Origin of the sequence: Micromonospora sp. NPDC005298 (assembly GCF_040607375.1) — a bacterium.
Lineage (GTDB): Bacteria > Actinomycetota > Actinomycetes > Mycobacteriales > Micromonosporaceae > Micromonospora.
On the sequence record NZ_JBEXGP010000028.1, the window covers coordinates 1 to 56,836 of the forward strand.

Genomic DNA, 56,836 nt, shown 5'->3' on the forward strand with positions numbered 1-56,836 from the left:
AACGACGCCTACCGGTCGGTGGAAATCTCCACCCCCGCCGCCGACGACAAGCAGACCGACACCCTGCGCGCCGACATCGTCAAGACCGTCGACCAAGGCCGCGCCGTGGTCGCCAACATCGCCGGCACCACCACCGACACCGACGGCGCCGTGCACTCCTTCGAGGGCGGGCACTACATCAGCGTCGTCGGCTACCGCGACAACGGCCAGACGGTGAAGATCGCCGACTCCGCCAACCCGAACACCGCCTCCTACTGGATCACCGTCGAGCACCTCGCCGACTGGATCGCCACCCGCGGCTACGCCACCAACTGACCACCAGCACACACCAACGCGAAAGGGCCGGACCCGAAAGGGTCCGGCCCTTCGTCGTCATTTCCGCCAACTGCGGCACGTATTGACAAGGATCGACATAAGGGTGAACCTGGACGGAGAGAGAGCGCTCTCTTACCTCGGGCTCAACAGGCCACCACCACGTCTGGCCAGGACACTCCGCTGCTTTCGGCGGCGGCACCGGAGCTGTCCCTGACCCGTCCTCCCGACAGGAGTCCCAAGATGGACAGGGCCGCACCCCTATCCGGCATCCCCCGCCGACTGCGCCTCGCCACGGCGATCGGCGCCCTACTGGCGCTGCTCGGCACGTACCTGGTCTCCACCATCGACCGGGCCGACGCCGCCCCGGTCGCGAACGTCATCCGGGTCGCCGAGTTCCCCGCCGACTGCACGTACAGCCACCGACTGCCGGACGACCCGATCGTCTTTCCCGGGCTGCCCGGGGCCTCGCACATGCACAGCTTCTTCGGCAGCACGGTCACGAACGCCCGCACCACGCTCCCCGACCTGGTGAACTCCACCAGCACCTGCAACCCCCGGGTGGACGTCTCGTCGTACTGGGTTCCGACCCTGTACCGGGACAACGTCGCGGTGGAGCCGGCCATCGCCACGTTCTACTACCTGGGCGAGGGCGTACGCGCCGACGTGGTCGCCAACACCCAGCCCTTCCCGCAGGGGCTCCGGCTCGTCGCGGGCAACGCCCGGGCCACCGGTTCGGGCGACAGCATCGCCCGCTGGTCCTGCCTGCACGCCGGGCAGGTGCCGCCGTCGAAGGACTTCGTCAACTGCCCGGCCGGCACGATGCTGGAGTCGTACCTGGACTTCCCGCAGTGCTGGAACGGTCGGGACCTGGACTCGCCGGACCACAAGAGCCACCTGGCGTACCCGGTGAACCAGGCCTGCCCGAGCACCCACCCGGTGCACGTGCCGAAGTTGCGCCAGGTGCTGCGGTACCCGGTCAACGGTGACCCGTCGCACTTCCGGCTGGCCTCCGGGCCGGGTTACACGATGCATGGCGACTTCTTCAACGCCTGGCCGGTCGCGGAGATGGCCCGGCGCGTCCAGGACTGCATCCGCCCGGTCATCAAGTGCGGGCACGACGGCCGCCCGATCTGAGCCGTCGCATCCCCGGCGGCGGGTCCGGTCATGCCGGGCCCGCCGCCTCGGGCGGAAGGAGTCCGCATGCGAGCCATCGCCGCAACGCCCGCACTACTCATGGCGGCTCTCCTCGTCGCCGGCTGCGCAGCCGGCGCGCCGGGAGCCGACATCAGCGCCGACAGCACACCGGCACCCGACATCAGCGCCGGACCGTCCACGGGCATCGGGTCGACGGCGTCGGCCACGGGTGCCACCGGAGCGTTCAGCGCCACCGACACCGCGTGGCTGCAACTGACGGCGGCGATGGCGCAGCGGCTGCTTCCGGTACTGGACCTGGTGCCGACCCACACCACCGACCCCGCGTGGCGGCGCCTGGCCGCGCAGATGCGCACCGGCAGCAGCGCCAACCTGGAACGATCCCGCCGGCTTCTGGCCGGCGCGGGCGCGCCGACGACGAACCCGCACGAGGGTCACGACATGCCCGGCATGATCACCGCTGATGGGTTGGCCGCGCTGCGCTCGGCCAACGGCACGGCCTTTCACCGTCTGCTGGCCGCGCACCTGCGGGCGCACCTCGCGCAGTCGGTCCGGGTCGCCGCCGCCGAGCAGCAGGGTGGTGTCCACCCGGGCACCGCCGCGATGGCCACCGCCGTCGTCCGGAGCGGCAACGCCGACCTCGCACGCCTCGACCAGCTCGACCGCCCACCGGCGCCTGGTAGGCGGCCGGCCTGAACGCCTGCGACGCCCGGGCTGGCGGAACACCGGACGTCGCCGGTGTCGAGGTCTGTCAACGCGTGATCCGACCGCCGAACAGCGCTGCCGTCGGGGTCGGTCTTCGGCTCAGCCGGTCGCCAGCAGCCGGGCGATCGTCGCCGGCTCCGGGAGGTGCGGGAAGTGGCCACCGGGCAGCACCGTCACCATGACCTCCGGCAGGGCGTCGGTCAGCCAATTCAGGTAGCGGGCCGGCGGCTCCGACGAGGTCACCCAGCGGTAGGGGATCCCCCGCTCCCGGATGGACCGCAGGTCGTGGCGCCGCGTCGGATCCGTGCAGGATCTCGTCCCAGTAGCCCAGCAGCAGGTCCGGCCGGGGGTCGGTCGCGGTGGTCACGACCTCGCGTGCCTCGGGCGGCAACGACTCGATGCCCATCCCGGCCAGCATGCCGTCCCACACCCGCCGCCACCCTCGGGGCACGCGGCCGGCCCCGCGGCCACGACCCGTACAGGGGGTGGTGGCCGCGAGGGCTCGCCCGGGTCGTACCCGATGGTCACGGCCCGGTGGCAGCGGCGGCCTGCGCCGGCTCCCCCTCGTAGAGCGCGACGTACCGTCGGCGCAGCTCGTCACCCCGCGCACCGAGGGCCGCGAGGTCGAGGGTGTTGTGGCCGACACCCAACGCTTCGGGCAGCGTGTGCACCCGCAGCGGGACGTCGTTCGCGTCGGCGATCCGACGCGCCACGGTCACCGCCGCGATCGGGTCCACCACGGCGTCGAGCGGGCTGATCGCGACCGCCGCGCTCCGCAGACCGGTCGGACGCGCCGGCCTCGGAAGGCCACGCGCGATCGTCAGGTACTGGGTGACGGCGGCGAGGGAGTAGCCGCGTGAGGTGACGCGGTCGGGCAGGAGGCGACGCCCGTACAGGACGATCAGCGGTCGGACCGCGAACGCCGGCGCCTGGCGCGGGTTCGGGCCGAAGAACGGCGACAGCAGCAGCAGATGCCGTACGACGCCGGCGTGGACCTGCGCGAGCCGGGCGGCCAGCACCGCCCCGCCGGAGATGCCCACGACACCCACCTCGTCCCCGAGGCCCGCCGCGACGCGCAGGGCCTCGTCGGCGTACGCGGTCAGCTCGGCGGCGCGGACGCGGTGGTGGGCTCGCCGGTCCACGGTGCCGTGCCGGGGGGCGCGTGGGATCCAGACGTTGTAGCCGCGGTCGTGGAAGTCCCGGGCCAGTTCGTCGTACTGCTCGGGCGCGAGCGTGTAGCCGTGCAGCAGCAGCACGGCCCGGCCGGTCCGGCGGCCGTGGCTCAGCAGGCGGCTGCGGGACTCCGGTCGGACCTGCGGGTCGCCGGCGTCGGCCGCCATGACGGTCTGCGCGGCGCGTACGGCGTCGGCGAAGTCGAGGTGCCGCCCCGACGTGCCGAGGGGATGCCGGCGGTCCAGCGGCCAGAGGTACAGCCCCGCGACCGACGCCACGAGCAGCGCCAGGAAGCCGACGACGAGGGCGATGATCTCCGGCATGGCTCAGATCCTGGCAGCGGACGAGGGGCCGGCCGGTCCAGGGGTGCGCCCTCGTGACAGGGCGCACCCCGACGGGTCAGCCCTCGTCGGCCGGCGCGAACAACACCCGCGCGCGCAGTTGCCGGAAGCCCGTCCGTTCCAGCTCCGCCAGCACCGCCACCCGGTGGGCGTCCACGTCGGCGATCACCTCGCGGGCGCCGCCGTCGGCGAGCACCCGGACCGCCTCGGCCAGCAGCTCGGGTCGGGCGGCCTCGTCGAGCAGGCCGAGATAGGCCAGCAGCGGGTAGCAGGCGTCCCCGGCGGTACCGACCAGGCCGGCCGGTTCACCGGCGGCCAGGGCGACGCGCCATCCCCGCACCGTCTCGCCGAGCCAGGCAAGCGGGTCGGTGGCCAGGTCGACGCCGCCGACCGTCCGGGCGATCTCGGCGCCGGTCAGCACGTCCGGCTCGGCGATCCGGGCGACCAACTCGTTGATCTCCGCCGCGTCGACCGGCGGACGGAAGTCGTACCGGCCGGAGGACGCGGGCAGGGGTGTGCCCGTCCAGGAGCACCGGAGCCGTTCGCCCCGCTCGACCAGGCCGGCGAGGCGGGCCGCCGCCATCGGTGCCCGGACCACGGCGAGCACCTCCGGTCGGCGCCGCCAGTGCGCCGGCAGGGCGGCGTAGTACCGGGCGGGGCCACCACGCGCCTCGTGGGCGGCGCGCAGCAGCTCGGCCCCCACCTCCGGTTCGGCGTCCAGGTCGAAACGCTCCAGCCAGGGGGCGCCGACGGCTCCCGGTGGGAGGAGCCAGGCCGCCCGGGCGACCACCCGGCCGGCCCGCAGGGCGACCCAGGTGGTCTCGGGCCGGTAGCCGCCACCGGCGATCCCGTCGGCGTACGCGACCTGCCGCAGCTGCGGCAGTGGATCGGGCATCGAGTCGAACAGATTTTCCTCGCCCGCGACGAGCGGACGGATGACCACGTCGGTCATGGGTTGATCCTCCGGGAGGCGAGCGCCCCGGGTCAGATCCGCGCGGACGCCGGGGCGCGGAGGGGGCGCAGAACATCGGACATTGTTCTGACCTCCTCTCGGCTCGATGGCGTGCCCGACACCCTACCCGGGCGGGACCGGTTTTGTCGGCCCGGCTCACAGCGTCGGGTTGGTCTCCGCGCCGCGTTGGTGGGCCTGCCCGTCGAGGACCGCGATCACGGCCAGGATCAGCGCCGCGGTGCTGGCCACGGCGACCGGCGGGAGGAACACCGTGGGCACCGCCGCCACGGCCAGCACCAGTGCGCCGATGTACAGCATCCGGCAGTGCGGTGCGTCGGGGGTCGCCACCTCCAGGTAGCTGCGCCCGATCAGGAACAGCACCGGACCGCCGAAGATGATGACCACCAGGGCCCAGTCGATCGGCGGATGCGGATCCTCGATGATCTGTCCGAAGCCGACGGCGGTGCAGATGATGCCACCGACGATGAACAGCAGGCTGTAGCTCGCCCAGCGGGACAGCCGGATCCCGTCCCCGGCGGCGCTGGAGGTGGCGTGCCGGCCGGGCCCGACATGGTAGAAGTAGATCCGCCAGAACGAGACGGTCGCCACGAAGGCGGCGACGAGGGTGACGGTCCGCTCGACCGAGAAACCCGGGAAGCTCACGGCGGCGCCGGCTTCGAGCACCACCTCGGCGAGCGCGATCATGAAGAACTGGTTGTACCGCTCGGCGAGGTGCTCCTGCGAGACGGTGACCCTGCTGCTGATCGGTTCACGGCCGAACCGGGGCACGGGCCAGTTGGTGGACGCGCCGACCAGTTCGAGGGCGAGCGCGAGGGACCAGAAGATCCCACGGCCGAGACCTCCGCTGATGCCGCCACCGATCCACAGCACGCCGGACGCCACATGCCAGCTCAGCACCCGGATCGCGAACGCGTGGCCGGGGTGACCCCGCAGGGCGTACGACAGGTAGAGCGGTCTGCCGGTCTGGATGATCACGTACGTGGCCGCGAAGATCACGCCGCGCTGCCCGAACGCCTGCGGCAACGAGACGGCCAGCACCAACGTACCGAACATGGTGGCCAGCAGGACGACCTGGAGATCGGCGCGCCGGGGGTCGTAGGTGCTGGCCAGCAGGGCGTTCAGGGACCAGATCATCCACATCGCCGTGAAGAACAGCAGCGTCTGGCCGGCCTCCGACAGGAGTGTGTGCCTGACGATTGTCAGGTCGTCCGCGACCCGCCCGGCGAGGCGGGCGAGCGCGAACACGTAGACGATGTCGAACAGCAGTTCCAGGACGGTCGCCGAGCGCGGGCTCCGGCTGTCGCCGAGGCCGCGCATCCCGGCGCGCATCATCGCCCCGAGCCTCCTCGCCGCCTCGTCCCTTTCGAGCGATTTTATCGGGGAAGTCGACGATCTCGGCAGGTATGCGGGACAGCGGCCCGACTTCAGGCCCGACTGGAGATCTGCTGCACCGCCCAGGCGTTGCCGTCCGGGTCGGTGAAGAAGATGAATCCCACGTTGTCCAACGGGTCCGGGACCGGGCGCGGGTTGGCTCCCAGCACCTGGATCTCGCTGACCTCGACACCACGTTCCACCAGCTCGGCACGAGCTTTCTGCAGGTCGGGCACCACCAGTTGCAGCCCCTTGAGCGACCCGGGCGGCATGTCGGGCACCACTCCCCTGCCGATCACGACCGAGCAGCCCGAGCCGGGTGGGGTCAGCTGCACGATCCGCGCCTCGTCGCTGATGACGGTGTCATGGTCGACGGCGAAGCCAAGCTGGTCGGCGTAGAACTCCTTGGCCCGGTCCACGTCCGAGACCGGCACGACCACCACTTCCAGCGTCCAGTTCATCCGAGCACTCCCTCACGTTGTGGCGACCGTCTTCACGGCCACCAGCGGGCACGAACCGCACCATGGACGCCGACGGTAGCCCGGGACGGCACCAGAAACCGTTATCCCGACGCGAACCGCCGGTCTCCTGAGGGGAGGGCGTTGATCCACCAGCCCGCAGACCGGAATGAGAACACCGAACCGAGGAGTCGAGACGATGCGCGCAACCAACCCGGGTGAGGCGGACGCCGCGAGGGCGGCCCGGGGCGTCCACGCGAAACGGCGACGGGGACCGCGTCTGCTGTGGCCGTTCACCGTCGCCGTCGTGGTCGCCGTACTCGTGGCCGGGGTGATCGTGGTGGTCCAGCCCGCCGGTCCCCCGCCGGCCCCGGCCGCGACGCAGGCGCTCGACCCGCCGCCCACCCGGCCGGTGTCCGTCCCACCCGCGCCGACCACGCCCGCCGCGACGGCGGGCACGGCGGCGGTGACCCCGACGGCGACGCCGACTACGGCGAAGTCGACGGCCGGCCGCCCGCCCGGCGCGGTGGCATCCACGGCGACGTCCGGGCGCAAGGGCGTCGGGGTGTGGACCTTCGACGGCGTCGACCAGGCGCTGGCCAGCTCCGGGGCGAGGTGGTACTACACCTGGGACGTCGCCCACCCGGGCGTCACCAGCCCGACGGACGCCGAGTTCGTCCCGATGATCTGGGGTGCGAAGAGCGTCACCGCCGGCAACCTGCAACAGGCCGGCAAGAACGGCCGCCAGCTGCTCGGGTTCAACGAGCCGGACATGGGCGGTCAGGCGAACATGAGCGTGGAGCAGGCACTGGAGCTGTGGCCGCGGCTGGAGGCCACCGGCCTGACCCTGGGCAGCCCCGCCGTGGCGTGGGGCGGCGACCGGCCGGGTGGGTGGCTCGACCGGTTCATGACCGGCGCGAAGCAGCGCGGCTACCGGGTCGACTTCATCGCCCTGCACTGGTACGGCGGCGACTTCACCACCGCGAACGCCGTCAACCAGCTGCGGTCGTACCTCCAGGCCGTGCACGACCGGTACCGGCTGCCGATCTGGCTCACCGAGTTCGCGCTGATCGACTTCTCCGACGGCGTACGCTTCCCGACCCAGGCACAGCAGGCCGCGTTCCTCACCGCGGCGACCCGGATGCTGGGCGGCCTGTCCTGGCTGCACCGGTACGCCTGGTTCGGCCTGCCGGCGACGGACAAGGACCAGACCGGCCTCTTCCGCACGGGCAGCGAGGCGACCGCCGTGGGCCGCGCCTACCAGGCGGCGCGCTGACCGAACCTAGACATGGTCGCGCCAGGAGTGCTGCGGCTCGTACCCCAGCACCCGGCGGGCCTTGTCGATGCTGAGCAGCGTCTCGTGCTCGCCCAGCTCCCTGCGGATCTCGACGCCCGGGTACACCTCGGCCATCAGGCTGGCGCTGGAGCGGGTCATGACGGTGTCGGCGTTGGCGACGATGAAGACGTCCGCGCCGGGCCGGTCGTACGCGAGCGCCCGCCGCACCGCCTGGGCCCCGTCCCGGGCGTCGATGTAGCCCCACAGGTTCCACCGGCGCAGCGTCGGGTCGGCGTCGAAGGAGGGGAACGGGGCGTAGTCCTCGACGTCCATCACGTTGGAGAAGCGCAGACCCACCATGACCAGCTCCGGGTCCCAACGGCAGAAGTGCCGCGCCATCTCCTCCTCAAGAGCCTTGTTCAACGAGTACGTCGACTCGGGGCGCGGCGCGTACTCCTCGTCCACCGGGGCGTACGGCGGTGGGCTGTCGAACGGCAGCCCGAGGACCGTCTCGCTGGACGCCCAGACGACCCTCTTGATCCCGGCCGCCCGGGCGGCGGCGAACACGTTGTACGTGGCTGCGGAGTTGTTGGCGAACGTGGTCGCGTTCGACATCAGCCCGGGCGCCGGCACGGCCGCCAGGTGCACGACCGCCTCGATCCCGCCGGCGTGCTCGTCCGCGCCGCCGGTGAACGCCTCCACCACCTGCCCGTAGTCCGTCAGGTCGACCTGAAGGAACTCGCCGTCCACGTCGCGGGGGTCGCGTCCGCCGGCGCGGTCGACGGCGAGGACGTCGACGCCCACACCGCGCAGGTGCGCGACGACGGCGCGGCCGAGTTTGCCGGTGGCGCCGGTGACGACGACACGTACGGGAAGTGCGGGATCGGTCATGACCCCATCCTCTCCGGCGGGACCGGACGGCGCACAAGAGGGCTGCCGCCGAACATCAGCCTCGTCCAGGGGCGTGGCGCTCCGAGCGGCTCCGGAAGTTCGAATCCCGTCTGCGGGAGCGGGTGCGTAACGTGCAGGGGTAAACCGTTACGCGAGGAGGAGACGCCCATGTCCAAGCCACCGCTTCCCGAGGCCGCGGTCGAGATGTTGCGGAAGCCGAACCCGGCGGTCATGACCACGCTTCGCAACGGTGGTCAGCCGGTGTCCGCCGCCACGTGGTACCTGTGGGAGGACGGCCGGATCCTGGTGAACATGGACGAGAGCCGCCGCCGGCTGGAGCACGTCCGCAACGATCCACGGGTGTCCCTGACCGTGTTGGACGAGGCCGGCTGGTACACCCACGTCAGCATCATCGGGCACGTCGCCGAGCTGCGCGCCGACGAGGATCTGGCGGACATCGACCGGTTGTCGCGGCACTACACGGGGAACGCGTACCCGCGCCGGGAGCGGGCCCGGGTCAGCGCCCTGATCGAGATCGACCGTTGGCACGGATGGGGTTCGCTCAAGGACAACAGCCAGGTCGGCTGAGGGTGCGGTCGACGCCCTGACCGTCGGCGTCAGGGCGTCAGGGCGGGCGCGGACCGGCTGCCGACGCGGGTGACCAGGAGGCCGAAGGCCGCCGCGGTGAAGAACATGACGATGCCGTAGACCGCGCCCGGGATGGCCATCTGCGTGCTGTTGAGCAACGCGGGGCTGAGCGCGATGGTGATGGCCAGGGTGCTGTTGTGGATGCCGATCTCGAATCCGGCGGCCGTGGCGGCGCTGCGGTCGACTCCGGCGAGCCGGGGAACCCCGTACCCGATGGCGAGGCTCAGCAGGTTGAACGCGAGCACGGCCAGACCGACCGAGACGAAGTAGTCGGCGATGTTCTCGCGTTCGCCGAGCACGGCCCCGGCGATCACGGCGACGAGCACGATGACGGACAGGACGCGTACGGGCCGGTTCAGGCGTTCGGCGACGTGCGGCAGCCGGGCCCGGATCAGCATGCCGAGGGCGACCGGGACGAGCACGATGGCGAAGACCTGCACCACCTTGTCGAACTGGAGGCCGATGCTCCGGCCGTCGGGCAGGAAGTACGCCGCCGACAGGTTGACCAGGATCGGCAGGGTGACCACGGCGAGCACCGAGTTGATGGCGGTCAGGGTGATGTTCAGGGCGACGTGGCCGCCGAAGAGGTGACTGTAGAGGTTGGCCGTCGTGCCGCCCGGCGAGGCGGCCAGCAGCATCATGCCGACGGCCAGTTCCGGTGCCAGGTCGAAGGCGAGCACCAGGGCGAAGCAGAGCGCCGGCAGCACGAGCACCTGGCACACCAGCGCGATGACGGCGGCTCTCGGGTGCTGGCCGACCCGGCGGAAGTCCGCGATGGTCAGTCCGAGACCCAGACCGAGCATGATGACGCCGAGGGCGATGGGCAGACCGATCAGGGTCAGGGCGGAGTCCATGGCACAACATCGTTACCACCGGGTAACGCGTTCACAATCCTCCGTGCGGCTGGGCGGCCCTTGACCGCGGACGGTGGTCGGCTTAGCTTCATCAATCAGATAAGTCTCTTTACTAATTCTGTTTGAGCCTCCTGGGAGTGTGCCGATGCGACAACTCCGCCACCGCCGTCTCACCGCAGTCGTCGCCCTGGCGACTCTGCTGATCACCGCCGCTCCGCCCGCTGCCGCGAGCGCGGGCGCGGGCGCCAAACCCGACCGGGCCGGCTACCACCGGGTCGGCTACTTCACCCAGTGGGGCATCTACGGCCGCGCCTTCCCGGTCAAGAAGCTCGAAACCTCAGGTGCGGCGAGCCGCCTCACCCACCTCAACTACGCCTTCGGCAACGTCAGCGAGGACGGACGCTGCTACCTGGACGGTGGGCCGGGCGAGGGCGACGCCTGGGCCGACTACCAGCGTCCCGTCCCGGCCGAGGAGAGCGTCGACGGGGTCGCCGACGCCCCCGGCCAGGCGCTCAACGGCAACTTCGGGCAGCTCGCCAAGCTCAAGGCCAAGCACCCCGACCTGAAGGTGCTGATCTCGCTGGGCGGGTGGAGCTGGTCGACGTACTTCTCGAACGCCGCACTCACCGACGCCTCCCGCAAGGCGTTCGTCGCGTCCTGCATCGACCTCTACCTCAAGGGCGATCTCCCCGGCGCCCCGGGCGCCGCCGCCGGGGTCTTCGACGGCATCGACCTGGACTGGGAGTGGCCGAACTGGGACGGTGAGCCGGGCAACGTCATCCGCCCGCAGGACCGGGAGAACTTCACCAAGCTGCTCGCCGAGTTCCGCAGGCAGCTCGACGCGTACGGGCGCACGACCCGCACGCACCACCCGCTGACCGCCTTCCTGCCAGCGAACCCGGCCGCGATGGACGCCGGCTACGAGGGCCGCAAGATCTTCAAGTACCTGGACTTCGCGACCGTGCAGGGGTACGACTTCCACGGCGGCTGGGAGGCGGTGGCGAACCAGCAGTCCGCGCTGCGCGTTCCGGCCGACTCGCCGGACAACCCGGACTTCTCCGTCGAGGTGGCCGTCGACGGTTGGATCGCCCGTGGGGCACCGCGCCAGAAGCTCGTCCTGGGCATCCCCTACTACGGTCGCGGCTGGACCGGCGTCACCGGCGGCGGCAACGGCCTCTTCGGGCCGGCCGCCGCGCCCGCGCCGGCCACCTTCGAGGCCGGGTACGAGGACTACAAGAAGCTCAAGACCCTCGCCGGCAACGGCTACACCGTGCACCGCGACCTGCGCGCCGGGCACGCCTGGCTCTTCGACGGTACGACGTTCTGGACGTACGACGATCCGGCGGTCGTGCTGCAGAAGACGCTCTACATCCGCCGTACCGGTCTGGGTGGCGCGATGATCTGGTCGCTCGACGGCGACGACGACAACGCCACGCTCACCAAGACGATCGGCCTGGGCCTGACGACCTGGTGACCGCTACCCCGGGGTGACCGCGCGCACCGCCTCGGCGATGAGCGCGGTCACCTGGTCCATGTCCCGAGCCTGGTGTACGTCCATGTCGGCCGACCAACCGTCGGCCCGATCGAGCTGCACGGCCATGTCGTCGCGGCGATGGGTCAGCCAGGCGGCGACCGCCTGGACCAGGATCATGGCGGCGCCCGCGTCGACCGCCACCCGCAGCACGTCCGCGCCGCCCCCGCCCGCCTCATCAGGTGTGAGAGTCACCCCGTCCCGCAGCCGGTCGTCGGCGCGCAGCCAGGACGCCAGCGAACGCTCGGCGTCGGCGGACGGAAGATCCGGACGGACCGTGAGCGTGATCGCCTCCGGCACGGTGCGCTCCTTCCCGATGACAGTGGGTCACGCCACCATCCTGCCAGCCGACCCCGGCGCCGGCATCCCCCGCAGTCACCGAAGTCGATCAGAGGCTTGACCACCCCGTCCGCCCGTCCATAGGCTCCGGCCACTGCGAGGCTTTCCCCCAAGAAGGGAACCCGAGACATGGCTCCATCGTCGCGTCCGTTCTGGACCCTCCCCCCGAAGCGGCTGGCGAGCGCCGCCACCGTCGCGCTCCTGCTCGGCATGACGCCCCTGCTCGGTGGCCCGTCGGCCGCGAGCGCCGCCCCACCATCGAGGTGCAGCACCGACCCGACCGCCCGGCTGAGCGGCGTACCCACCCCGGAGTCCGTGCTCGGCTTCCCGCTCGGGCTGGGCCAGGAGCGGGTCGTCACCAACGACGAGGTCCGCACCTACCTGGGGGCCGTCGACAGCGCCTCGGACCGCGTCGTCACCGGCGTGATGGCCACGAGCGTGCTCGGGCAGCCGCTGCCGTACGCGGTGGTGTCCACCGAACGCAACGTGCGGCCGGCGGCGCTTCGCGAGATCGTCGACGACGTACGGGACCTGCGCGATCCGCGCCGGACCAGCGCGCGGACCGCCGTCCGGACGGCGAAGGACAGCCCGGCCATCGTCTGGGTCACCGCGAACGTGCACGGCGGCGAGAAGAGCGGCACCGACGCCGCGCTCAAGACGCTGTACGAGTTGGCCGCCGGCCTGTCCTGCGAGGTCGCGCGGCGCAACGACAACCTGGTCACCGTGATCGTGCCGACGCAGAACCCGGACGGCCGGGACGCGACGCGACGGCAGAACGAGTTCGGCTTCGACATGAACCGGGACTGGTTCGCCCGTACCCAGCAGGAGACCGACGGCAAGCTCGAACTGCTGCGCCGCTACCCGGCGCAGGTGTTCATCGACGCCCACGAGATGGGTGGCCGGCAGTACTTCTTCCCGCCCAACGCCGACCCGATCCACCACGAGATCGCCGGTGAGGCGGTGGACTGGATCAACCGGATCGGCGAGGCCAACAAGGCCGGCTTCGGCTACAACGGCGCCTGCGACGACACCGTCACGACCGAGTGCTACTTCAACTACGACACGTACGACATGTTCTTCATGGGCTACGGCGACACCGTGCCGACCACCGGCTTCGGGGCGGCCGGCATGACGTACGAGAAGGGCAGCGCGTCGGCTGTCGCGGACCGGGTGCAGCAGCAGTTCCACACCCAGTGGTCGACGCTGGGGTGGGCCGCCGCGAACAAGCGCGAGGTGCTGAGCGACTACTTCGACATCTGGACCGACGCGCTGGCCCAGGGCAGGGCGGGCACGCTGGAGCCCAACGAGGTGGTGCAGCCCACCAACGAGGTCCAGTTCCCGGTACCGGACATCAAGGTCCGCTCGTACTTCCTGCTGCCGGACCGGCAGCTCGCCGACGTCCGCCAGCTCGTCGAGCGGCTCCGGCGCATGGACGTCGAGGTGTACGAGGTGCAGAAGCCGACCCGGGTGCCCACCGCCCGGATCTTCGGCGGCCGCAGCGCCACAAACGTGACAGTGCCCAAGGGTGCGTACTGGATTCCGATGGACCAGCCGCAGAAGCACTGGATCCAGGCGATCATGGGCGAGGACCCGTACGTCCCGTTCCCCTACTTCTACGACGTGTCGTCCTGGAGCAACCCGCTGCTGATGGGCGTGTCCACGATCTACACGGGCGACAACGTCCGCCCGAAGGCGCAACTGGTCCGCAAGGTCGCCGGCGGCCGGATCGCGCCGGCGTGGCCCTGGGGCTCGTACACGTACAAGCTGGACTCGGCGGCCGCCGCGGAGTTCACGTTCACCCTGCTGGGGCGCGGTGTGCCGTTGACGCGTGACCTGGCGGCGAACACGGTGGCCGTGCCGGCGACCAGGTTGAGCCGTACGGTCGACGACCTGGCCGAGTCGCTCGGCGTCACCCTGACCCCGGGCGGACGGGCCACCGGCACCCGGCTCAGCCTGCCGGATGTCGGGCTGTTCCAGGGCACCGGCATCTCCACCACCTCCGGCTCGCACGGCGAGGCCCGGTACGTGCTCGGCAAGCGGTGGGGCCTGGACCTGAAGCCGGTCACCACCGCCGACATCAACGACAACACCGAGGCGTTCACCGGCCGGACCGTGCTCCTGGTGCCGGACGGCAGCAACCCGACCGGCGGTCTGACCGCCGCCGGGCAGGCCAACCTGCGCGACTGGATCGCCCAGGGCCACACCTACGTCGGGCTGCGCAACGAGGGCACCCGACTGGCCCGCGCCGCAGGCCTCACGTCCACCACGGAGAAGACCAAACCGGCAGACTACCTGGTGATCGGCTCGCACCTGCGCGTCAACGTGGACACCGACAACCCGGTCGCCCTGGGCCGCCCGGCGGAGGACTTCGAGTTCAACAACAGCGACCCGATCCTCAACCCGAGCACCACCGGGACGAACGTGCTGACCTACCCGACGGGCGACACGTTCTGGGCCAACGGCTACACCGTCGGCGCGGACACACTGAAGGGCACGGCCGCCGTCGTCGACGAGCCGACCGGCGCGGGTCGGGCGGTGCTGTTCGCGTTCAATCCGCTCTTCCGGGCGTACAACGAGAATGGTCTGCACCTGGTGGCCAACGCGTTGCTCTACCCGGCGGGCGCGCCGGACGCCCGACGCGCGCCGGGCACCGACGCGGCGCGCGCCAGCGCCGCCGCCGCGCCGGTGGCGGCGGACCTGGGCGGCGGGTGGCGGCCGATCACCATCCAGGTGGCGGCGGCGGATCTGCCGCGTGCGGAGGCGACTGTCGAACGCTTCGCCGCCGACGCCCGGGCGTCCGTGAAGGACGGTTCGGCGTACGTGGTGATCCCGAACCCGCAGGGACTCCAGATGGACGAGCACCCGTTTGCCAGGGATCTGGTACGCGCGTTGCGGGACGCGAAGGTGCCGCTGCGGTCGGTGGTCGGCTGACGGATCCCGAACCCCGCGACCCCACCCGAACGTAGAGGTGAATCTTGGGCACTTTTCGCCAGCCGTGCGGGCTGACGGAAAGTGTCCAAGATCTACGGTGGCGGGGCGGCAGTGCCCGCGGGCGGCGGTGCGGGCCAGACCTCGGGGTCGGCTAGCGGACATTCACCGGGCCGGATCACGACAGCGCTCCCCCGCCCCGCGGCGCACGCTGGCCGGGATCGGCGACGGCGACGGTCGGCACCCGGAGGAGGCTCGCGGCCCATGGGCGTACCCCGCGTAGGGACGGCGGCGCTCGCCGGCGGTCTCACGCTGCTGTTGATGGTCAGCACGGTCGGGTGCAGGCGGTCGCGGCCGTCATCGGCACAGACCGGCGGCTCGGCGACGGTCGGCCTGACCGTCAGCACCGCCCAGCCGTCGTACCGGGTGGGTGAGCGGATCAACCTGCGGCTGAAGCTGGTCAACAACCGCGACGCCGAGTGCCAGCTCAGTCGGGTCCCGGACGGGGCGGTGACGGTCATGTCGTTGACCCGGGACGGCACGGCTGTGGCACCCGCGGTCGGCAGCACCGCGTACTACCGGGACTTCACCGCGTACCTGGTCGAGAACCTGGTGCGGGTGCCGCCGCGCGGGTCGGTGGAGCTGACGCTGGGCAGTGACCCGCAGAGCCCGGTCGGCGCTGCGCTGACCACCTCCGCCCCGGACGGGCGGGGTGGGGCGACCGTCGCCTGGTGGCCGGTCGACCAACCGGGGGCGTACCGGCTGGTGCTGGGCTACCTGCGGGCGCCGCTGCGCGGTGTGCCGGCGGATGCCTGCGCCGCGACGGCCGAGCAGGGCAGTGTCGCGTTCGAGGTGAGGGGCGGATGACCGGGATGCGCGCGGTCCGGACGGGCGTGGTTCTTGCCGCAGTGCTGGTGCTCGTCGCCCCCCAGGCGGCGTCCGCCGTGGTCAGCGTCGACGCCGACCTGCAGACGGAGTACGCGGGCTGCGTCGGCCAGATTCGCAGCTCCGGCAACGGCAAGGTACTCGAGGAGCTGGAACGCTCCGGAAAGACGATCAAGGTCCGTCGGCCCATCATCGGCTCGGAGAGCAGCACCACCACCTGGGTCCCGGGTAGCGACGCGCAGATCAACTGGGTGCCGGAGAACGACGCGCGGAAGCTGGACGACGAGGGTCCCGGCTTCACCGAGGACCAGTGCGCCACCCTCATCCACGAGATGAACCACGCCCTCGACGAGGTCAACGACACCCGCCGGGGCCAGTTCTGCACGCAGCGCGGCCAGCAGGCGAGCACCGTGGACCCTGCCGAGGTGCACGCGGTGTTGGCGGAGAACGCGTACCGCAAGGCGGTCGGCGTGCCGCTGCGCCCGTCGTACGGTGGGATGCAACTGCCGTCCAACGGCAAGGACTGCGACCAGCCCAAGCCCCGACCACCCGGTGGTGGTGGTTGCTCGATCTCGGTGATCGGCAAGGGTTACCGGTGCGCGAACAGCAACGGTGACCCGCACCTGCTCAGCTACGACGGCCTGCACTACGACTTCCAGGCCGCCGGTGAGTTCGTGCTGACCCGCTCGACGACCGACGACTTCGAGGTCCAGGTACGACAGACGATGTTCCCGGCCAGCTCGGTGGTGGCCGTCAACTCGGCCGTTGCCGTTCGGGTGGCCGGTGACCGGGTCGGCGTGTACGTCACACCCGCCGGCCCCGTGGTCCGGGTGAACGGCGCCGCGCCGGCGCCCGCGCCCGACGGGGTGAAGCTGCCGCGCGGCGGCGCCGTCACCAGCTGGGCGGACGGCACGGTGACTGTGGAGTGGCCGGACAGCGCGCGACTGACCGCGCAGCCGATCGGGGTGTGGGGGCTGAGCGTCAGCGTCAGCGCGCCCACGGGGCGGGCCGGAAAACTGGAGGGCCTGCTCGGCGACCACGACGGTGACCCCGGCGACGACCTGACCGTGCGCAACGGGAAACGGGTGGCGCAGCCGCCCACGTTCGAGGCGCTGTATCCGGGCTTCGCCGACAGTTGGCGCGTGGAGGCGCCACGGTCGCTGTTCGACTACGAGCCCGGGCAGAACACCGCCACGTTCACCGACCGGCGCTTTCCGGACCGGCCGCTCACCGTCGGGGACCTGCCCAACCGGGCCACCGCCGAACTCGTCTGCCGGCGGGCCGGTGTCACCGACCCGCAGATTCTCGCCGACTGTGTGCTCGACGTCGGCCTCACCGGGCAGGTGGCGTTCGCCGAGGACGCCGCCCGCGCGCAGCGCGACGCGCCCGCTGCCGGTGATGTCGACCTGGCGGTGACCCGGGCCGGCGCCACGGCCGCGATGAAGGTGCCGGGCAGGGCCGGTCAGAAGATCTTCGTGGAGGTGCCCGCCGCCACCGTGCCGGATCGCTGCGGCGTGTTGCTGCTGCTCGACCCGCAGGGCCGTCAACTGGCGACCGGCTGCGTCATCTCCGGTGTCGGCTTCATCGACACGACCACGTTGACGGCCACGGGCGACCATCAGGTGGTGCTCGACCCGTGGGATGCCGACCTCGGGCGGGCAACCGTACGGGTCGTTGCGGTGACCGACGAGGAGAAGACGCTCACGACGGACGGGCCCCCGGTCCGGGCGACGCTCGCCCAACCGGGGGCGGTCAGCCGTCTGTCCTTCGACGGACGCGCCGGTCAGAAGATCTTCCTCCAGGTCACCGACGCCACCCTGCCCGACCGCTGTGGCCTGCTGCGACTGCGTGATCCGGCCGGCGTGGAGGTGGCCAGCGGCTGCGTGATCGGCGGCCAGGGGTACGTCGACGGCGTCGTCCTGCCGGCCAGCGGCCGGTACCTGCTGGAGGTGGACGGGACCTCCACCGACACCGGCTCGGCGGACGTGCGGCTGCGCGACGCCAGCGACGAGCAGCGTGACACAGTGGCGGATGGACGGGCGAACACGCTGTCGGTGAGCCGGCCCGGTGCGGTGAGCCGGCTGCGGTTTCCCGCCGACAGCGGCAAGCGCCTCACCGTGGAAGTGACCGCCGCCAGCCTGCCCGACCGGTGCGCGATTCTGGCCGTCACCGGCCCGAAGGGCGAGGCGGTGGGCAGTGGCTGCGTCATCGGCGGCGCCGGGCGGATCGAGGTGGGTCCGCTGCCCACGGGCGGCAGTTACGCCGTCGTGCTCGACCCGTGGGCGGACGAGACCGGATCGGCGACGGTCACCGTCCGCCAGGTGGGCTGACCGGGCGGCCGGCCGACCCGACGAACGGGCCGGCCGGCTGCGGCGGCGTCAGCCGGTGCTACAGACGGTGCCGTTGAGGCTGAACGCCGTGGGCAGCACGTTCGGGCCGCTGTACGCACCGACGAAGCCGGCGCTCACGCTGGCGCCCGGGGCGATCTGCCGGTTGTCGTCGGTCGGGGTGACCCGCACGGCGGTGCCGACCTGTTCCCAGGTGGCGCTCCAGCCACTGCTCACCTGCTGCCATCCGGTCGGCCAGGTCCAGGTGAGCGTCCAGCCGGTGATCGGCTTCGTCCCGTTGTTGGTGATCTCGACACCGCCGATGTAGCCGTTGCCCCAGTCGTTGGCGGCGGTGAAGCGGACGGTGCACGCGCTGGTGGTCGGGCTTCCGGTGGCGAAGGTGAGGGGCGGAGAGGACCAGGAGACCCGCCCGGCGGTGTCCCGGGCCAGCACGTTGACTGTGTACCGGCTGCCCGGCACCAGGTTGCCGACCGTGAACGAGGTCGCGCCGGTCTCGCCCAGTTGTTCGCTGATCGCGCCATTCTGCCGGTACACCTCGTACTTCGCGATCGGGCTGCCACCCGGGGTGGCCGCCGGCCAGGTGATCGTGGCGGCGCGGTCGGTGACGCCGCTCGCGGTGGGTTGGCCCGGGGCCGACGGGCGCCCGGCGGACGCGCCGGCCGGTCGCAGCACGATCGTGGTCAACGAGTACGCCGGCAGCGTGCGGCTGGTCGCCGAACCGGACTGGCTGGTGGCGATGCCGGTCGCGCCGTTGGTGAGGGTGGACACCGTCGGCGCGACGGCCGACGGGGTGAACCCGGCGTAGTCGATGGTCACCGGGTGATCGTTGTCCGGGTCCTTGTTCACCAGGAGCACGGCGAGGTCACCGTTGCCCCGACGGACGGCGTGTGCGGTGACCAGGGGCTCGTCGGTGCCCGCACGGACGAACTGGTCACCGGTCCTGGCGAAGAGCTTCATCATGCTCAGCCCGTGGTACGGCGCGAACGGTGTGTTGAGCGGCGGTTCGCAGACCGAGCCGTCCTCGTTGCAGGAACCGCTGGAGAGCATCCCGAAGTCGCCGTAGTCGGTCTGGCCGGCGACCTGCGTCACCGTGCCGAGCCCGTTGTGCACGTTCCACCACTGGACGGTGAAGACGCCGCTCTCCAGCAGACCGCTGTAGACGTCGGCGAGGAAGAGCGCCGCCGGCTGCGTGGTCCGACCCGCGTCGACGTTCAGCTCGGTGAAACTGATGCCGATGCGGTCCGCGTTCGCGCCCGCGTACCGGCTGAGCTGCTGCCGGAGCAGGTAGGTGGCGTCCGGGAGGTGGTTGACGCGGGCCAGCGACTCGGCGGCGGTGCCGCCCGGGTACCAGTGCACGTCCACAAAATCGATCTTCGGGCCGGCGATGGAGAGCACCGTCTGGTTCCACGGACCCGGGTCGCTGCCGGCGGTGATCCCGTCCGGCCAGTTGCCCGGCATGGTCAGCACCGCGCCGACCTTGATGCTCGGGTCGACCGCCTTCATGGCGTTGGCGTACTCGACGACCAGTCGCGCGTACTGCGTCGCGCTCTTGTCGGGGTGGTCGTCCGCCTCCCACGCGGACCCGTAGTGGCCGTTGCCGTAGTTCTCGTTGCCGACCGTCCAGTACCGCGCGCCGTACCCCTTGGTCACGTTGGCGTACCGCACCCAGTCGGCGGCCTCGGCGGGCGTGCCGGTGCCGTAGTTCGCGATGATCATGGGTTGCGCGCCGACCCGCTTCACCGCCGCCATGAACGTGTCGAAGTCGGTGTTCGGCGCGACGTACCCGCCGGGCGCGGTGTGGTCCTTCCAGTGGTAGATGTCGGCGTACGAGCCGCCGGGGTAGCGCATCATCTGCACGCCGGCGTCGCGCAGCAGGTCCGACGTCCCGGGGGTGCCCAGGTTCGAGTCCCAGATGGCGTGGTTGACGCCCAGCGCGGTGTCCGGCACCGTCGCCAGCCCCGCGCGGGCGTTGACGGTGACCGCGACGGCGGCGGGTTCTGCTGTCGCGCTGGCAGTCGGAGGGTTGACGCCGGAGAGTGCGGTCGCGGCGAGCAGCAGGCTCGCCAGGACCGTCGCCCGGCTTCTGGGAATGCGCATGGCGGGGTTCCTTCGCGGTGAACGACAGTGAGTCGCCCGGCCGGCGGGGGTGCCCCACGGGATCGGGCGGACTCGTGGATCGACAGGCCCCGGTGCCCTGTCGCTGGTGCCCGTCCCCCGGGATCCGTGGTCGGATCCCGCTGCCCAGTGGACGGTGTCGGCCCGCGCGTGGCCTGCAATCGACGGCCAAGAATGTCATGGCCGGATCGAGGACCTCAAGGGGTGCACCCCACTCCGGTCCGAGCAGCCACCGCACCGGCGGCTGGCACCGAACTGGACGACGTCGTCACGCCGCAGCGGTTCCCGCTGCTCGGGCCCGGACTCCGAGCAGCGGGACAGCCATGCGGCCGGCACCGGGACGTTAGCGCTAACAGCATACGTCTGTCGATAGATGATGATTAGTATTTATGCATCTGTGGGAGTCGACTGACCGCCCCCCGGCTGGGGACACCACGCAGCGCCACCGGTTGGTAACGTGACGACGGTTGTGCGGTGATGGTCGCCGATGCTTCGGGGGGTCGACGTGTGGGCCGATGATGTCGCCCTGGACGCGGCGGACCGCCGCCTCGCCGACTGGGAGACGTCCCTGTCCGAGCGGGCCGCCCGCGCGCGAGCCCTCTCCACCCGCCTGCGGGCGATCACCGGCACCGCCACGAGCCCCGACGGGACGGTCGACGTGACCGTCGACTCGAACGGCCTGCTGAGCGACCTGCGCCTCGACGAACGGATCCGCCAACAGTCCGCCGCCCGTACCGCCCGGCAGATCACCGACACCACCCGCGCCGCCCACGCCGACCTCCTCAGGCGGGTCGACGACGCGACAGTCGAAACCCTCGGCGCCGGCGACCCGACCGGGCAGGCCGTCGTCGACTCCTACCGGCGGCGGATGGACCCGACCGAGGGTGAGCCGAATGCCCGGCGCTGACGGCATCCACGTCGACCCGGACGACCTCACCGCGCACGCCGGTCACATCGACCGCATCGCCGACCGCGTCGACACCGCCCGCCAGGCTGGACAGCACGTCCAGGTGGGCGCCGACGCGTACGGGCAGCTGTGCGCGCTCATGCCCGTCCTCGTGGACGACCTGCAACGCACCCTCGTCGACGGCATCGGCGCGGCCGTCGGGTCGGCACGCGACACCTCACACCGGCTGCGCGTCGGGGCAGACCACTACCGGGCGTCCGACGCCCGCGCCGAACAACGCCTGCGCCGCCCACGGAGCTGACCGGTGACGGCCAACCCGCTCATCGTCACGGCGGCCGACACGACCCCCCACACCTGGGCCGGCATCTGGATCTGCGAGGACATCGAGCTCGTCGCCCAGGGCATCCGGAACGGCAGCTGGATCGACGGCACCCTCGGTGTGGTCAGCGCCGGCCTCGACGCCCTGGCCCTCGTGTCCGACCCGGTCGGCGCGCTCCTGCAGTACGGGATCGCCTGGCTCATCGAGCACGTCAAACCGCTCAGCGAAGCCCTCGACTGGCTCGCCGGCAACCCTGCGGAGATCACCGCCCACGCCCAGACCTGGCGCCGGGTCGCAGCCTCGCTACGCGACGACGCCACCGGGCTCGCCGCCGCCGTCCGCACCGACGTGGCAGCCTGGGGCGGCAGCGCCGGCCCCGCCTACCGCAACTGGGCCGGTGAACAGCAGCAGGCCCTCATCGGGCTCGCCCGGGGCGCCGACACCCTGGCCGCGATCACCGAAGGCGCCGCCGTCCTCGTCGCCGCCGTCCGGCTCCTCGTCCGCGACGCCATCGCCACCTGCGTCTCCCGCCTCATCGTCTACGCCGGCGAACTCCTCGCCACCGGCGGCCTGGCCACACCACTGGTCGTGGAGCAGGTCACCACGACTGTCGCGTCCTGGGGCGCGCGGATCGCACGACTGCTCCGCGGACTGCTGACCAGCCTCCGCCGACTCGTCCCGATGATCCGCCAACTCGGCGGGCTGATCGAGAAACTCCAACAGCTCCTCCGACGGCTCCAGCGGGGCGAACCGCCACCAGGCCGAGCAAGCCCGGGGCCGGAGTCGCATCACGAAACCCCCGCCGCACCTCCGAGCCCGGACCGGCAACGGACTCATGATCTCGGGATGGATCCGGCGACCGGAAAGTTCCGGCCCGGCGAGGCCGAGACGGCTGTCCGTTTGGAGCGGGAACTGGGCGTGACGCTGACACGTGCTCCGGTGGAGTCGTCAGCGGACTGGGTCGATGAGGCAGGGCGGACCTACGATGCGGTGGGAAACTTTCCGGCGCAGTTCTTTGACCGCCAATGGCCCCAGCTGCAGTATCAGATCGTGCGGCACCTCGACAAGGCGGACCTGGTGCCGGTGGACGTCTCGAAGTTCACGCCGCCACAGGTCGCGCAGCTCGAACAGTTCATCACGGACCGAGGCCTCGGTCCTCGAGTGTTCATCGTGGGGAGATGATGGCCGGCCTCATCGTGCTGAAACCCGGCGTCGACTGGACCGCGACCGGCGGGTTGTTCGACTGGACGCTGGAGTTTTTGATCTCCCGTCTCTCCGACAGACAGACCGTCGGCCACCTACAGGAGATCGTCGACAACAATCTTGGTTCGCTCTGGCTCGACGATCTGCCCGCCGCCGCACAGCGGGAGGTCGTCAGGCTGTGGCGGGACGGCCTCATCGAGGCCGGCGAAGGGCATCTCCCCGAAACCGAGCACAAGGCCGACGTGATCCGCCACCTTCAGGAGTTGGTGGACGCGACCTACGCGGCCGAGTCGGCAGGCCCGAGTGGCCCTGGGTAGTGACGTTCACTGACGGCTCGCCCTCCGGTACTGAGCCTGACGTCGGGTTCAGGAACCGACAGGTACGAGCGGTAACGATCATCTGGTCTGGCCCAGCAGCCCGGCACCGTCCCGCGTCTCGATGAAGGCCTGGCCTGGTGCGGTGCCGTCGACGTCCCAGACGTGGCCGCTGTGGGCCCCATCAGTCGGGCCGTCGACCGGCCGTTGCGGGCGTCCAACACCGTGATGAGACGGGCATCGCGGTCCAGCCGGGCGAGTCCGGCGAGCCGGCGGTCCGGGCGGGAGGAGACCACGACCGTGCCGTGCCGGACCTCGAGTCCGGGAAGTCGGTCGCCGGGTGCCCGGCAGGTCCAGAGGACCCGTTGGGGCGCCGGGCACGGAGGTGGAGGACGAACCGGGCCGCGCCGACCGCTGTGGCCACCGCGCCGAGAACATACGGAACGGCAGCCCCGAACCATCCGCCGGTCCCGAGCAGAACAAGGCCCGCGACCACCCAGACGGCGTCCTGTGTCCAGATCCGCCGCCAGCCGGTGTCCGGCTGCTCCGCCCCCTGCACCTGCGTGGAGCCCGACTGCGGCGCGTCGGGGCCGGAGAGGTCACCGCCCGTTCCGTGGTTCCGTCGGCGGGCCAGCACGGCAGCCACGATCTGCGCCACCCACACCACGCTGACCAGCACCAGGACGGCCACCGGAAGGGACCGCCCCGAACCGTTCACGACAACCCTGGTGAGCACCAGCCCGTAGACCAGACACCCTGCCCACACTCCGACCGAGCAGACGGCGTACCACAGCGTGATGTCGGCGCTGGTCCGCATCCGGCCGACGTGCTGGCCCACGGCGGGAGGCACCGCCAGCAGCAGGCCGAGAGGCACGCTCAGCAGGACGAAGACCGCGAGGAGCAGACCCCCACCGGCGACGATGCTCACAGCGATGAGCAGGACCGGAATGACGGTGGGCGCATACCACTGCACCCGGTACACGGCCCGCCGGAATCCGGACTCCACAGTGACCTCTGCTCGCTTGTGGGGGTGCGCGCCCCGAGCGATGCTCCGCGCCTCGGGGCCACGAAAATCGGCACAGTTTAATGGCCCCCACCACCGCCCGTCTCGCCTCGATCACCGCTGACGGCTGATCGAGGCGATCAGCGAATCAATGAAGTGCGGCGCGACGGCTGACGCGGGTCACGACCGGGGTGGCGCGGCGCTGTCCCGTTCGACGAGTTCGGTGGCGAGTTCGACGCGTGGGCTCTCGACCCGCTCTCCCCCGGCGAGCCGCAGGACCGTCCGCGCGGCCATCATGCCCATCTCGGCGAGGGGTTGGCGGACCGTGGTCAGCGGGGGTGAGCACCAGCGGACCTCGGGGAGGTCGTCGAAGCCGACGACGCTGATGTCGTCGGGCACCCGCAGGCCGCGTTTGCGGACGGCCTCGTAGACGCCGAGTGCCATCTGGTCGCTGGCGGCGAAGATGGCGGTGGGCGGGTCGGGCAGTGCCAGTAGCTGCGTACCGGCGGTGTAGCCGGCCTCGTGGTAGAAGTTGCCGGGTCGGATGAGGGCGTCGTCGACGGCGATGCCGGCGGCGCCGAGGGCGGCCCGGTAGCCGTCGAGTCGGGCCCTGCTGCACGTCAGGTGCGGTGGCCCGGCGATGAAGCCGATGCGGCGGTGGCCGAGCCCGATCAGGTACTGGTTGGCGCTGAGGCTGCCCGCCCAGTTGGTGGCGCCGATGGTGGGCGACTCCTGCGGGTCGACGCCGGCGGGGTCGATGATGACCACCGGCAGGTGCAGCCGGCGCAACTCGGCCTGTAGCGGCGGGTTCACCATCGAGGTCACGAAGATGACGCCCTCGGTGGATCGGGTACGCATGTTGTCGAGCCACTGTTTGGCCGAGGAGATGCGCCAGTGGATGGCGGAGACGACAGTCCCGACGCCGCTGCTGCGGGCGACGTCCTCGACCCCACGGATGATCTCCACGGCCCACGGGCTGTCGAGGTCGTTGAAGACCAGGTCGATCAGCGCGGCGTCGTCGCGCCGCGCCGGTGACCGCCGGCGGTAGCCGTGGTGGTTGAGCAGGGCCTCGACGCGTTCCCGGGTGTCGGGGGCGACGTCGGAGCGGCCGTTGATAACCCGGGAGACCGTGGGCACCGAAACACCGGCCAGCCGCGCGATCATGGCGATGGTGACATTTCGGCCGTTGTCGGAGCCCACGGTCCGCCCTTCGTTCTCAGCCCTTGACGCTGCCGGTCAGGCCGCCGATGAGTTGGCGTTCGGCCACGGCGTAGAAGCCCAGCGCCGGGAGCATGGACAGCACGACGTAGGCGAGCACCCGGGCGGTGTCGTCGGCGTACTGGCCCTGGAACGCCTGGACCCCGACGGGCAGGGTCCACCAGCTCTGGTCGCTGAAGACGACCAGCGGGAGCATGAAGTTGTTCCAGCTGGTCACGATCGCTAGCACCGAGACGGTGGCCAGCGCTGGGCGGGCCATCGGCAGCAGGACCCGCCAGAAGAAGCCGAAGGAGCCGCATCCGTCGAGGACGGCGGCCTCCTCGACCTCGGCGGGGATGGTACGGAAGAACTGTCGCAGGATGATGATGGTGATCGGCAGCCCGAAGGCGGCCTGGGGCAGGATGACGCCGAGCGGGTTGTCCAGCAGGCCCATGCCGCGCAGCAGGACGAACAGCGGGAGGATGGCCACCGCGAACGGGAACATCAGACCGATCGCGAACAGGGTGACCAGGAACTCGCGGCCCCGGAAGGCGTACCGCGCGAAGACGAACGCCGCCATGGCCGCCGAACCCACCACGATGACGGTGCTGCTGACGGCGATGAGCATGCTGTTGCCGAGTTGCCGCCAGAACACCCCGTTGCTCAGGATCTCGAGGTAGTTCGGCACCCAGGGGTCGGGCCAGCCCAACGGGTTGGACGACAGCTGCCCGTTGTCCTTGAAGCCGCCGAGCACGCCGAACCAGACCGGTACGACGATGAGCGCGCCGACGGCGATGCAGATGAGGTGCAGCACCAGGCTGCGGATCCGCTGGGCGCGAACCGGCGTGGCGCTCATCGCTGGCCTCCCTGGTTGGTGATCGCGCCCGCGGTGTCACGACGCAGGACGATGCGCTGGTAGAACAGGGCGAAGACGAGGCTCAGCAGGAACATGACCATGCTGATCGCGCTCGCGTAGCCGACCTCGAAGCGGCGGAAGCCGTACTGGTACATCGTGACGGCCAGGGTCTCCGAGGAGTGGATCGGACCGCCACCGGTGAGCACCCAGACCATGTCGAACAGTTGGATGGTGCCGATGACCGACAGGAACACGCTGATCCGGATCGTCGGACCGAGCAGTGGCAGGGTGACGTGGCGGAACGCCTGCCAGGCGGTGGCGCCGTCGGTGACCGCCGCCTCGGACAGCTCCTTGGGGATGCCCTGACGGGCGGCCAGGAACAGCATCATGTAGAGGCCGAAGTACTTCCAGGACACCACCATGAAGACGGCGATCAGCACGGTGTCCGGGTCGGCGAAGACCGTGCCCGCGTCGGCGCCGAGCCACTGTGCGACGCCCTCGCCGAGCCCTCGGTTGGGTGAGAACACCAGGGTGAACAGCACGGCCGTGGTGACCTCGGAGAGCACGTACGGGGCGAAGAAGATCAGCCGGTAAAAGGCCCGACCGCGCAGCGGCTGGTTGAGCAGCATGGCCAGGGCCAGCGCAGCGGGCAGCTGCACGGCCAGGGACAGCACCACGAGTACGAAGCCGCGCCACAGGTCGCCGCGGAAGGTCGGGTCGCTGAAGGCGCGGGTGTAGTTGTCCAACCCGACGAAGTTCTCCGGCAGCCCGAAGCCGTTCCACTTGTAGAGGCTGGAGTAGGCGGCCACCAGGATGGGGGCGACGACCAGCAGCAGGAACAGCGCCAGGGCAGGCGCCAGGAACACGGCGAGGACGCCGCCCCGGCCGGGCCGGGGCTGGCGGCCGCGCTGTCGCGCGGTGCCCGGCCCCGGTGCCGGCGGATCGGTCGCCGTGTCGCCGCGCCTCGTGTCCGACACGGTCGATGGCCTGGTCATTCCTGCTCCACTCGGGTTCTACGGCCGGCTACGGATGGGTGACGGTTCACGTCAGACGGTCTTTGCCACCTGCGTGATGTCCTTGAGGATCGCCGCCGGCGCCTTCTTGCCGGCGATGATCTCGGCGACGCTGTCGTTGATCTGCTGGCCGAGTGCGGGCGCGTACGCCTGGTCGAGGTACAGCTGGAAGCCGGTGTTCTTGGCCAGGGTCTCCGCGACGACCTTGTTGTTGGCGTCGCTGATGGCGTCGGTGGCGTCCTTCACCGTGGGCAGCACCGCGCCGGTCTTCGCGGACCGGCGCTGGTTGTCGGCGCTGAGCAGGAACTTCAGGAAGTCGATGGTGGAGGCCGGCGCGTCCTTGCCGACGGCGAAGCCGTTGCCGCCGCCGAAGACCTCCGTGGCGGAGCCCTTGCCACCGTCCACGGCGGGGAACGGGAAGAAGCCGAGCTTGTCGCCGAGGCCCTTCTTGCTGGTGGAGCTGGAGGCCTGCACTGCGGGCGCCCACTGCCCCATCAGTTCCATGCCCGCCTTGCCGTTGCCCATGGTGGCGGCCTGCCCGTCAGGCGAGCCGAACTCGGCGCCGAGGAAACCCTTCTGGAAGGGCTGCAGGTCGACGAGTTCCTTGAGTCGCTCACCCGCGGCGGTGAGGTCGGGGGTGTCGAAGTTCTTGTCGTCGACGGCCTTCTGCAGGGCGCCGACGCCGCCGATGCGCATGGCGAGGTAGGACCAGTAGAAGTGGGCCGGCCACTTGTCCTTGCCGGCCAGGGCTACCGGGGTGATGCCGGCGGTCTTGAGCTTGCGGACCACGTCGAGCAGGCCGGCCCAGGTGGTGGGGGTCTCGGTGACGCCGGCGCGGGCGAAGAGCTCCTTGTTGTACCAGAACCCGACCATGCCGATGTCGAACGGGATGCCGTAGATCTTGCCGTCGATCGTGTACGGCTGCATGGCGGCGGGCAGGATCCCGGCGACCAGGTCCTTCACGTCGTCGGTGAGGTCCTTGACCAGGCCCGCGTCCACCTGCTGCTTGAGCACGCCGCCGCCCCAGGACTGGAACAGGTCCGGCGGGTCGCCGGCCTGGGTGGCGGTGGTGAGCTTGGCCTTGAACGCCTCGTTCTCCAGCGGCTGGATGGTGAACGTGACGTTGCTGTGGGCGGTCTTGTACTCGTTGGCCATCGCCGCCCAGACCGGCAGCATCGGTTCGGTGTTCTGGATGTGCCACCAGTTGATGGTCTGCGGGGCGTTCGGGTCGGACGACTTCTCATCGCTGCACGCGCTGAGCAGGTAGGCGCCGGCGCCGGCGCCGGCGAGGCCGAGCAGCGTTCGGCGGGAAAGGTGCGCTGTCATGATCCATCCCTTCGGGGACTCACGAGGTGCTCGGAACGCCGGCCGAGCCGGCAAGGGTTCGAACCTGGATCTCCGGAACTTTCATTGCTTCGCCGGTATTACCGATCGATGGCGGGGACGCTACGAGCAGTTTCCCCACCGGTCAAGACCCTCTGTCCTATCGCGCGAAGACCGGCTAGCGTAGGCAGGACTTCCAGTCATCCTGGACCGCAAGTTTCCGGAAGTTTTCAGAGTCACCCCAGAGGAGCCTTCGTGTCGACCGACACCGCTGACGTGGCGACCGCTGCCCGGTCGATCCGCAATCCCGTCCTCGCCGGGTTCCACCCGGATCCGTCGATCCTGCGCGTCGGCGACGACTTCTACCTGGCCACCTCGACCTTCGAGTGGTATCCGGGGGTTCGGATCCACCACTCGCGTGATCTCGTGAACTGGCGTCCCCTCGGCGGGGTCATCACCGATCGCCGCCTGCTCGACCTGCGCGGCTGCGGCGACTCCAACGGGGTGTGGGCGCCCGACCTGACGTACCACGACGGCGAGTTCCACCTCGTCTACAGCGATGTGGCGAGCTTCGCCAGCGGCTACTGGGATCCGCAGAACTTCCTGGTCACCGCATCGGACATCGCCGGCCCCTGGTCGGATCCGGTGAAGCTGCACGGGCGCGGGTTCGACGCCGCGCTGTTCCACGACGACGACGGCACCAGCTGGCTGTTGAGCATGAGCGCGGACTGGCGGCCCGGCCGCGACCGCTTCGGCGGCATCGAGATCCAGCAGTACGACCGGACCACCCGCACCCTCGTCGGGAGGCCCCGCATCCTCTTCACCGGCACCCCGGTCGGGGTGACCGAGGGGCCGCACCTGTACCGCCACGACGGCTGGTACTGGCTGATCACCGCCGAGGGCGGCACCAGCTGGGAGCACCAGGTGACCGTGGCGCGCTCGCGCGACCTGTTCGGGCCGTACGAGGTGGATCCGGACGGGCCGCTGCTCACCTCCGTGGGCCGACCCGATCTGCGGTTGCAGAAGGCGGGGCACGGCAGCCTGGTCCGTACCCAGGACGGCGAGTGGTATCTGGCGCACCTGGTCGGCCGCCCGTACTCCCCGCTGGGCAGCTGCGTGCTGGGCAGGGAGACCGCGATCCAGCGGGTCGACTGGCCGGCCGGCGGCTGGCCCCGGGTGCCGGGCGGGGTGCCCGCCGACGAGGTCGCCGCACCGGACCTGCCCACCCACCCGTGGCCGGCCGAGCCGGCCACCGATCATTTCGACGCCGGCGAGCTGGGGCACTGCTGGTCGACGTTGCGTCGGCCGGCCACCGCGGACTGGGTCGACCTGACGACGCGACCGTCGCACCTGCGTATCCATGGTGGACAGTCGCCGGTCGGTCGGCAGGCGCCCAGTCTCGTCGCGCGACGCGTCGGCGCCACCCAGTGCTCGCTGGAGACCGTGGTCGAGTTCGACCCGGTCGACCACCGTCAGCTCGCTGGGATCACCGCCTACTACAACACCCTCAACTGGCACCACCTCTACCTGACCCGGGCGGACGACGGGCGCACGGTGCTGGAGCTGCTCAGCTCCGACAACGGGCGGCGCACCCCGTACCCGGAGTTGACGGTCGACGCGAGCGGCGTCACCCGGGTCGGCCTGCGGGCGGTGTTCGACGGGCCGGTGGTGCGTTTCGACTACGACCTGGGCGCCGGTTGGCAGCGGCTGCCCGTCGACCTGGACGCGACGATCCTGTCCGACGAGCACGCCGCGCTGATCATCGACGGGGAGCCGGCGGCGTGGGGTTTCACCGGGGCGTTCCTCGGCCTCTGGGTGCAGGACCTCGGCGGCGACGGCGTGTACGCCGACTTCGACCTGGCCACCTACCGGGAGCAGTGACCACGCGGACGGCGTCCACGGGGCGCCGTCCGCGTTCCTACCCGCGCCCTGTCTGAACGGGGCGACGGCGGGTTCGTCGGGTCGACAGCGGGCTGCACAGGACCGGTCACGCGGTGCGGTCGTCGATTGACGGGGAATCGACGCACTGGTATCTGTTAATACAGTTTCCTGATGCTCGCGGTGCCCGCCGGGGCCGAACCGCCGGCCGGGCCACCGACCCGGCCGGCGGCACGCCGCCCCTTCCCCGAGGAACACCATGGTTCACGAGAGAACAGCCGCCTACGCGGTGGGCGCCCTGCTGGTCGCCGTCGCGGCGCTCGGGTACGGCCTGCCGTCGGCAAGCGCCGCGACCGCCGGCCCGATCACCGGCCTCGCCGGCAAGTGCGTCGACGTCGCCGCCGCCAACTCGGCAAACGGCACAGCCGTCCAGCTCTACGACTGCAACGGCAGCGCGGCCCAGACGTGGACCGTCGGCAACTCCGACGCATCGATCCGAGCACTCGGCAAGTGCCTCGACGTGACCGCCGCGTCGACCGCCGACGGCGCCAAGGTGCAGCTGTACGACTGCAACAACACAGGTGCGCAGAAGTGGACCGCCAGCAACGGCGCACTGATCAACTCCGGTTCCGGGAAGTGCCTCGACGTCACCGACCGGAACTCCGCGAACGGCACCCGGTTGCAGATCTGGACCTGCGGCGGCACCACCAACCAGCGGTGGACCCTCCCCGGCGGCGGTGGCAGCACCCCCACGCCGACCACACCGACCGGGGTCAACCTCGACGACCCGGCGAAGAAGGACGTCGCCATGCAACTCGTCTCGGCGGCGGAAAACTCCTCCCTCGACTGGCGGGCGCAGTTCTCCTACATCGAGGACATCGGCGACGGGCGCGGCTACACCGCCGGCATCATCGGCTTCTGCTCCGGCACCGGCGACATGCTCGAACTGGTCGAGGCGTACACCCGCACCAAGCCGGGCAACGTCCTGGCCGGCTACCTGCCGGCGCTGCGTGCCGTCGACGGCACCGCGTCGCACGCCGGCCTCGACCCGAACTTCACCCGCGACTGGCGGACCGCGGCCAACGACCCGGTGTTCCGCGCGGCCCAGGAGGCCGAGCGGGACCGGGTCTACTTCAACCCTTCGGTACGCGACGGCAAGAGCGACCAGGTCCGGGCGCTCGGTCAGTTCGCCTACTACGACGCGGCGGTCATGCACGGGTACGAGGGCATGCGCCAGATCCGTAACCGCGCCCTGGCCCGGGCGAAGCCCCCGGCGCAGGGCGGCGACGAGCGGACCTGGCTCAACGCCTTCCTCGACGAGCGGGTCGTCGAGATGAAGAAGGAGGCCGCCCACTCGGACACCTCCCGCGTCGACACGGCCCAGCGCGTGTTCCTCAACAACGGGAACCTCGGCCTGAACACCCCGCTGGTGTTCGCCGTCTACGGCGAGCAGTTCCGCATCGGCTAGACCCCTCGGTACGCGCAGACACTCAGGGCGCCGCGCCGCGGCGCCCTGAGTGCTGCCGGCGGCCCGACGGCGACCTTGCCTTGACGCTGACGACAAGGTTTAGCCTGGTCGCGACGGGCTGGTCGAGGAGGTCTGATGTTGATCGGTGAGCTGGCGGAGCGGGCCGGCACGAGCACCCGGACCCTGCGCTACTACGAAGCCCACGGGTTGGTACGCCCACAACGCTCGGCCAACGGCTACCGCGTCTACGACGAGGCGGAACTGCGGGTCGTCCGGGAGATCAGGGCGCTGCTCGACGTCGGCTTCGGTCTCGACGACGTCCGTCCGTTCGTCGCCTGCCTGCGGGCGGGCAACGCGTCCGGCGACGTCTGTCCGGATTCGGTGCAGGTGCTGCGGCGCAAGCTCGCCGAGGTCGACGACTACCTCGGCCGGCTCGGTGCGGTCCGTCAGCAGTTGCACGCCCAGCTCACCCACGCCATCGCGCACCGGGAGGAAACATGCCCCAGGAAACGAGCGTCAGCTCCCTGATCACCGTCACCGACGACAGGTTCGCCGAGCTGGTGCTGGCCAGTGACCGGCCCGTCGTGGTCGACTTCTGGGCCGAGTGGTGCCCGCCCTGCAAGATGATCGAGAAGAGCCTCGTCGAGCTGGCACGGGAGTTCGGCGACCGGATGATCATCGCCAAGCTCAACTCCGACGAGAATCCGCAGGCCACGCGGCGCTACGGGGTGATGTCCCTGCCGACGCTGCTGGTGTTCCGACGGGGCGAGGTCGTCGGCTCGGTCGTCGGCTCCCGACCGAAGCTGCACCTGCGGCAGAGCCTGACGATGCACGCCGGCCTGTGACCGACACCGCCCCTCGGGTCGCCGCCTCCCGCCCTCTGCTGTTGAGTGTGGCGACGGTGGTTCCGACGGTGGCGGCGTCGGATGTCGCGGGGCGGTGGCCGGATCGTCTCCGCCGCGTCTGACATCGCCTGGGCCACGCCCCGGGAACCTCTCCACTCCGCCTGACAGTGATCGATCATGGCCACTGGAACTGTCGTACACCTGTTCTAGTGTCTGGTCATGGTCGAGGAGTTGGCGCAGGCGGACGCCGCGGGCGCGGCCTGCGTCGACGAGGCTGCCTGGGCCCTCGCCGACGATGAGCTGATCGCCGCTCTCGACGCCGCGCACCGGGTCGAGCAACGTCTCGCCGCCGTCACGCTGGCGTTGGTGCGCGAGGTGGACGGTCGGGGCACCGCGGTCGCGCAGGGCGCCTCCAGCACGGCGGTCTGGCTGCGCGAACGGCTGCGGTTGACCGTTCCCGCCGCCCGCCGGCTGGTCGACCTCGCGGCCCGCGTCGACAGGGCCCCGACGGCGGTGCGGGACGCGCTGGCGGCCGGGGCGGTCAGCGTGGAGCAGGTGCGGGTCATCGCCGACACCGTCGCCACCGTGAAGACGGCCGCCGGTCCGGAGGTCGCCGACAAGGCCGTCGGTGTGCTCGTCGAGTGGGCCGGCCAGTTCGATCCCATGCTGCTGCGCAGGCTCGGCACCCGCATCCTCGACCACGTCGCACCCGACGTCGCCGACGCCGCCGCCCGCGCCGCACTTGACGCCGAAGCCGCCCGGGCCGCCCGCGACCGGCACCTCACCATCTCCGAGCAGACCAACGGCCGGCTGCGGCTGACCGGCACCCTCGACGCGGAGGCCGCCGCGCTGCTACGGGCCGCCATCGACCCCCTCAGCACACCCGCCGGACCCGACGACGACCGTTGCGCCGGCCAACGCCGCCACGACGCCCTCGCCGACGTGTGCCGGCTCGCTCTGCGCACCGGTGAGTTGCCCGAGAACGGCGGCGACTCCGCCCAGGTCGTCGTCACCACCAGCTACGACGGGCTGACCCGGCACCTGTCCGCCGGCACCCTCGACATCGGCCTCCGACTCACTGCGGAAACGGTGCGTCGACTCGCCTGCGACGCCACAATCCTGCCGACCGTGCTCGGCGGCGCCGGTCAGGTCCTCGACGTCGGTCGACAACGCCGCCTCATCACCGGCCCGCTGCGCCGAGCCCTCGTGCTACGCGACCGCGGCTGCGCCTTCCCCGGCTGCGACCGACCGCCCCGCTGGTGCGACGCCCACCACATCCACCGCTGGGCCGACGGCGGCCCCACCAACCTCGACAACGCCGTCCTGCTCTGCGGCCATCACCACCGCCACCTGCACCACAGCGCCTGGACCGTACGACTCGGCGACGACAACCACCCCGAGTTCATCCCGCCAGCCTGGCTCGACCCCGACCAACTCCCCCGCCGCAACCACTACCACCGACGAACGTAGACACGGCCAGCGGAGAACAGTCACTCCTGTCGCTCGGCGCGGTCCGATCAGCACGGTCGCGGCCTCCGGTCCACAGTCGCTCAGCGTTCGGAGCCAGCCGATGACCTACGAGCCATGTTCGGTCAGATCCGCGCCGAGTTGGAACGCCCCGCGCGGTGACTTGACCTCAAGCTCGGGTGAGGTCCTAGCCTGCGGTATCGGAGGTAAGGCATGAGCATGGAATTTGCCGCGTGGACGTCTCTGCACCACGCGATGAACGCGCAGGATGAAAGACCACTGTCCCGTGTCACCGTGAAACGGATCGCGACGTTCGCACGACCACACCGCGCCCTGATCGTCAGGTTCCTGTTGTTGAGTGTGGTGACGGCGGTCCTCACCGTCGCGGCGCCCGTCCTCGCGGGGCGGGTGGTCGACGCGATCGTGGACGGTGCCGACAGCGGTGTCGTGATCCGGTTGGCGGTGCTGATCGCCGTGATCGCCCTGGCCGAAGCCGGCCTGGGTCTGGTGACGCGGTTTCTCTCCGCGAGCATCGGTGAGGGGCTGATCGTCCAGCTGCGGACGGCCGTCTTCGACCACGTCCAGCGCATGCCGGTGGCGTTCTTCACCCGGACGCGTACCGGCGCGTTGGTCAGCCGCCTGAACAACGACGTGATCGGCGCTCAGCGGGCCTTCAGCGACACGCTGTCGAGCGTGGTCGGCAACGCGGTCACGTTGCTGCTGACGTTGGCCGTGATGCTCACCTTCTCGTGGCAGATCACGCTGCTGGCCCTCGTCCTGCTGCCCATCTTCGTCCTGCCCGCGCGGCGGATGGGTTCGAAGCTCGCCCGGTTGCAGCGGGAGGCGGCCGAGCACAACGCGGCCATGAGCACCCGGATGACCGAGCGCTTCTCCGCGCCCGGCGCCACGCTCGTCAAGCTGTACGGGCGTCCGGACGAGGAGTCTGCCGAGTTCGCGGCGCGGGCGCGTCGGGTGCGGGACATCGGCATCCGCACCGCGATGCTCCAGTGGGTCTTCATCACCGCGCTCACCGTCGTCGGCTCGCTGGCGCTGGCCCTGGTCTACGGGTTGGGCGGTCTCTACGCCCTGCGGGGCAGCCTCGACGCCGGGACGGTGGTCGCCCTCGCGCTGCTGCTGTCGCGCCTGTACGCGCCGTTGACGTCGCTGGCCAGCGCCCGGGTGGAGGTGATGAGCGCGCTGGTGAGCTTCGAGAGGGTGTTCGAGATCCTCGACATCAAGCCGCTGATCCTCGATCGGCCCGACGCCCGTCCGCTTCCCGACGGGCCGGTCGCGGTGGAGTTCGACGAGGTCCGGTTCGGCTACCCGTCGGCGGACAAGGTGTCGCTCGCGTCCCTGGAGGACGTGGTGAAGCTCGACAGCCGAGGCGGCGAGGAGGTGCTGCACGGGGTGTCGTTCCGCGCCGAGGCGGGGCAGATGGTCGCCCTCGTCGGCTCGTCCGGTGCGGGCAAGTCGACGATCGCGCAGCTCGTCCCCCGCCTGTACGACGTCGAGGACGGCGCGGTGAAGCTCGCCGACGTCGACGTCCGCGACCTGTCGGCCGAGTCGATCCGGGCGGCGCTGGGTGTGGTGACCCAGGACGGGCACCTCTTCCACGAGAGCATCCGGGCCAACCTGGCGTTCGCCCGACCGGACGCGACCGAGGACGAGATGTGGGATTCGCTCCGACGGGCGCGGCTCGACGACCTGATCCGTTCACTCCCGGACGGGCTCGACACCGTCGTCGGCGAGCGCGGCTACCGGCTGTCCGGCGGGGAACGGCAACGGCTCACCATCGCGCGGCTGCTGCTGGCCCGTCCGCGCGTGGTCATCCTCGACGAGGCGACCGCGCATCTCGACTCCACCTCCGAGGCCGCCGTCCAGGACGCTCTCGCCGAGGCCCTGACCGGTCGGACGAGCGTGGTCATCGCACACCGGCTCTCCACCATCCGGTCGGCCGACCAGATCCTCGTCGTCGAGGACGGGCGCATCGTCGAACGAGGACGGCACGGCGACCTGCTCGCCGGCGGCGGCCGTTATCAGGAGTTGTACCGCACCCAGTTCGACCAGGAGCAGCCGACGGGTCAGGAGCAGCCATCGGTCCGGGAGCAACGCGTCGCCATCTGACCCCGCGCGGTGCCGCCCGCCCGGGTGATCCCCGTGGCGGGCGGCGGCGTGGGACGGTCAGTCGTCGTCCGAGCTGTCGTCGTCGTCGGACTGGTCGTCGTTGTCGTCGTCCTTGTCGTCCTTGTCGTCGTCGTCGACCGGCTCCTGCTCGGCCTTGACCACCGAACCGTTGTCCCGGTCGACGTCCACCTCGTGCTCGGTGTCGCCGGCGACGATTTCGACGCTCCACACGGGTCGACCGTGCTCCTGCTCGGCCTCGACCTCGACGATCTGCCCGCCACCGGCCTTGGCCAGTGCGATCTCCCCGGCGCGCTGCTCGTCGACAGCTCCCCCGGCCGGTGCGCTGCCGCCCGTCGGCGTACCCGACGGGACGGCGCTCGACGGCGTACCCGACGGGGTCGTCGGCGATCCGCTCGTCGCCGGCGGGTCCGTGGCGGTCGGGGCGACGGTCGCGGCGGCCAGTGCCGTGCCGCCGCTCCGCGGGTCGTTCGCGGCGTTGACGCCGATCGCGACCCCGGCCACCGCCAGCACCGCCGACCCGCCGACCGTCGCCAGAAGCAGATTGGTGCGCTTCATCGTGGTGTCCACCTTTCCTCGGTTGTCGACTCCGAGGATCGGTCGGATCGGGATAGCACCGCGCTGTCGCAGCACTAAGGCGGGGTTAAGGCGGTGAGGGCCGGTTCATCCGCGCCTGTCGAGTTCCGCCTCGAGTCGCGCGACGAGGGTCTTGCGGTCCTTGCCGGCCCGCTCGTTGCGCAGTGCGGTCCTGAGCTGCCGGGTGTCGAGGCCGCGGACCAGCTTGGCGGCGTCGGCCACGGACATCTCCGACATCTGACCGGCAGTGGTGGCGTCGCGGCGCGCGCGTTTGGCCGGCCCGGTGTTGGCGACGTACTGCCGGCCGGTCCGTGAGGCTTCGCGCTTCTTGGTGTCGGTGGCGCGTTTCTGGCTCTCCGACATCTCGTCCCAGGCCTTCTTGGGCAGGTAGCGGCTCGTCGTGCCGTCCTTGCGGGCCCGGGTGTCGCCCTCCTTCGTCTGCCATTTCTCGTTACCCCAGCGCTGGAGCGACTTCTGCCGTTCGTCCTTTTCGCCGAGGAATCCCCCGCCGCGCCTCTTGTACTCCTGCGTGACGAGCTGCGACTTGCGCGCCGACCACTGCCCCGGCCTGCCGCCCTTGTCGGAGGCCTTGATCTCTTCCTTGATCTGCTCTCTGAGCTCGGGTTTCGTGTACCGCGCCATACGGGGCAGCTACCCGTCACCGCAGCGCCTATGCCTGCGGCGGCGACGTGGCAGGGCCGAGTCGGAGCAGCACGCGCGCTCCACCCCGCGGGCCGGCCCGCAACTCCAGGCGGCCACCGCCGGCCTGCGCGGCGCGCCGGGCGATGTCCAGACCGAGGCCGGTGGAACCGGCCGCGCTCGCGCCCCGCCGGACAGCGCCGTCCGGCATACCGGGTCCCTCGTCGGAGACGGTGAGGACAACCTCACCCGCCTCGCGTACCAGCCGGACCGCGAACGGCGTCCCGTCGGGCGTGTGCGCGAAGACATTGCCGAGCAGGGCGTCCACGGCCGCGGTCAGGTCGTCGGCCGGCACACCGACGGGGAGCGGGCCGGCGGCCAGGTCGAGCGTGACGGCCCGACCGGTGTCCTCGGCCAGCACCGACCAGAACGCGACCCGCTCGGCGACGATCGCCGCCGCGTCCGAAACGGCCGGCACCACCGCCGGTGAGTGACGCCACCGGGCCTGCCGGATCAGGCCGGTGACCGCACGTTCGAGCCCGTCGGCGGCGGCGGTGATCCGGGCCGCGTCGTCCGGGTCGCGCAGCGACTCCGCCTCCAGTCGCAGCGCCGTCAGCGGTGTGCGCAGCCGGTGCGACAGGTCGGCGACCTGCTCGCGTTCCTGCTCGAGCAGCACCTGGATCCGGCCGGCCAGGTGGTTGAGCGCGCCGGCCACCTCCCGCAGCTCGGCCGGGCCGGCCGGTGTGACACGGGCGTCCAGTTCGGCGTTCGCCAGCCGGTGCGACACGGCGGACAGGTCGCTGATCGGCCGGACCAGGGTGCGTGCCAGCCGGTCGGCCACCGCCAGCCCGATCAGCACCAGGAGCACACCGAGCAGGGCCAGCACCAGCCAGGCGCGGGTCACCCCGGCGGTCAGCTCGTCCCGGGACACCACGGTACGGATCACGCCGGTGCCGTCCGCCCGGCCCTGCACGGCGATGACCACCTCCCGACCCGCCGCCGACTCACCGGTGAGGCTCTGCCCACGCGCTGCCAGGGCCACCGCCGGCGTACGCGGCGCCGGGGCGCCGAGCACCGTGCCGTCGGGCAGGAAGACGCTCACCGGCCGTCCGGACTCGGCGGCGAGCTGCTCGACGGTGAGTCGGATGGTGGCCGCGTCGGCCGTGCCGACCACCGGCACCAGGCTCTGCGCGTCGGCGGTGGCCCGGACGGTGGCCCGGTCCTCCGCCACGGTGCGGACGAGCAACGCCAACGGCACCAGGAAGGCGACGAGGATGAGCACGCTCACCGCGGCGACCAGTAGCGCCAGGCGTGCCCTCACGGCTGCGCCGCCGGTGCTTCCAGGCGTACCCCGACACCCCGGACGGTGTGCAGGTAGCGGGGCTGCTGGGCGTTCTCGCCGAGCTTGCGGCGCAACCAGGACAGGTGCACGTCGACGGTCTTGTCGGCGCCGCCGTACGGGATCTGCCAGACCTCGGTGAGCAGCTCACGTTTCGTGACCACCTGACCGGGACGGCCGGCGAGGTGGTGCAGCAGATCGAACTCGCGGGGCGTCAGCTCCACTGCCACCCCGTCCAGGGTGACCTGCCGGGACCGGGGGTCGACGCGCAGCCCGCCGACGACGAGCGACGGGTCCTGCCCGTCCGTGCCGGAGGGGCCCCGCCGCAGCACGGCCCGGACGCGGGCGTCGAGCTGCGCGGCGGTGAACGGCTTGACCACGTAGTCGTCGGCGCCCGCGTCGAGCACCCGGACGATCTCGGCGTCGTCGTCGCGGGCGGTGGCCACGATGACCGGCACCGAGCTGACCGCCCGCAGCATCCGCAGCAACTCCCGCCCGTCCAGGTCGGGCAGGCCCAGGTCGAGAACGACGAGGTCGGGCCGGTCGTCCAGGGCGTCGCGGAGACCGGCCATCGCGGTCGAGGCCGCGGCCACCGCGTGGCCGCGTTCGCGCAGCGCCCGGATCAGCGGGGTACGAATCGTCAGGTCGTCCTCGATGAGCAGTAGGCGCGCCACAGGTGGCAGGCTAACCCCTCCGTCATCAGGACCACGCGATCTCGCCGTGCCGGTCGACGAAGCGGCCCGAGCCGTGGCCCGGTCCTTCGGTGGCGAGGGCGACGATGGCATCCGTGCCCTCGGTGACGGTCTGCGGGCCGCTGTGGCCGTTGAGGTCCGTGGCGGTGTACCCGGGGTCGACGGCGTTGACGCGGACGTCGGTCAGCGCCTTGGCGTACTGGGTGGTCAACATGGTCAGCGCCGCCTTCGACGACGTGTAGACGGGGGCGATGACCCCCGACTCGGCTCGTGCCGGGTCATGGGTGGCCGCCAGCGAACCCATCGCACTGCTGACGTTGATGATCACCGGGTCGGGCGAGCGGCGCAGCAGCGGCAGGAAGGCGGTCGTCGTCCGCACCACGCCGACGACGTTGACATCGAGGACGTCGAGCATCTCGTCACCGGTCAGGTTGCTCGGGTCGCCGAACGGTCCGTGGACGCCGGCGTTGTTGACCAGTACGTCGATGTGACCCTCGTGTCGCTCGACGTCGGCGGCGGCAGCCGCGACGGATCCGTCGTCGGTGACGTCGATCGGCACGAACCGCGCACCGAGGGTGTCGGCCGTCACGGCGCCGGCCTCGGGGTCACGTGCCCCGACGAGAACGGTGTGACCCAGGCCGATGAGGCGGCGGGCGGTCTCGCGGCCGAGGCCCTTGTTGGCTCCGGTGATGAAGGTGATCGTCATGCGGTCCATCGTTTGCCGTGGCGCGTCCACGTGCCAGAGACGTCACGACGGTAGGACAGGCAATACCACCCTCGTGCCCAGAGCGTGCGTGACAATCGAGGCGTGATGACGCAGGCGGCGGGACTGGGAGCGACGATCCGTGCCTGGCGTGACCGCTTGTCGCCGACCGCCGCCGGGCGGCCCGTCGGCCATGGGCGCCGAGCCGCCGGCCTGCGACGGGAGGAGCTGGCCGAGTTCGCAGGCGTGTCCGTCGACTACATCGTGCGGCTGGAGCAGGGACGGGCGACCACGCCCTCGGCGCAGGTCGTCTCCGCGCTCGCCCGCGCCCTCCAACTCACCTCCGCCGAGCGCGACCACCTGTTCCGCCTCGCTCGGCTGGCCCCTCCGGCGGACGACCAGATCTCGGACCACATCCCGCCTGGTGTGCAGCGGGTGGTGGGCCGTCTCGGTGACGCCGCTGTCGCCGTCTTCGCGGCGGACTGGCAGCTGATCTGGTGGAATCGCGGTTGGGCGGCCTTGTTGGGCGATCCCTCGGTGCGACCACCGGCCCGGCGCAACTTCGCCCGCGACACCTTCCCGGTGACCTCCGAGGGACCGCAGCTGTCGCAGTGGCCCGTGATCTCGTTGGACACCGAGGCCACCAGCCTCGCGGTGGTGTCCGACCTCCGACGTGCCAGCGGCCGGTTTCCCCGTGACCTCCGGTTGGCGACGCTGATCCGCGACCTCGTCGAGGGCAACGAACGGTTCGCCGCGTTGTGGGCGGCCGGGACGGTCGCGGCCCACCGGGAAGATCGCAAGATCGTCAGGCATCCGTCGGTCGGCGCCGTCACGGTCGACTGCGACGTCCTGACCGACGGCGACGCCGAGCTGAAGATCGTCATCCTCACTGCGGCTCCGGGCACCAGTGACGAGACCAGCATGCGCCTGGCCACGGTGGCCGGGGTTCCTGACCCGTCGGAGTCCGGCGATCTCGCGGACCCGGCACGGCGCGACGCGCGGCGTTAACCCCGCCTTAGGGTCGGGATGTGCCGAGGACAACCATGGATCGGGGATAGTCGGTGGTATGAGTCGTCGTTCGGTCCTCGTCGCCGCCGGGTGGGTGGCCACCGTCGCCGTGGCGATCCTGATCGGGTTGGGCGCGATCCGGCTGGTGGGTGAGAGCCTGACCGGGACGCCGGGCGGGGTGCGCAGCGAGGCCGAGATCGAACGGGCGCTCGCCTCGCCCGAGCCGACTGGCACCGTCGATGCGTCACCGGGCGCGCCGTCCACAGCGGCCCCCGCGCCGACCGCCAGCGTCGGGGTCCGCCGCAGTTTCGCCACCGACGGCGGCACGGCCGTGGCCGAGTGCGGCCCCGACGGCGTGCGCCTCGTCTCCTGGGCGCCTGCACAGGGCTACCGGGTCCGCGACGTGGACCGGGGTCCGGACGACGACGTCGAGGTCACCTTCCAGGGGGCGGCCCGGGAGTACGAGTTGAAGGTGCGCTGCATCGGCTCGGAGCCGGTGGCCGTCGCCGACGACTAGGCCGCGCGCCGCGACGCCGGGCCGCCCACCGCTCACCACCGCCGCTCCGCCGGGGGCCACGCACGGGCCGCCCCCACCGCCCGTTCGAGGGTGGGGGCGGACCGAGTGCCCGGTCAGTTGGCGTACGCCTCCAACTCCCACAGCGAGTGGCCGTATCCGGTGCCCCGGGCCGTGCCGTAGATCCGCAGGTAGCGACCGTTTGCCCCGAGCGCGGTGTGCTCGTCCACCCCGCCGTCGGCCCCCGTCACCGTCTTCACGGTGGTCCAGGTGGTGCCGTCGTTCGAGGTCTGGATCTGGTACGTGCTGCTGTAGGCCGCCTCCCAGTTCAGCTTGACCCGACCGATGGCGGTGGGGCTGCCCAGGTCGACGCGGATCCACTGCGGGTCGGAGAAGGTGCTCGACCAGCGGGTGGTGAGGCTGCCGTCCACCGCCTGGGCGCCCGACACGTCGGCCCCCTCGTTGCTGGACGTGGACGTCGGCTTGTTCAGCAGCAGGTTGCCGCCGGTCGGGCCGCCGCTGCCGCCGTACACCTCGAACTCGAAGAGCGAGTAGCCCCACGCGGTGCCCCGGGTGGTGCCGAGCAGGCGGACGTACCGGCCGGTGCCGGTCAGCCCGGTCAGGTCGTCCACGCCGCCGTCGCCGCCGGTCACCGTGCGGACCGTGGTGAAGGTGACCCCGTCGGTCGAGGTCTGGATCTGGTACCCGCTGCCGTACGCCGCCTCCCAGGTCAGCTTCACCCGGTTGATGGCGTACGCGGCGCCCAGGTCCACGTCGATCCACTGCGGGTCGCTGAACGAGCTGCCCCACCGGGTGCCCGCGTCCCCGTCGAACGCGTTGGCCGCGACGAAGGCGCCCTCGAAACTGGACGCTCGGGCGGGCTTGCCCTGGGCCAGGTTCGCGCCCGGCTCGGGATCCGGGTCCGGCCCCGGTCCGCCGGGGCTGCCGGAGAGGGTGAACTCGTCGAGGTCGAACCACGGGCCGGTGCCCTTGAAGACCAGGAACAGTGTGCGGGTGCCGGTCGGTGCGGTGACCCCACCGGTGACCGTGGCGAAATTGGCGTACCCGCCGGTGGGGCGGCGGGGTATGAGACATGCGAATGCATCGTTGCGGCTCGGTCACGGGCGCGTCAAGCGTTCTCCCGGTATCCGTGAGAGCGCTATCTCCGCAGCTCAGGGCCGACCGACGCAGACAAGATCGGATTACGCTTTTCCGCGGGCGAACCGTCCAGCGGATGGAACGCGAGCCCCCGGGTCACCTGCGTCGCGACCCGGGGCGCGACGCCTACAGCCCGGCGAAGTCGGAGTCGGGCGCGAAACGGGCGGCGTTCTGCCGGTACCGGTTCCGCAGGAACTCCCCCAGGTCGCCGTCGACGAGGTTGGCGATCTGGGCCGAGTGCATGAGCAGGTCAGCGACGGCGGACGCCAACGCCTCGCGCAGATCGCCGACCTCGACCGGCTCGCCCCGGTGGTCCGTGTGGTCCGCCGGCTCGACGAGCTTGGCGATCTTGCCGACCGTCACCGACAGGTGGATGTGGACGTGGCGCAACTTCGCGAAGGCGGGATCCTCGATGTCCCACATCGCGTCGTCGTACGCCCGCTGTGCCTGCTGCATGGCGGCGAGGCCCGCCTCGGCCTGCTCAAGAAGCTGGCTCACCCCGGCCGTGTCGGCCGCCCCAGGGAAAGACGAAGTCTCCATCGACTACCTCCTCGTAGAAGTCCACAGCGGACGTCTGTCGGGGATCGACCACCAGGGCCGCCCGCCGCACCTCGTAGCCGAATCCCGTGAGCAGCTCGGCGATCGCGTGCTGCACCCTGCCGCCCACGACCCGGTCGTCGAAGATGAGGGCCCGTGAACCCGCCGGGAAGTGCCGAATCACGTTGGGCAGGAACACGTCCCACTTATCGGACTCGTGGTGGATCCAACCGTCGTTAGACGCCAACTTCTCGAACGCCAGATTGTGCCGACTGCGATCAGGGCGACGGGGAAACGTCACGGCGGCCAGCAGTGGCGGATCCTCACTGGAATGCGCCAGACAGTAGGCCGGAGCGAAGTTTCCCGGCCCCGACATCGCCACCACGAAGTCGGGCGCGAAACTCCTCGCGATGCGCCGGTGCAGTCGCATGAGTTTGGGGGCGAGCGACTCCCAGGTGAACTCCTTGACACCCAGGGTCGGAACCGCGTCGGCCTCGCGCACGATGTCGGCCAGATACAGTTCGAGGTCCTCGTACGCGTCACCGTAGGCCAGGGCGTTGACGCCGAGCGCCCGGAATCGGGACTGCGCGGACGCGAGTTCCCGGTTTCTGACCAGAACGGCGGGTGCGATGCCACTGGAACCGAGGGTGGATGTCAGCCACGTCGTGAGGGCCGTGAAATTCGGGTCCTCCAGGCCCTGACCGAAACCGACGAAGACGATCGCCTTGGTGGCCAGCAGTGCCCGCAACATCGCCTGCGACTCCGAGTCACCGATGACCCGGGCGTAGCTCTCGTAACCGAACACGATCGTCTCCGGCTCACGCCAGTGCCCGTGCAGGTGGACGACGAATCGGCCGGGCTGCTTGATCTCGTCCTGAAGATTCGAGATTCGTTTCCAGGTGGCGGCGTCCCGGCCGGTCCCCTGTTCCAGAAGGCTGTCGTAGTTCGTCGTCAGGATCGGCGCCCCGGAGTCCTTCAGGACGTCGATGATGCCCCGACGAACCATGGGCAGGCTGCCGACGGTCTCGGCGAGGAACTTGCCGTAGTGATTTCCCGGAATCTGCTTGAGGTGGTGTTCCACCTCCTGCGCCACACCGATCATCTGGGCACTGTCGGCAGTGGAGGTGAGAGCCTTCATCCTGCTCGATCGCCACCGCCCGGAAAGGGAGGGATCGAGGTCGACGGATCGGTCGATGCCGGCCCGGATCAGCCCTTTCCACGAGGCGCATTCCGCACCGTCCGAGGCGAGCAGAGAGACGCCGGCGCCGACGATGAAGATCGCGTCGCCACGCCGGACTGCTTCCACGATCTCGTTCCGAAGGTAGGGACTCACCGGAACCTCCGCGTCAACCTTGATCAATTGTGCAAGGCTGACGTCATAGTAGCGGCGCTGGTCTGGATCTTCGGACGGCGAACTGTACCTATCAGTAACCACGTTCTCCGTATCATTGCCGGCGGTCCATCATGGCCGGTTGCCGTCGAGCCGGTCGATCAGCCGGGTCGCGACGTCGACAAGCGCCTCCCCGGCGAACAGGGGCCGGCCGTCGGGCCGCCCGGCGACGTACTCGTCCAGGGCCTCGGCGACCAGGGCGCGGGCTCCGGGAAGGTCACCGTCTGCGGCGGCCAGCACGGCGAGGGTGACCGCGCAACCGGCGGCGCCGGGCAGGTCGTCAGCGGCCCGGTAGGTGGCGCGTAGCGCCCGCATGTCATCGCGGACGTCCACGGGGCCGGGACCGCCACCCAGCAGGGCGGCCAGCGCCCGCAGCAGCCCCCGGTGCTGCCGGATCAGCGCGAGTCGGTTGCCGTTGCGGGCCAGGCGCGTCGCCTGTCCACCCAGGACCGCGGCGGCCCGGCAGACGACGGCGACGACCGGCCACGTCGGCCGTGGCGCGACGAGCACCAGTCGTTCCAGCAGGCGCAGCGACGTCTGCTGGAGAGCGCGGTACGCGTCGCCCGCCTCCTCCGGGTGCCGGCGACCGTTGCGGGTGACGGCGATGACGTGCGCCGGTCGGGCGTACGCCTCGGCGAGATCCCACAGGATCCGTACGCCCCTGGCGTCGCGCGCCGCCCGACCACGCGCGATGTCGCCAAGCCGAAGCAGGCAGTGCAGCCGGGTCGACGCGTCCGCCGCGCCGGCCGCCACCGTGCGGAACATCCGGCCGGCCCGGACCCGGTCGTCGCCGCGGGCCCGGTTGTAGAGGATCTCCGCGTGCCGCAGCCGGGCGCCGGGCGCGTCCTCGGGCAGTGCGTCGAACATCGCCTCGGCGGCGTCGAGGTCGCCGATATCGGCAATCAGCCACGCCCAGGACTGCGCGACCACCTCGTCCGGATGCGCCGCGCGCAGGTTGCGCTTCCATCTCGCGAAGCGCACCCGGTAACCGTCGCCGGCGAGGCGCACAGACGGCCAGGCCGGTGGCGGAACCCCACCCAGGAGCCCGCGCAACGCGGTGACCGCCAGCCCGCCCGGGTCGCCCCGCACCAGCTCGATGCCGTGCCGGCGAGCGTCGGCCGGCACCGTCGAGGCCGCTGGCAGGCTCAGGCAGCACCAGGTGGTGGACGTGCGCGCGGCCGCCGCCAGCAGCGGGCCGTACACGTCCGGGTCGCCGCCGGAGTACCCGGTGATGAGCAGGCGGTCGGCGTCGCCGAGCCCTTCCACCGCCGCCGTGCGCTCGGCGGTGAGCTGGGCGAGTTCCTCGATGTCCACGACGACCACGTCGGCGAGTGAGGTCTGCTGCCGGTCCAGGCCGCCGTGCACCTTCAACAGCGCGGGAGGCCGGTCGGCACTCAGCCACGCCGCGAACTCCTCGTGGCTGGAGACCGAGAGCAGCGCCGGCGGATCGAGCGGCGCGAGCGCCCGCCAGGCCCGGAGGGCGTCGTGGTAGTCCGGCGGCGCGTCGGCCGGCAGGTCCGCACGACCGCAGATCAGGTCGTACGCGAGTTCGACCCCCACGTCGAAGTTGACTGTCACGTGGGTGCCGCCCCGCAGCAGGTGCAGCCCGGCCAGCATGTGCGCCTCGTTGGGCACGCTCACCCGCAGCGCGAAGACGCAGTCCAGGGCGTCCGGACCGACAGTGCCCCAGAGACGGCCGAGGACCACCTCGAGCTTGTACGCCTGGGCGCGGACGGCCGTGAGCTGCGCGTCGGTGACCAGACCCGCCAGTCGACGGTGGGCCGCCTCGTGCATCGTCGCCAGCACGTCGTCGCGCAGACCGAACCCGCGGGGCAGGGCGGCCGGCTCGTCCCCGCTGATCCCCGCCCCGGTGAACACGGCGGCCGGCGCGACGCGGGGCGGGAGCACCGTCACGACCCGTCAGCGTCGAGCGTCGAGCGCCAGATCTCCTCGAACTGGTCGAGCCAGTACGTGTACCACTGGCCGTCGTCGCGGGTCAGGTGGATGTGCATGCGGGAGCGGATCGCGTCGTTGCGGAAGCCGTGGAACTCGACGTTCGCGTACCCGCCGGCAGCGCGGGGGTTCACCGCGACCAGGCTGAATCCGGGGTTGAACCCGACCTCGCCCCAGGCGAAGGTGCCCTGCACCGACCACTGCCGCATCGACGCCAACCGCGACCTGGTCTCGCGCAGCGAGTCGGCCGCCCGCTGCACCGGGAAGTCGAGCAGCGCGTCGAGCTGCTCCGAGATCGGGTCGTCGGGGTCGAACTCCCGCAACACCACGACCCGCACCGTGCCGTCGGCCCGCGCCAGCGGACCTCGGCGCAGAACGTCACAGCGCTCCTCGGTGAGGAAGTTCGAACCGACCGGCGCGAAGATCCACACGTCCCGGGCCGCGCGAAGGTCCTCGGTGATCGGGTTCCGGTCGTAGTCGCTCCGGTCCAGGAACCGGTCCTCCCGGTGGTTGGCGAACGCCAGCCGCAGCAACAGGAACCCCAACCCGGCGAAGAGCAGCGACCACCGGACGCTGTCCGGCAGATCCGCGCCGACCAGCAGCAACGCCGCGAAGACGAACGCGACGAGGGTGGTGGCGTACAGGTCGATGAACCGGCGGTGCCGCAGGTCCGCGAGGATGTGCCTGAATCGCCGCCGCACCCCTGCCATGATGCCGTGCGCGGTGTGCCACGTGCTCCCCCGTTCAGGTGACGTGCGCCGGCCACTCGCTATGCTCGTGCGTCGCACATCGGCTCGGCACCACATGGGGTGATCACGATCGGCCTACCGCCACGGTTCGTGCTCTTTCCGGGCCGCCACCACCTGCTGACCCGCTTCCAGGCGGACTACCTGGGTCGGCTCGCCCGGTCCGGCGCCACCACGATCGTCTGGGCGGTCACCTCCGCCAACCACGACAACACCAGGCGCAACCCGGTGCCGTACCACCGCCGCGAGGCCGCGATCGAGCGGTTCAGCGTGCTGACCGGGCTGCGTTCGGTGGTCGTCCCGGTCTTCGACACCGCGCCCACCGACGCCTTCGCCGAGGTGACCCTCAAGACCATCGCCGTCGCCACGGGCCTCGACCTCACCCCCGACGACACAGTCGTGGCCTGCTCGACGCCGTCGGTGGCCAAGCTCTACGAACGGATCGGCTTCCCGATCGCGCAGGTCGAGGCCGACCCGGACCTCGACGAGATCCCCGAGCGCCCCTGGGACGTGCTGCTCCGCCTGGCCGGGGGCGACCCGACCTGGCGCACCCTGGCCCACCCGGCGACGATCGACGTCTTCGAACGCTACCGCCTGGTCGAGCAGGTCCGGTCGGTGGTCAACGACCCGCTGGTCGGTGACGAGGGCGGTCTCACCGCCACCCGCGACTACCGGACGTACGTGGACGCCTTCACCGAGGCCGCCGAGCGCAAGTGGACCGCCGTACGTCGGCACGTGCAGCCCGGGCGCATCGTCGACATCGGCTGCGGCGCCGGCTCGGTGCTGGAACTGGCCGACCGGGAGGCCGCGCTGCGCGAGAGCGACCTGATCGGTGTCGAGGTCGCCCGGCACCTCTACCAGGAGTGCGTGCACAAGAAGGCCCAGGGCGTCTTCCGCAACGCCAACGTGTACTTCTACCAGCGCAACGTCCTCGGCGGCGCGATCTTCGCCGACCGATCCGTGGACACCACGCTCACCTTCGCCCTGACCCACGAGATCTGGTCGTACGGGCGCCAGCGGGAGTCGCTGCTGCAGTTCGCCCGCCGCATCCACGACCACACCGTGCCGGGCGGCGTCTGGATCAACAGCGACGTGTGCGGACCGGCCGACCGGCGACGCCAGGTGGTCCTGCGCCTGACGACCGACGACGGCGCCAACCCGTCGGCCCCACGCCACGACCTCGCCGAACTCTCCGAGGGCGAGGTCAGGCGGTACGTCGGCGGGCTGTCGACGCGGGCGCGGCTGGACCAGTTCGCCGTCGACTTCGCGTTCCCCTTCGCGTACGAGGCCGTCGACGAGGGCAGCGTGCGGATCGAACTCGGCGCGGCGATGGACTACCTGACCCGCAAGGACTACGTCGACAACTGGCTGTCCGAGACGCGTGAGCAGTTCTGCGGCCTCAGCTTCGCCGAGTGGCTGGAGTTGCTGGCCGAGGCCGGATTCGAGGTCGACCCGGCGTCCACGCCGCTGCGCAACGACTGGGTGATCGACAACCGGATCGCCCCGGTGGCGACGCTGACCGACACCAACGGCCGCCCGCTGGACTGGCCGGACACCCACCTGCTGGGAATCGCCCGGCGGCCCCGCACCGAGGAGCCCTAGCGGAGCCGGGAAACCCACGCTCCCTTGGCGTGATGTGCTACGAGCCGGATCTGGACGTGGTGCGCTCGATCGGCGGTGTGCCGGGTGCCGCCGCCCCGCTCACGCCACGACGGCGGAAGCGGGGCGGCGTCGTTCACCCGCTAGCAGGTCAGCGTCAGCCCCTCGGGCACCGCGCTCGTCGACACGAGCAGCCCGAACGTCGTCGCGCCGCCGGGTGCGAGCGTGCCGTTGTACGGGGCGTTGCGGACGGTGACGCCGCCGCCGGCCGTCTCGGCCACGCCGCCCCAGACCGTCTGGATGCGTTCGTCCCCGGACCAGCGCCAGGAGACCCGCCACGTGTCGACCGGCTCCGTCCCGGTGTTGCGGACGGTGGCCGTGGCGACGAAGCCGGTGCCCCAGCGGGCGTCGATGGTGGCGGTCGCACGGCAGGTCGACTCGGCGAGGGTACGGGCCGGCCCACCGACGATGTACGGGTCACGGCGGCCGTCGACGTCGCCGAACCGGTACCAGTACTCGGTGTCGGGCGTCAGCCGGCCGATGGTGACGGTCCCGTCGCGCTCCGGGCCGGACACCGCCTCGGCCACCGGGTTCAGCCACTTCACGGCGTCGTCCCGGCTGGCGAAGAGCTGGACGGCAATCGGCGGGTCGTAGCCACAGGGCGGCCGCAGGAAGATCGAGTACGAGAGGGTCAGGCTCGTGGTGGTCGCCCCGGTCACGGTGGCGGTGATCGGCAGCACCGGCGGGCAGGTGATCGTGGGCGTCGGCGTGGGCGTGACCGACGGGGTGGGCGCGGGCGTCGCCTCGGTGGCGCTGCTCGTCGGTGTCCAGGCGACCAGCGCCAGGGTGGTGACGGCGAGGAACGTACGGAGCATCGGTACCTCCGGTGGTTACGGGCACCGGGCGACCGAGCTGGCGGCCGGTGCCGCACACGGGTGTCCGGCCACCGACGAGGACTGCCCGGCACGGGTGGCGTGGCCACCTCGTGCGTCCCGTGGGCCGGAGAGGACGCGGGTCGCGCTGGCTCCCGAGCACGACCGAACCACAGCATGGCAGTCGACATCCATCGATACAAGGCCGTCGCCTGGGGCGTCGTCGCCGTACCGGATCTTGTCGGGGGTGGCGGTTATCGTGTGGGCACCGTCGCCGCGCCGACCATGTCGGGCCGGCAGCTGACCCCCCTCGGAGGCCCCCATGTCCCAGGAGACGACCTACCTCGAACTGTCCGAAGTGGACGGTGCGCACAAGTTCTACGAGGTCGTGGTCGACAACGCCACGCTGACCGTGCGCTACGGCCGGATCGGCGACCAGGGGCAGGTCAAGGCCAGCGCCTACCCGGACAACGCCCGCGCCCGCGCGGCCGCGGCGAAGAAGATCGGGGAGAAGGTCCGCAAGGGGTACGCCCCGGCGGTGCCCGGCGTGCGGCAGAAGCGCACCGTCTCCCGGCGACAGATCGTCAGCACCCGGTCCACCGCGCACACCGCGCCGGTGCTCTGGCGGTACGACTCCGGCGCTCCCGCCTTCGGCATCTTCGTCGACGACGAACACTGCATGGTCGGCAACGAGCACGGGGTGATCACGACCCTCGGGCACGACGCCCAGGTGCGCGGCCAGGTCCGCCTGCCCGACGGGGTGAAGTGCATCGTCGCCGACGACGCCTGGGTCTACGCCGGCTGCGACGACGGCAACGTCTACGACCTGTCCGGAAAGGTGCCCCGGGTCGCGTACGCGATCGCCCCCGAGATCGACATCTACTGGCTCGACATCCACGACGGCGTCCTCGGCGTCTCGGACGCCGACGGTGGGATCGCCGCCATCGACCACGAGGACGAGTTCCTCTGGCGTCGGCCCGGTCGGGGCCGCTCGGCCTGGATGGTGCGCTGCGACGCCGACGCGCTCTACCACGGCCACTCCCAGGGCGTTACCGGCTTCGACTGGCGCACCGGCCGCGAGCTGTGGCACACGAGGACCGGCTCGGTGCTGTTCGGCTGGCAGGAGCGCGGCAGCGTGTTCGCCGGGACGGGCACCCGCGAGGTGGTGCGCCTGGCCAAGAACGGCCGCGTCGAGCGCAGCTACCGGTGCGACGCCCCGGTCTTCTCCTGCGCGACGGCCGAGGGCGGCGAGTTCGTCTTCGCCGGCGACAGTCAGTCCTCGATCTACTGCTTCGACGCGGCGGGCACCCGCCTGTGGAAGCTCGGCACCGGCTGCGGCTCGGCGTACTCGATGCAGTATCACGACGGTCGGCTCTACGTGGTGACCACCGGCGGTCACCTGGCGTGCGTCGACGCCAGTGAGCCGGCGATCCGGGCAGCCCAGGTCGGCGACGTGCCGCAGGTGCGCGACATCAAGGCGCCCCGCGAGGCGCCGCGCACCGTCCAGCCGACGATCGTCGAGGTGACCGGCGACTCGGGCGCCGGCGTCGTGGTGCAGTGCCTGGACGACCGGGGGCGGCTGCGGGTCCAGGTGCTGTCCGACGGGTACCGGCGCGACTGGTCGGTGCAGTTCCCCAAGGGCATCCGGGAGCCGGGCGCCCGCTACCTGGTGACCGAGGTCCGCGAGTCCGGCCGGGGTGGGTTCTACCGGGCGTACGGCGACATCCGCCGGCTGCGCTGACCTCAGCCACCCGTACACAATCGGCTTGTCCGGTGCGGGTGTGCGGACGAGCATGGCGGCATGGGCGGGGGTTCGGGTGTGCGATCGCCACTTCAGGGCGGGCTCCCGCCGAGCGGCCCGGTGGCCGGCGCGGTCGTGGAGATCGCCTGCGACGAGTCGGGGTTCTCGGGCACCAACCTGCTGCACTCGACCGCCCCGGTGATCACACACGCGAGTGTCGACCTGGTGGCCGACGAGGCCGTCGCGCTCGTCACCACGCTGCGCTCCGGGTTCCGGTTCTCGGCGCACGAGCTCAAGTCCGGGCAGTTCCTGCGTCGCCCGGGTGCGGGCGAGGCGCTCGAGTGGTTCCGCACGGCGTTGACCGGTCGCGCGCACGTCCACCTGATCGACAAGGAGTTCTTCCTCGTCACCCGCATCGTCGACTTCCTGCTGACCGAGCCGTCGTACGCGGCCGGCACCCGCCTGGCCCGCGACCAGGAGGCGGCCGCCCGCGCGCTGCACGAGGCGGGCCGTACGGCCGGGGGCGACTGGGCCGCCTTCCTGGCGGCGTTCGTGGATCTCGTCCGGATGAAGCGGCGGCCACCGACCGACCTGACGCTGCTGCGGTTCTTCCAGGCCCGGGACGCGCTGCTGGGTCACCGGCTCGGCGCGGCGGCGGACGCCGTCCTCGACGGGCTCCACCCGCAGCGCGTACGGGCCCTGGTGGCCCGGCTCGACGGTGACGACCGGTCGGTGCCCCCGCCGCTGGAGCCGTTGCTGCCGGCGCTCGCGGAGACGGTCCTGTCCTGGAGCGCCGGCCAGCGCCGGGTGCTGGTGACCCACGACGAGCAGAGCGCACTGACCGCCGACCGGTTGACCCGTCTCCAGCGGGTGCTGGCCGGCGCGTCGGTGGCCGGTGCGCTGCCGCCGGGGGTGTCTCCCCTGGCCGGCCTGCTCATGGTGGACTCCCGCGACGACCCGCGCGTGCAGGTCGCGGACCTGCTCGCCGGGGTGGCCCGGCGGATGCCGGGAGTCATCGGGGACGGGCTCCGCCAGCCACCGCCGGTCTCGTGTCCCGAGGGGTGACGCTCACGACGGGGCGAGCGTGCGCAGCGCCTCGGTGGTCGCCCCGTCGGCGGGGAAGAACGCCTCGACGGCCAGCCCGGAGACGGTGACGTCAAGCGGCGTGCCGAAGAGGGTGGTGGTGCTGACGAAGGCCAGTTCCCGGTCGTCGTGGCGGTACCGCAGTGGAACGAGGACCCGGGACAGGGCGTCACTGACCGGTGCCGGGTCGCCGCCGGGATAGCCGCGAAGCTCGTCGTGCAGGTCGCGCAGGACCGGGTCGTTTGTCGCGTCGGCCTGCTGGCGCAGGCGTTTGAGCAGGTGGGAGCGCCACTCGGGCAGGTTGAGGATGCGTGGCGCCATGCCGTCGGGGTGCAGGCTGAGGCGCAGCACGTTGATCGGGGGCGTGAGCAGGTGGGGCCGCGCGTCCGCGGTGAACAGGTCGACGGCGGGGTTGGCGTCCACGAGGTGCCAGTGCCGGTCGACGAGCAGCGCCGGGTACGGGCGATGCCCGTCGAGGATCTGCCGTACGGCGGCGCGTACCGGCGCCAGCTCGGGGTCGCTCAGCTCGTGACTGGGATAGGCGGGCGCGTAGCCGCCGGCGAGCAGCATCGTGTTGCGCTCGGCCAGCGGCATGTCCAGTTGTTCCGCAAGCCGCAGGATGAGATCCGGGCTGGGTCGGGATCGGCCGGTCTCGACGAAACTCAGGTGCCGGGTCGACACGCCCGCCTCGATCGACAGGTCGAGCTGACTCATCCCGCGATTCCGGCGCCAGTCCCGCAGCAGCTCCCCCACCGGCCGCCCGGCCCCGGTCATGATCGTCACTTCTCCGACCCTAGTTCCGCGGCGGCGCATGGACCATTACCTCCGACGTAATCGACAGCGCACCACGGCCCGGGAAAGGCTCGTCACCGGAAACAGCAGTTCCCGCTGACGAGGAGAGACCCATGACGACCGCGTTCGACAAGCTGGCCGAGCGGTACATCGCGACCTGGAACGAGACCGACCCGGAGCGACGACGCCGCGACATCGACGACCTGTGGGCCCCCGACGGGCGCTACGTGGACCCGATGGTGGTCGCCGAGGGCCGGGACGCGATCGACGCGACGATCGCCGCCGTGCAGAGCCAGTTCCCCGGCATGACGTTCCGGTTGGTCGGACCGGTCGACTCGCACCACAACCAGAGCCGTTTCACCTGGGAACTGGGGCCGGACGATGTCGAGGCGCCGGTCGTCGGTTTCGACGTGGCGGTGACCGACGACAACGGGCGGCTGACCCAGGTGCTGGGCTTCCTGGACCGGGTCCCCTCGGCGTCGTGACTCGCGTGGGCCGCGGACGCGCGGACGCCTCCGCGGCCCACCGGCGTCGGCGCCGAAAACAGCGCGCCACGCGCCCGTCGCACTCGGGAACGGGAACCGCCGGCCGTAGTGTCACCGGCATGACGGACATCCGGACGCACACTCTCTCCATTCCCGGCGTCGACCTCGTCTACGACGTCCGCGGCCCGCTGCCCCCGTCCGGCGACCACCGGACGCTGCTCATGATCGGTCAGCCGATGACGGCGGAGGGCTTCGGAGCGCTCGCGCCGCACTTCACGGACCGCACCGTCGTCACCTACGACCCGCGTGGACTGGGTCGCAGCGTCCGTACGGACGGCCGCTCGGACCACACGCCGCAGCAGCAGGCGGCCGACCTGCACGCGCTGGTGGAGGCGCTCGACGCCGGCCCGGTGGACGTGTTCGCCAGCAGTGGCGGCGCGGTGACCGCACTCGAACTGGTCGCCACCCACCCCGAGGACGTCGCCACGCTCGTGGCCCACGAACCGCCGATCAACGCGGTCCTTCCCGACGCCACTGCCGCCGAGCGCGCCCAGGCCGGCTGCCACGAGGCCTACCAGGCCAAGGGCCGCGGCGCGGGAATGGCCTCGTTCATCGCGATGACGTCCTGGCAGGGCGAGTTCACCGACGCCTACTTCGCCCAGCCCGCCCCCGACCCAGCGATGTTCGGGCTGCCTGCCGACGACGACGGGAGCCGCGACGACCCGCTGCTGTCGAGGAACTCGTCGGCGATCACCGACTACCGCCCCGACCCGACCCGGCTCACGGCGGCCCCCACCCGGATCGTCATCGCGGTCGGCGAGGAGTCGGCGGGGACGTACACCGCGCGCACCTCCCTGGCCACCGCGGCGCTGCTCGGTCAGGAGGCCGTGGTGTTCCCCAGCCACCACGGTGGATTCCTCGGCGTCGAGTCCGGTTACGCGGGCAAGCCCGAGGAGTTCGCCACCCGGCTGCGGGAGGTCCTGGACGGCGGGGCTTAGCCTGCGCAGATGCGACACACCCTCACCCCTGGCGACGCCACTCTGCACGGTCACTTCTCCGTCGACTTCCCGCCGGTGCTGACCATCGACCCCGGCGACACCGTCACCTACCGCACCCTGGACTGCTGGTGGTCGGCCGGCCCGTACCCCGGTGGGTACAACCGGGACCGCCCCCGGGTCCCGCAGCGGCAGCCGGACCACGGGCACGCGCTGATCGGTCCGGTCGCGGTACGCGGTGCGCGCGCCGGTCAGACCCTCGAGGTACGCGTCGACGCGATCACCCCGGGCGCCTGGGGCACCACCGTGGCCGGTGGTTGGCCGAGTGGCTTCAACGAGCGCTACGGCGTCGAGCACGACCAGGTGGTGCACTCCTGGGAGCTGGACGCGGTGGCGATGACCGGCCGCAACCAGCACGGCCACACCGTTGCGTTGCGCCCGTTCATGGGGGTGCTCGGCATGCCGCCGGCCGAGCCGGGGCGGCACTCGACGACCCCACCGCGACCGTACGGCGGCAACCTGGACTGCAAGGACCTGACGGCCGGCAGCACGCTGCTGCTGCCGATCCCGGTCGACGGCGCTCTGTTCTCGGTCGGGGACGGGCACGCCGCGCAGGGCGACGGGGAGGTCGGCGGCACCGCGATCGAGTGTCCGATGGAGGAGGTGACGTTGACCTTCGACGTCCGGGACGACTTCCCGATCACCGGCCCGGTCGCCCGTACCGCGGATGCCTGGTTGACGCTCGGCGTCGGCGCGTCCCTCGACGACGCCACGTTCATGGCGCTGGACTCGATGCTCACCCTGCTGCAACGGTCGCACGGTGTCAGCCGCGCGGACGCGGCCGCGCTGGCCAGCGTCGCGGTCGACGTACGGGTGACGCAGATCGTCAACGAGACCGTCGGCGCGCACGCGGTGCTGCGTGACGACGCGTTGCGGTTTCCCGGCTGACGACGGCAGGGCGGCCCGGACAGCGTCGTCCGGGCCGCCCGCTCGGCCGTACGTCAGCCGCCGAGGCTCGCGGCGGCCGAGGCGATCGACGAGGCGAAGTAGCTCACCTGGGTGTAGACGCCCGGGTAGTTGGGTCGGGCGCAGCCGTTGCCCCAGCTGACGATGCCCACCTGGATCCAGGCGTTGTTGGCGTCGCGGCGGAACATCGGGCCACCCGAGTCGCCCTGGCAGGTGTCGACGCCGCCGCTGGCGTACCCGGCGCAGATCTCCTGGGCGGCGATGATGTCGCCACCGTAGTAGGAGTTGCAGGTCGAGTCGCTGACGAACGGCACGGTCGCCTTGAGCAGGTAGCGCTGCTGGCCGCCACCCTCGCGGGCCGCGCCCCAGCCGGCGACCGTGAACGTGCCGCTGTCGTAGGCGGTCGTGTTGGCGATCTTCAGGGTGCTCAGCCCGGTGACGGGGCTGGCCAGCCGGATCAGTGCCCAGTCCCGGCCGCTGCCGTTGTAGCCGGGGGCGCGGTAGACGTAGTTCGACCGGACGGTGATCCGGCTGGACGACTGGAGGTCGACCGCGCCGAGGGTCGCGGTGATGCTGGTGTTGGTGCCGGTGGCGCCCACGCAGTGCGCCGCGGTGAGCACCAGTTGCGGGCTGTACAGCGCGCCGCCGCAGCCCATCGAGAGACGCACCATGAAGGGGAACTCGCCCTGCGCGGCGCGGGTGCCGCCCACGACGTTCGGAGTGACGGGGCTGTCGGCGGCGGCCGGAGCCGTGAGGATGAGGCTGCCCGCGGTCACCGCGGCCAGCGCGGTGGCCAGGAGGCCGGTGAGA

At 71.3% G+C, this 56,836-nt stretch carries 54 protein-coding genes (1 of these 54 cut by a window edge); 27 read left to right on the plus strand and 27 right to left on the minus strand.

The window, feature by feature from the left end:
* The 3 genes from ABZS77_RS26455 to ABZS77_RS26465 all read left to right on the plus strand — a co-directional run.
* Positions 1–315, plus strand: a 315-nt coding sequence (locus ABZS77_RS26455; RefSeq protein WP_354828104.1) for a C39 family peptidase, incomplete at its 5' end; no start/stop codon positions are given.
* 240 nt (positions 316–555) lie between these two features.
* Positions 556–1,449 carry a DUF1996 domain-containing protein gene (locus tag ABZS77_RS26460; protein WP_354828106.1) on the plus strand — a complete coding sequence of 298 codons (894 nt, stop codon included), beginning with the start codon at positions 556–558 and terminating at the stop codon, positions 1,447–1,449.
* 66 nt (positions 1,450–1,515) lie between these two features.
* Positions 1,516–2,163 carry a DUF305 domain-containing protein gene (locus ABZS77_RS26465; RefSeq protein ID WP_354828108.1) on the plus strand — a complete coding sequence of 216 codons (648 nt, stop codon included), beginning with the start codon at positions 1,516–1,518 and terminating at the stop codon, positions 2,161–2,163.
* Positions 2,164–2,271: 108 nt separating this feature from the next.
* Here the strand turns inward: ABZS77_RS26465 and ABZS77_RS26470 are convergent, their stop codons facing one another.
* The 5 genes from ABZS77_RS26470 to ABZS77_RS26490 form a co-directional block, all read right to left on the minus strand.
* Entirely contained in the window at positions 2,272–2,415 is a 144-nt protein-coding gene (locus ABZS77_RS26470) for a hypothetical protein (protein WP_354828112.1), read from the minus strand.
* 281 nt (positions 2,416–2,696) lie between these two features.
* Positions 2,697–3,668 (minus strand): alpha/beta fold hydrolase, encoded by a 972-nt coding sequence (locus ABZS77_RS26475; RefSeq protein WP_354828115.1) that lies wholly within the window; start codon positions 3,666–3,668, stop codon positions 2,697–2,699.
* A gap of 76 nt (positions 3,669–3,744) precedes the next feature.
* Positions 3,745–4,638 (minus strand): acetyltransferase, encoded by an 894-nt coding sequence (locus ABZS77_RS26480; protein WP_354828118.1) that lies wholly within the window; start codon positions 4,636–4,638, stop codon positions 3,745–3,747.
* 156 nt (positions 4,639–4,794) lie between these two features.
* Positions 4,795–5,991 (minus strand): low temperature requirement protein A, encoded by a 1,197-nt coding sequence (locus ABZS77_RS26485; RefSeq protein WP_354828120.1) that lies wholly within the window; start codon positions 5,989–5,991, stop codon positions 4,795–4,797.
* A gap of 92 nt (positions 5,992–6,083) precedes the next feature.
* Complete coding sequence (locus ABZS77_RS26490; protein ID WP_354828122.1) at positions 6,084–6,491, minus strand: VOC family protein; 408 nt, start codon at positions 6,489–6,491, stop codon at positions 6,084–6,086.
* 196 nt (positions 6,492–6,687) lie between these two features.
* On the opposite strand from ABZS77_RS26490, the gene ABZS77_RS26495 reads away from it, so the two are divergent.
* Positions 6,688–7,764, plus strand: coding sequence for a glycoside hydrolase family protein (locus ABZS77_RS26495; protein WP_354828124.1), 1,077 nt, complete (start codon positions 6,688–6,690; stop codon positions 7,762–7,764).
* Between the two features lie 6 nt (positions 7,765–7,770).
* Here the strand turns inward: ABZS77_RS26495 and ABZS77_RS26500 are convergent, their stop codons facing one another.
* Positions 7,771–8,655, minus strand: coding sequence for an NAD(P)-dependent oxidoreductase (locus ABZS77_RS26500; protein ID WP_354828126.1), 885 nt, complete (start codon positions 8,653–8,655; stop codon positions 7,771–7,773).
* A gap of 168 nt (positions 8,656–8,823) precedes the next feature.
* Here ABZS77_RS26500 and ABZS77_RS26505 point away from each other — a divergent pair, with 168 nt between their 5' ends.
* Positions 8,824–9,243: a PPOX class F420-dependent oxidoreductase gene (locus tag ABZS77_RS26505; protein WP_354828129.1), complete on the plus strand. Its 420-nt coding sequence runs from the start codon at positions 8,824–8,826 to the stop codon at positions 9,241–9,243.
* Positions 9,244–9,272: 29 nt separating this feature from the next.
* On the opposite strand, the gene ABZS77_RS26510 is transcribed toward ABZS77_RS26505, so the two are convergent.
* Positions 9,273–10,157, minus strand: coding sequence for a bile acid:sodium symporter family protein (locus ABZS77_RS26510; protein WP_354828131.1), 885 nt, complete (start codon positions 10,155–10,157; stop codon positions 9,273–9,275).
* Between the two features lie 145 nt (positions 10,158–10,302).
* On the opposite strand from ABZS77_RS26510, the gene ABZS77_RS26515 reads away from it, so the two are divergent.
* A complete protein-coding gene (locus ABZS77_RS26515; protein ID WP_354828134.1) occupies positions 10,303–11,631 on the plus strand; it encodes a glycoside hydrolase family 18 protein in 1,329 nt (442 codons plus the stop codon).
* A gap of 3 nt (positions 11,632–11,634) precedes the next feature.
* Here the strand turns inward: ABZS77_RS26515 and ABZS77_RS26520 are convergent, their stop codons facing one another.
* Positions 11,635–11,988 carry a hypothetical protein gene (locus ABZS77_RS26520; RefSeq protein WP_354828137.1) on the minus strand — a complete coding sequence of 118 codons (354 nt, stop codon included), beginning with the start codon at positions 11,986–11,988 and terminating at the stop codon, positions 11,635–11,637.
* A 168-nt stretch (positions 11,989–12,156) separates the two neighbouring features.
* Here ABZS77_RS26520 and ABZS77_RS26525 point away from each other — a divergent pair, with 168 nt between their 5' ends.
* From ABZS77_RS26525 to ABZS77_RS26535, 3 genes are all read left to right on the plus strand, one after another.
* Positions 12,157–14,958: a M14 family zinc carboxypeptidase gene (locus tag ABZS77_RS26525; protein WP_354828139.1), complete on the plus strand. Its 2,802-nt coding sequence runs from the start codon at positions 12,157–12,159 to the stop codon at positions 14,956–14,958.
* Positions 14,959–15,219: 261 nt separating this feature from the next.
* A complete protein-coding gene (locus ABZS77_RS26530) occupies positions 15,220–15,822 on the plus strand; it encodes a hypothetical protein (RefSeq protein ID WP_354828143.1) in 603 nt (200 codons plus the stop codon).
* Positions 15,819–18,170: a VWD domain-containing protein gene (locus ABZS77_RS26535; protein WP_354828145.1), complete on the plus strand. Its 2,352-nt coding sequence runs from the start codon at positions 15,819–15,821 to the stop codon at positions 18,168–18,170. Before ABZS77_RS26530 ends, ABZS77_RS26535 begins: the two co-directional genes overlap by 4 nt.
* 48 nt (positions 18,171–18,218) lie before the next feature.
* Here the strand turns inward: ABZS77_RS26535 and ABZS77_RS26540 are convergent, their stop codons facing one another.
* Entirely contained in the window at positions 18,219–20,285 is a 2,067-nt protein-coding gene (locus ABZS77_RS26540; protein ID WP_354828148.1) for a cellulose binding domain-containing protein, read from the minus strand.
* A 523-nt stretch (positions 20,286–20,808) separates the two neighbouring features.
* On the opposite strand from ABZS77_RS26540, the gene ABZS77_RS26545 reads away from it, so the two are divergent.
* The 4 genes from ABZS77_RS26545 to ABZS77_RS26560 are packed head-to-tail and all read left to right on the plus strand — an operon-like array spanning position 20,809 to position 23,049.
* Positions 20,809–21,210, plus strand: a complete 402-nt coding sequence (locus ABZS77_RS26545; RefSeq protein WP_354828150.1) for a YbaB/EbfC family nucleoid-associated protein — start codon at positions 20,809–20,811, stop codon at positions 21,208–21,210.
* Positions 21,197–21,511 carry a type VII secretion target gene (locus ABZS77_RS26550; RefSeq protein ID WP_354828153.1) on the plus strand — a complete coding sequence of 105 codons (315 nt, stop codon included), beginning with the start codon at positions 21,197–21,199 and terminating at the stop codon, positions 21,509–21,511. The genes ABZS77_RS26545 and ABZS77_RS26550 overlap by 14 nt, the downstream gene beginning before the upstream one ends.
* 3 nt (positions 21,512–21,514) lie before the next feature.
* Entirely contained in the window at positions 21,515–22,711 is a 1,197-nt protein-coding gene (locus ABZS77_RS26555; protein WP_354828156.1) for a WXG100 family type VII secretion target, read from the plus strand.
* The gene (locus ABZS77_RS26560; RefSeq protein ID WP_354828159.1) at positions 22,708–23,049 is read left to right on the plus strand and encodes a hypothetical protein; all 342 of its coding nucleotides are present in this window, start codon (positions 22,708–22,710) and stop codon (positions 23,047–23,049) included. Before ABZS77_RS26555 ends, ABZS77_RS26560 begins: the two co-directional genes overlap by 4 nt.
* Before the next feature lie 181 nt (positions 23,050–23,230).
* Here ABZS77_RS26560 and ABZS77_RS26565 read toward each other — a convergent pair whose 3' ends face one another.
* From ABZS77_RS26565 to ABZS77_RS26585, 5 genes are all read right to left on the minus strand, one after another.
* Entirely contained in the window at positions 23,231–24,052 is an 822-nt protein-coding gene (locus tag ABZS77_RS26565; RefSeq protein WP_354828161.1) for a hypothetical protein, read from the minus strand.
* 177 nt (positions 24,053–24,229) lie between these two features.
* Positions 24,230–25,249 (minus strand): LacI family DNA-binding transcriptional regulator, encoded by a 1,020-nt coding sequence (locus tag ABZS77_RS26570; RefSeq protein WP_354828164.1) that lies wholly within the window; start codon positions 25,247–25,249, stop codon positions 24,230–24,232.
* Between the two features lie 16 nt (positions 25,250–25,265).
* A complete protein-coding gene (locus tag ABZS77_RS26575) occupies positions 25,266–26,102 on the minus strand; it encodes a carbohydrate ABC transporter permease (protein WP_354828166.1) in 837 nt (278 codons plus the stop codon).
* Complete coding sequence (locus ABZS77_RS26580) at positions 26,099–27,097, minus strand: sugar ABC transporter permease (protein ID WP_354828169.1); 999 nt, start codon at positions 27,095–27,097, stop codon at positions 26,099–26,101. Before ABZS77_RS26580 ends, ABZS77_RS26575 begins: the two co-directional genes overlap by 4 nt.
* A 51-nt stretch (positions 27,098–27,148) precedes the next feature.
* Entirely contained in the window at positions 27,149–28,441 is a 1,293-nt protein-coding gene (locus ABZS77_RS26585) for an extracellular solute-binding protein (RefSeq protein ID WP_354828171.1), read from the minus strand.
* Between the two features lie 252 nt (positions 28,442–28,693).
* Here ABZS77_RS26585 and ABZS77_RS26590 point away from each other — a divergent pair, with 252 nt between their 5' ends.
* The 6 genes from ABZS77_RS26590 (at position 28,694) to ABZS77_RS26615 (ending at position 36,220) form a co-directional block, all read left to right on the plus strand.
* Positions 28,694–30,319, plus strand: a complete 1,626-nt coding sequence (locus tag ABZS77_RS26590) for a glycoside hydrolase family 43 protein (protein ID WP_354828174.1) — start codon at positions 28,694–28,696, stop codon at positions 30,317–30,319.
* A gap of 256 nt (positions 30,320–30,575) precedes the next feature.
* Positions 30,576–31,784 carry a chitosanase gene (locus tag ABZS77_RS26595; RefSeq protein ID WP_354828176.1) on the plus strand — a complete coding sequence of 403 codons (1,209 nt, stop codon included), beginning with the start codon at positions 30,576–30,578 and terminating at the stop codon, positions 31,782–31,784.
* A gap of 135 nt (positions 31,785–31,919) precedes the next feature.
* Positions 31,920–32,312: a MerR family transcriptional regulator gene (locus tag ABZS77_RS26600; protein ID WP_354828179.1), complete on the plus strand. Its 393-nt coding sequence runs from the start codon at positions 31,920–31,922 to the stop codon at positions 32,310–32,312.
* Positions 32,282–32,629, plus strand: a complete 348-nt coding sequence (gene trxA / locus ABZS77_RS26605; protein WP_354828182.1) for a thioredoxin — start codon at positions 32,282–32,284, stop codon at positions 32,627–32,629. Before ABZS77_RS26600 ends, trxA begins: the two co-directional genes overlap by 31 nt.
* A 219-nt stretch (positions 32,630–32,848) precedes the next feature.
* A complete protein-coding gene (locus tag ABZS77_RS26610; RefSeq protein WP_354828185.1) occupies positions 32,849–34,099 on the plus strand; it encodes a DUF222 domain-containing protein in 1,251 nt (416 codons plus the stop codon).
* Between the two features lie 210 nt (positions 34,100–34,309).
* Positions 34,310–36,220, plus strand: a complete 1,911-nt coding sequence (locus ABZS77_RS26615) for an ABC transporter ATP-binding protein (protein ID WP_354828187.1) — start codon at positions 34,310–34,312, stop codon at positions 36,218–36,220.
* 57 nt (positions 36,221–36,277) lie between these two features.
* Here ABZS77_RS26615 and ABZS77_RS26620 read toward each other — a convergent pair whose 3' ends face one another.
* The 5 genes from ABZS77_RS26620 to ABZS77_RS26640 all read right to left on the minus strand — a co-directional run bounded on the left by ABZS77_RS26620 (position 36,278) and on the right by ABZS77_RS26640 (position 40,190).
* Positions 36,278–36,796: a PepSY domain-containing protein gene (locus ABZS77_RS26620; protein WP_354828190.1), complete on the minus strand. Its 519-nt coding sequence runs from the start codon at positions 36,794–36,796 to the stop codon at positions 36,278–36,280.
* 105 nt (positions 36,797–36,901) lie between these two features.
* On the minus strand, positions 36,902–37,456 hold the full coding sequence (locus ABZS77_RS26625; protein WP_354828192.1) for a DUF5872 domain-containing protein: 555 nt from the start codon (positions 37,454–37,456) through the stop codon (positions 36,902–36,904).
* Positions 37,457–37,484: 28 nt separating this feature from the next.
* Positions 37,485–38,774 carry a HAMP domain-containing sensor histidine kinase gene (locus ABZS77_RS26630; RefSeq protein WP_354828195.1) on the minus strand — a complete coding sequence of 430 codons (1,290 nt, stop codon included), beginning with the start codon at positions 38,772–38,774 and terminating at the stop codon, positions 37,485–37,487.
* Complete coding sequence (locus ABZS77_RS26635; RefSeq protein WP_354828198.1) at positions 38,771–39,466, minus strand: response regulator transcription factor; 696 nt, start codon at positions 39,464–39,466, stop codon at positions 38,771–38,773. The genes ABZS77_RS26630 and ABZS77_RS26635 overlap by 4 nt, the downstream gene beginning before the upstream one ends.
* Positions 39,467–39,491: 25 nt before the next feature.
* Positions 39,492–40,190 (minus strand): SDR family NAD(P)-dependent oxidoreductase, encoded by a 699-nt coding sequence (locus tag ABZS77_RS26640; protein ID WP_354828201.1) that lies wholly within the window; start codon positions 40,188–40,190, stop codon positions 39,492–39,494.
* A 105-nt stretch (positions 40,191–40,295) separates the two neighbouring features.
* On the opposite strand from ABZS77_RS26640, the gene ABZS77_RS26645 reads away from it, so the two are divergent.
* The gene (locus tag ABZS77_RS26645) at positions 40,296–41,195 is read left to right on the plus strand and encodes a helix-turn-helix transcriptional regulator (protein WP_354828270.1); all 900 of its coding nucleotides are present in this window, start codon (positions 40,296–40,298) and stop codon (positions 41,193–41,195) included.
* Between the two features lie 58 nt (positions 41,196–41,253).
* Positions 41,254–41,712: a septum formation initiator gene (locus tag ABZS77_RS26650; protein ID WP_354828203.1), complete on the plus strand. Its 459-nt coding sequence runs from the start codon at positions 41,254–41,256 to the stop codon at positions 41,710–41,712.
* Between the two features lie 113 nt (positions 41,713–41,825).
* Here the strand turns inward: ABZS77_RS26650 and ABZS77_RS26655 are convergent, their stop codons facing one another.
* The 5 genes from ABZS77_RS26655 to ABZS77_RS26675 form a co-directional block, all read right to left on the minus strand.
* Positions 41,826–42,797, minus strand: a complete 972-nt coding sequence (locus ABZS77_RS26655; protein ID WP_354828273.1) for a discoidin domain-containing protein — start codon at positions 42,795–42,797, stop codon at positions 41,826–41,828.
* A 196-nt stretch (positions 42,798–42,993) separates the two neighbouring features.
* Positions 42,994–43,365 (minus strand): hypothetical protein, encoded by a 372-nt coding sequence (locus tag ABZS77_RS26660; RefSeq protein ID WP_354828206.1) that lies wholly within the window; start codon positions 43,363–43,365, stop codon positions 42,994–42,996.
* Entirely contained in the window at positions 43,349–44,764 is a 1,416-nt protein-coding gene (locus ABZS77_RS26665; protein ID WP_354828208.1) for an SIR2 family protein, read from the minus strand. Before ABZS77_RS26665 ends, ABZS77_RS26660 begins: the two co-directional genes overlap by 17 nt.
* 102 nt (positions 44,765–44,866) lie before the next feature.
* Positions 44,867–46,708, minus strand: a complete 1,842-nt coding sequence (locus ABZS77_RS26670; protein ID WP_354828211.1) for a hypothetical protein — start codon at positions 46,706–46,708, stop codon at positions 44,867–44,869.
* On the minus strand, positions 46,705–47,448 hold the full coding sequence (locus tag ABZS77_RS26675; RefSeq protein WP_354828214.1) for a hypothetical protein: 744 nt from the start codon (positions 47,446–47,448) through the stop codon (positions 46,705–46,707). The genes ABZS77_RS26670 and ABZS77_RS26675 overlap by 4 nt, the downstream gene beginning before the upstream one ends.
* Positions 47,449–47,586: 138 nt before the next feature.
* On the opposite strand from ABZS77_RS26675, the gene ABZS77_RS26680 reads away from it, so the two are divergent.
* The gene (locus ABZS77_RS26680; RefSeq protein ID WP_354828216.1) at positions 47,587–49,095 is read left to right on the plus strand and encodes a class I SAM-dependent methyltransferase; all 1,509 of its coding nucleotides are present in this window, start codon (positions 47,587–47,589) and stop codon (positions 49,093–49,095) included.
* 140 nt (positions 49,096–49,235) lie between these two features.
* Here ABZS77_RS26680 and ABZS77_RS26685 read toward each other — a convergent pair whose 3' ends face one another.
* The gene (locus ABZS77_RS26685) at positions 49,236–49,967 is read right to left on the minus strand and encodes a cellulose binding domain-containing protein (RefSeq protein ID WP_354828219.1); all 732 of its coding nucleotides are present in this window, start codon (positions 49,965–49,967) and stop codon (positions 49,236–49,238) included.
* 319 nt (positions 49,968–50,286) lie between these two features.
* On the opposite strand from ABZS77_RS26685, the gene ABZS77_RS26690 reads away from it, so the two are divergent.
* Positions 50,287–51,705, plus strand: coding sequence for a WGR domain-containing protein (locus ABZS77_RS26690; protein ID WP_354828222.1), 1,419 nt, complete (start codon positions 50,287–50,289; stop codon positions 51,703–51,705).
* Positions 51,706–51,783: 78 nt separating this feature from the next.
* Positions 51,784–52,770, plus strand: coding sequence for a hypothetical protein (locus ABZS77_RS26695; protein WP_354828224.1), 987 nt, complete (start codon positions 51,784–51,786; stop codon positions 52,768–52,770).
* 3 nt (positions 52,771–52,773) lie between these two features.
* Here ABZS77_RS26695 and ABZS77_RS26700 read toward each other — a convergent pair whose 3' ends face one another.
* A complete protein-coding gene (locus ABZS77_RS26700) occupies positions 52,774–53,562 on the minus strand; it encodes a helix-turn-helix transcriptional regulator (protein ID WP_354828276.1) in 789 nt (262 codons plus the stop codon).
* 131 nt (positions 53,563–53,693) lie between these two features.
* On the opposite strand from ABZS77_RS26700, the gene ABZS77_RS26705 reads away from it, so the two are divergent.
* The 3 genes from ABZS77_RS26705 (at position 53,694) to ABZS77_RS26715 (ending at position 56,008) form a co-directional block, all read left to right on the plus strand.
* Positions 53,694–54,065 carry a nuclear transport factor 2 family protein gene (locus tag ABZS77_RS26705; protein ID WP_354828226.1) on the plus strand — a complete coding sequence of 124 codons (372 nt, stop codon included), beginning with the start codon at positions 53,694–53,696 and terminating at the stop codon, positions 54,063–54,065.
* 119 nt (positions 54,066–54,184) lie between these two features.
* Positions 54,185–55,063 carry an alpha/beta hydrolase gene (locus tag ABZS77_RS26710; RefSeq protein WP_354828228.1) on the plus strand — a complete coding sequence of 293 codons (879 nt, stop codon included), beginning with the start codon at positions 54,185–54,187 and terminating at the stop codon, positions 55,061–55,063.
* A 9-nt stretch (positions 55,064–55,072) separates the two neighbouring features.
* Positions 55,073–56,008 carry an acetamidase/formamidase family protein gene (locus ABZS77_RS26715; protein WP_354828231.1) on the plus strand — a complete coding sequence of 312 codons (936 nt, stop codon included), beginning with the start codon at positions 55,073–55,075 and terminating at the stop codon, positions 56,006–56,008.
* 53 nt (positions 56,009–56,061) lie between these two features.
* On the opposite strand, the gene ABZS77_RS26720 is transcribed toward ABZS77_RS26715, so the two are convergent.
* Positions 56,062–56,836, minus strand: partial view of a serine protease gene (locus ABZS77_RS26720; RefSeq protein ID WP_354828234.1) — the 3' portion only. 17 nt of this gene lie beyond the right edge of the window; the window shows 775 of its 792 coding nt (coding positions 18–792); its start codon lies beyond the right edge, outside the window — the gene reads right to left on this strand; it ends in the stop codon at positions 56,062–56,064.

Coding starts and splice junctions, on each gene's coding strand:
- ABZS77_RS26460 (WP_354828106.1), top strand. CDS start 556: ATGGACAGGGCCGCACCCCTATCCGGCATCCCCCGCCGACTGCGCCTC.
- ABZS77_RS26465 (WP_354828108.1), top strand. CDS start 1,516: ATGCGAGCCATCGCCGCAACGCCCGCACTACTCATGGCGGCTCTCCTC.
- ABZS77_RS26475 (WP_354828115.1), bottom strand. CDS start 3,668: ATGCCGGAGATCATCGCCCTCGTCGTCGGCTTCCTGGCGCTGCTCGTG.
- ABZS77_RS26480 (WP_354828118.1), bottom strand. CDS start 4,638: ATGACCGACGTGGTCATCCGTCCGCTCGTCGCGGGCGAGGAAAATCTG.
- ABZS77_RS26485 (WP_354828120.1), bottom strand. CDS start 5,991: ATGATGCGCGCCGGGATGCGCGGCCTCGGCGACAGCCGGAGCCCGCGC.
- ABZS77_RS26490 (WP_354828122.1), bottom strand. CDS start 6,491: ATGAACTGGACGCTGGAAGTGGTGGTCGTGCCGGTCTCGGACGTGGAC.
- ABZS77_RS26495 (WP_354828124.1), top strand. CDS start 6,688: ATGCGCGCAACCAACCCGGGTGAGGCGGACGCCGCGAGGGCGGCCCGG.
- ABZS77_RS26500 (WP_354828126.1), bottom strand. CDS start 8,655: ATGACCGATCCCGCACTTCCCGTACGTGTCGTCGTCACCGGCGCCACC.
- ABZS77_RS26505 (WP_354828129.1), top strand. CDS start 8,824: ATGTCCAAGCCACCGCTTCCCGAGGCCGCGGTCGAGATGTTGCGGAAG.
- ABZS77_RS26510 (WP_354828131.1), bottom strand. CDS start 10,157: ATGGACTCCGCCCTGACCCTGATCGGTCTGCCCATCGCCCTCGGCGTC.
- ABZS77_RS26515 (WP_354828134.1), top strand. CDS start 10,303: ATGCGACAACTCCGCCACCGCCGTCTCACCGCAGTCGTCGCCCTGGCG.
- ABZS77_RS26525 (WP_354828139.1), top strand. CDS start 12,157: ATGGCTCCATCGTCGCGTCCGTTCTGGACCCTCCCCCCGAAGCGGCTG.
- ABZS77_RS26530 (WP_354828143.1), top strand. CDS start 15,220: ATGGGCGTACCCCGCGTAGGGACGGCGGCGCTCGCCGGCGGTCTCACG.
- ABZS77_RS26535 (WP_354828145.1), top strand. CDS start 15,819: ATGACCGGGATGCGCGCGGTCCGGACGGGCGTGGTTCTTGCCGCAGTG.
- ABZS77_RS26540 (WP_354828148.1), bottom strand. CDS start 20,285: ATGCGCATTCCCAGAAGCCGGGCGACGGTCCTGGCGAGCCTGCTGCTC.
- ABZS77_RS26550 (WP_354828153.1), top strand. CDS start 21,197: ATGCCCGGCGCTGACGGCATCCACGTCGACCCGGACGACCTCACCGCG.
- ABZS77_RS26560 (WP_354828159.1), top strand. CDS start 22,708: ATGATGGCCGGCCTCATCGTGCTGAAACCCGGCGTCGACTGGACCGCG.
- ABZS77_RS26575 (WP_354828166.1), bottom strand. CDS start 26,102: ATGAGCGCCACGCCGGTTCGCGCCCAGCGGATCCGCAGCCTGGTGCTG.
- ABZS77_RS26580 (WP_354828169.1), bottom strand. CDS start 27,097: ATGACCAGGCCATCGACCGTGTCGGACACGAGGCGCGGCGACACGGCG.
- ABZS77_RS26585 (WP_354828171.1), bottom strand. CDS start 28,441: ATGACAGCGCACCTTTCCCGCCGAACGCTGCTCGGCCTCGCCGGCGCC.
- ABZS77_RS26595 (WP_354828176.1), top strand. CDS start 30,576: ATGGTTCACGAGAGAACAGCCGCCTACGCGGTGGGCGCCCTGCTGGTC.
- ABZS77_RS26600 (WP_354828179.1), top strand. CDS start 31,920: ATGTTGATCGGTGAGCTGGCGGAGCGGGCCGGCACGAGCACCCGGACC.
- trxA (WP_354828182.1), top strand. CDS start 32,282: ATGCCCCAGGAAACGAGCGTCAGCTCCCTGATCACCGTCACCGACGAC.
- ABZS77_RS26610 (WP_354828185.1), top strand. CDS start 32,849: ATGGTCGAGGAGTTGGCGCAGGCGGACGCCGCGGGCGCGGCCTGCGTC.
- ABZS77_RS26615 (WP_354828187.1), top strand. CDS start 34,310: ATGAGCATGGAATTTGCCGCGTGGACGTCTCTGCACCACGCGATGAAC.
- ABZS77_RS26620 (WP_354828190.1), bottom strand. CDS start 36,796: ATGAAGCGCACCAATCTGCTTCTGGCGACGGTCGGCGGGTCGGCGGTG.
- ABZS77_RS26625 (WP_354828192.1), bottom strand. CDS start 37,456: ATGGCGCGGTACACGAAACCCGAGCTCAGAGAGCAGATCAAGGAAGAG.
- ABZS77_RS26640 (WP_354828201.1), bottom strand. CDS start 40,190: ATGACGATCACCTTCATCACCGGAGCCAACAAGGGCCTCGGCCGCGAG.
- ABZS77_RS26645 (WP_354828270.1), top strand. CDS start 40,296: ATGACGCAGGCGGCGGGACTGGGAGCGACGATCCGTGCCTGGCGTGAC.
- ABZS77_RS26650 (WP_354828203.1), top strand. CDS start 41,254: ATGAGTCGTCGTTCGGTCCTCGTCGCCGCCGGGTGGGTGGCCACCGTC.
- ABZS77_RS26685 (WP_354828219.1), bottom strand. CDS start 49,967: ATGCTCCGTACGTTCCTCGCCGTCACCACCCTGGCGCTGGTCGCCTGG.
- ABZS77_RS26690 (WP_354828222.1), top strand. CDS start 50,287: ATGTCCCAGGAGACGACCTACCTCGAACTGTCCGAAGTGGACGGTGCG.
- ABZS77_RS26700 (WP_354828276.1), bottom strand. CDS start 53,562: ATGACCGGGGCCGGGCGGCCGGTGGGGGAGCTGCTGCGGGACTGGCGC.
- ABZS77_RS26705 (WP_354828226.1), top strand. CDS start 53,694: ATGACGACCGCGTTCGACAAGCTGGCCGAGCGGTACATCGCGACCTGG.
- ABZS77_RS26710 (WP_354828228.1), top strand. CDS start 54,185: ATGACGGACATCCGGACGCACACTCTCTCCATTCCCGGCGTCGACCTC.
- ABZS77_RS26715 (WP_354828231.1), top strand. CDS start 55,073: ATGCGACACACCCTCACCCCTGGCGACGCCACTCTGCACGGTCACTTC.